Raw genomic sequence first — 56,563 nt, 5'->3', positions numbered from 1 at the left:
GGCCGTCCGAGTCGCTGTGCCAGACGTCCACCGCCGCATCTGCGACCGGCGCTCCCTCGTGGTCCACGACCCGTCCCTCGAAGAACAGCGGGGTACCGGGCAGACCTCCGGAGATGTCGGCGGCGTCGGCCTGCTGCGGCCGGTCCTCCCTGAAGTACGGGCCCAGCACGCTGTTCTGCGTGGCCTGACTGGGGCGTCGGTTGGTCAGGGCGTCGACCAGCATGGTGACGCCGAGCACGTCGGACAGCAGGATGAACTCCTGACGCGTCGGAGTGCACGTCTGCCCGGTGCGCGTCAGGAAGTCGACTCCCCGGGCCCATTCATCCTGCGTCAGTTCGACGTCGCGGACGAAGGCGTGCAGGTGCCGCACCAGTGATTCCAGGATCTCGGCGACGCGGGAATCCTTGGTGTTCCGCATGGTCGAGATCGCGGCCTCGGTGATGGTGTCGCTGGTCAGATCACGCATGACGCGCTCCCGTGATGGTTGGGTGGTGGGTCGCGGACATGGTCCGGGGATGTCCGTCGCCGGGTGATGTGCACGGCTGCTGCCCTGCCCAGGCGCGGGCCAGGAGGGCGCGTACCGCCGTCCGTTCGACCGGTCGCGGGTTCCAGTAGCCGTCGCGCACGATGAGTTCGGCCGCCTGCTCGATGCCCGATTCCGGCATGCCGAGGTCCCGCAGTGCCCGGGGGACGCCGAGCCTTCCCGCGAAGTCGAAGAGACCGCTGGCGGCATCAACCGCCGACAGCGCCTTCGCGATGCGTGCCATGGCCTCGGGCGCCGCCGGTGCGTTGTAGGCGACCACGTGCGGCAGGACGACAGCGTGGGTTTCGGCGTGCGGAAGCCCGAACGTGCCGCCCAGCACATGGCACACCTTGTGATGCAGGGCCATGCCCACCGTGCCCAGGCACGTGCCGGCCAGCCACGCCCCGTGCAGGGCGTCGGCCCGCGCCTCGCGGTCGTCGGGACGTTGCGCGACGACCGGGAGGGAGCGGATGAGGGATTCGAGCGCTTCACCGGCCATCAGGAAGGCGAGCGGGTCCCGGTCCTGTGCGTAGAGGGCCTCCACGGCGTGCGCCATCGCGTTGATGCCGCTGACCACCGATGCCGCCGCGGGAAACGTGAACGTCAGGTCGACGTCGTACACCACGGTCTTCGGCAGCACTTCCGGCAGTCGGCGGGTCGTCTTCCGGCGCCCTTCGGTCTCTCCGAGGATCGGCGTCATCTCCGAGCCGGCGTACGTGGTGGGCAGCGCCAGCTGTGGCAGCCCGGTCCGTAGGGCGATCGCCTTGCCGAGGCCGATCGTCGAGCCACCGCCGATGGCGAGGACCGAGTCCGCTCCCACGGTCCTGGCATATGCGACCGCGTTCTGCGTGACCTCGACGGGGGTGTGCGGAGCAGCTTCCGTGAAGGTTCCCACCGCCGCCGTACCCAGTACGTCGTGTACCTCCGCTGCCTGGCCCGCTTGACCGGGTGTGCACAGGATGAGCACCCGACGGCATCCGAGGGCATCAGCCTCTTCAGGGATACGGCTGCGCGTACCGCTGCCGAAGACCACCTTGGTGATCTGTCCCCGATGCACGAATGTCTTCATGAGTATTTCCCCAGTGCCGCCGTCTGCTTGGAAACAAGACTCTCGATGCTTGAATGACGGGGGTCAACGGAATCCGCGAGGGATAACGAGCGCCGGCGGTGAAATACCTTGTTCGTGGGACAGGCGCCGCGCGCGGGCCTCCGGCTCTCGACGGATATCACCCATCTACGGGATGCCGGGGGTGCCCAGGAACTGGGATGGTGGATCCGGAAGTCTGCCAGGCGGCATATGCCTGTCGAAATCACCGAAACGACGTCCGATCGGGCCGCATTGACGGGCGGCGAGGGTTCACGCAAGGGAGCGTGCAAACCCAGGAATCCGGGCGCTTTTCGTGCGTTTCCCAGGCCAGGTGCCGGCAGCCCGGCACGCACCTGATCCCCGGCTGGTGATCGAGGTCACCCGGGACGACGGCGGCAGACGGGATGCACGCAGGGGCCATCGGTGTTCCAGGAGCGCATTGCCCACCCATTGACAGCCCTCCGACCCGGCGTCCGGGACAGCCCCGGGCCGGAGGGCGCGAGATCTTCTCGCAGGGCCCTGAACGACCCAGAGCGATCGATCATCGATCAATGAATTCGCCGACAGGAGGCAACGATGCTGACCGTGCTGTCGCCGATCTTCGCTCTCCTCGCAGCTGCAACCAACGCTCTGGGAACGGTGATGCAGCGCCGGGCCGCCATCCTCGTCCCGCAGCCCAACGCTCTGCGCATCGGCCTCATGTGGGACCTGCTGCGCACCCCGGTCTGGCTGCTCGGCATAGGCGGGGTCGTCCTCTCGGCGATGTTCCAGGGCGCCGCGCTGGCCACCGGTGCGCTGGCGATCGTGCAGCCGCTCTTCATGCTGGAGTTGCCGTTCGTGCTGCTGCTCGCGAGCGTCGTCTTCGGGCGCCCGTTGCCCAAGGCCGACTGGCTGCCCGTAGGGAGTATCGCCGTCGGCCTTGGCCTGGCGCTGTTCGCGGCAGCGCCGACCGGTGGCACTCTCCGGGTCCCTGCGGCCCGGTGGACGGCGGTGGGAACCTGCTGCCTGCTCGCCGTGGCGGTGCTGTGCAGCGTCGCGGTCAAGCTGCCCAACGGCCCTGGCCGCGCCGCGTGCCTGGGGTCGGCCGCTGCCGTCTCCTACTCCCTCACTGCCGCGCTCATGAAGTCCTCGACCGTCGTCCTCAGCCGCCAGGGCATGGGTGCCTTCTTCGCCGCATGGCAGACCTACGCGTTCGCCGCTCTCGGCGTGTGCGCCCTGTTCCTGCTGGAGAACGCCATGCAGTCCGGACCACTGGTCGCCTCCCAGCCGGCCCTGACCCTCGGCGACACACTGGTGAGCCTGGCTCTCGGTGTCACGCTCTACGGGGAAAGGCTCCGTGGTGGCTGGTGGCTGACCCTGCAGGTATTCGGGCTCGCGCTGGTGGCGTATGGGGTGACCCGCCTGTCACGTCAGCATCTCATTCCCGCAAGGACGTAAAATACCGGTTCGGTGCAACAAAGGCCGGCATCACAACCCTGTGATCGCAGCCAATATCGCCGATCTGCGGGATGGCCAAGTGAACCGTGGCCTCGGACCGTGGATTCAGGTCTCCAGAATTCACGCGAGCATGTGAGGATCCGAAGCATATGGACAAATTGGTCAATACAGCCCTGGAGGCCGTGGCGGATGTGCCGGATGGCGCGTCGTTGGCCGTGGGTGGGTTCGGGTTGAGTGGCGTGCCGAACGTGCTGATCCAGGCACTGTACGAGCGGGGCGTCGGCGGGTTGTCGATCGTCTCGAACAACTGCGGGGCCATGGATTCGGGCCTGGCTGTACTGCTCTCGGCAGGCCGGATCGGACGGGTGACGGGATCGTATGTCGGGGCGAACAAGGAATTCGCGCGGCAGTACCTGGCCGGGGAGCTGGAGGTGGAGCTGATCCCGCAGGGCACGCTCGCCGAACGGCTGCGCGCCGGGGGTGCCGGCATTCCCGCGTTCTACACCCCGGCCGGGGTGGGCACGCAGGTCGCCGAGGGCGGACTGCCCTGGCGCTACGACGGCTCCGGCGGGGTCGCGCTGGCCTCGCCGGCCAAGGAGGTGCGGGACTTCGACGGCACCGAGTACGTGCTAGAGCACGGCATCCGCACCGATTTCGCACTGGTGCGGGCCGCGAAGGGCGACCGGCACGGGAACCTGGTGTTCCGCAAGTCCGCCCGCAACTTCAACCCCCTCGCGGCCATGGCCGGCAAGGTCACCATCGCGGAGGTGGAGGAACTGGTCGAACCCGGCGAGATCGAGCCGGACGCGGTGCATCTGCCCGGCATCTTCGTCCAGCGGGTGCTGGTCCTCACCCCGGAGCAGGCGGCCGACAAGAAGATCGAGCGGCGGACGGTGAGCAGCTGATGGCCTGGACTCGTGAGGAGATGGCTGCCCGCGCCGCGCGTGAGCTGTACGACGGCCAGTACGTCAATCTCGGCATCGGCCTGCCCACGCTGATCCCGAACTACCTGCCGCCAGGGATGGAGGTGATCCTGGAGTCGGAGAACGGCATCCTGGGCACCGGCCCCTACCCGGGTGAGGGCGAGGTCGACCCGGATCTCGTCAACGCCGGGAAGGAGACCGTCACGGTCCTGCCAGGTGCTTCCTTCTTCGACTCGGCGCTGTCATTCTCGATGATCCGCGGCGGCCACATCGACGTCGCGGTGCTGGGTGCCATGCAGGTCTCCGAGCAAGGAGACCTGGCGAACTGGGCGATCCCCGGAAAGATGATCACGGGGATCGGCGGCGCCATGGACCTGGTCCACGGTGCCCGCACGGTCGTCGTCGTCATGACGCACACCGCCAAGGACGGCTCGCCGAAGATCCTCACCGAGTGCGCGCTGCCGCTGACCGGGAGGCGCTGCGTGAACCGGATCATCACCGACCTCGGTGTCCTCGACGTCACCGACGAGGGGCTTGTGCTGGTCGAGTGCGCACCGGCCGTCGACGTCGAGGAGATCATCGCCAGGACCGACGCCAAGCTGACCGTCACGGAGGGCCTGCTATGAACCCCGTTTACATCGTCGACGCCGTACGCACGCCGATCGGACGCTACAACGGCGGCCTGGCCTCCGTACGCCCCGACGACCTGGCCGCCCAAGTCCTCCGCGAACTTCTCGCCCGCATACCCCAGTTGGATCCCGAGCGTATCGAGGACGTGTACTTCGGCAACGCCAACGGCGCCGGCGAGGAGAACCGCAACGTCGCCCGCATGGCGGCGCTGCTCGCCGGCCTGCCCACCAGCGTGCCCGGGGCGACGGTCAACCGGCTGTGCGCCTCCGGACTCGAAGCCGTGATCCAGGCCGCCCGCGCCATCGCCGTCGGCGACTCCTCCGTCGCCGTCGCCGGCGGCGTCGAGTCCATGACCCGCGCCCCCTACGTGCTGCCCAAGAACGACAGGCCGTTCCCGGCCGCCCACGCCGAGCTGTACTCCACCACGCTGGGCTGGCGGATGGTGAACCCGGCGATGAACCCGCAATGGGCCATCCCCCTCGGGGAGTCGGCCGAGCTGATCGCCGAAAAGCACGAGATCAGCCGTGAGCAGCAGGACGAGTTCGCCCTGCACAGCCATCAGAAGGCCGCCGCCGCCCAGGAAGAGGGCCTGTTCGAAGCTGAGTTGGCGGCCGTCCCCGTCCCGCAGCGCAAGGGCGACCTCCAGCTGTTCGCGGCCGACGAGTGCGTACGCCCCGACGCCTCCCTCGCCGCGATGGCGAAGCTGAAGCCGGCCTTCCGTACCAAAGACGGCACAGTGACGGCTGGTAACGCCTCCCCGCTCAACGACGGAGCCGCCGCCCTGCTGTTGGCCGACGAGGAGGGCGTGAAGGCCACCGGCCGCGAGCCGCTGGCGCGCGTCTGTGCGACGGGAGTGTCCGCGATCGACCCCGACTACTTCGGCCTCGCCCCCGTCGAAGCCGTCAACCGGGCCCTGACCAAAGCCGGCCGGACCTTCGCCGACCTCGACGTACTGGAGCTGAACGAGGCCTTCGCCGCCCAGGTCCTCGGCTGCCTCGCCGAGTGGCCCGAGTTCGACACGGCGATCCTCAACCCCCAGGGCGGCGCCATCGCGCTCGGCCACCCCCTCGGCGCCTCTGGCGCCCGCCTGGCCGGCACCGTCGCCCACCAGCTCGCCCGCCGCGGCACCGGCACCGGCGTGGCCACCCTCTGCATCGGCGTGGGCCAGGGACTCGCCCTCGTCCTCGAACGCTGACACGCATGGGACGAGCAGACCGTCGCGGGGAACAGCGTCCGTGACCGGGATCGGCAGCGGCTTCCGCGCGGCACGGCAGGTGCGGACGTACGGTACTGGTATGTGCGCCATGCGGGAAGGCGGCACGGCGCAGCCCGATGGGCCCCGTCCCCCTTCGCCCACCGCCGGTTCCCTGCGCCGTGCCGAGCTGGACCGGCTGCTGGAGCTCGCCGTGCGTGACACGGGCGTACACGCGGGAGCGGTCTTCCTGCTGGCGTCCGACGGGCAGACTCTGCGGCTGGAGGTGACCGCAGGGATGCCGGCGGAGTATCTCGCGCCCTGGTTCGGGGTTCCGCTGTCGAGCCGCTTTCCCGTGACCGATGCGGTGCGCGAGCGGCAGCTCGTCTGGCTCGGCGACCCGGAGGAGCTCGCCCGTCACTACCCGCGCACGGCGATCGCCCTGCCCTACCACCATGCGGTGGCCGCTGCACCGCTCCTCACCGGCACCACGGTCTGGGGCGCACTGCTGCTGTTCTGGCCCGGCACCGGCTCCACCCGTGCCGACGGCCCGAGCCCTGAACGGGTCCGTGCCGCCGGTCGGCGTCTGGGACGGTTCCTGCGCGACGCCGCCGACACTGGCCATGCCGTCGGCCCGGGACCCACACCCCGCACCCTGGTGCAGCCGCCCGCCCGCAAGCGCGGGCCGGCCGAGGCGCTCGCCGCGGCCGACCTCGTCGAGCGGCTGCCCTGGGGCAGTTGTTCCCTCGACCTCGAGGGCAGGTTCACCTACGTCAGCGCCACCGCCGCCGCCCTCCTGGGCGCGAGCAGCCCCGACGATCTGATCGGCACGCGTCCCTGGCAGTCCTTGCCCGGGCACACCGACCCGGCCTTCGAGGACCACTTCCGCGCCACCGTGGTCAGCCGGAAGCCCGGTTACTACACCGCCATGCACCCACCGGACCAGTGGCTCGCGTTCGAGCTCTACCCCGACGATTCGGGGGTAAGCGTCCGCATATCGCCGACCGGTCCGGGCGGAGACTCACAGCCGGCGCCCACCAGGACGGAAACGTTCCAGGGCGAGCCGATCCGCCTGGGCGAGGTCTACCGGGTACTGCACCTGGCCGCCGCCCTCTCCGAAACCGTGGGCGTCTCGGACGTGGTCGATCTGGTCACCGAGGAGATGCTGGCGGCGTTCGGAGCCCGGACCGTCGCCCTGCTCGCAGCCGAGAACGGCAGAATGCGGGTCATCGGCCGCAGCGGCTACAACCCCTCGCTGCTCGAACACTTCGACGGCGTGCCGCTGACCCACCCGGCACCCGCGGTCCGGGTCCTCGCCACCGGCGTGCCCAACTTCTACGCCTCCTTCGACGAGCTGTCCCGGGCCTACCCGCCCGCCCCGCACCAGAAGGGTCTGCATGCCTGGGCGTTTCTGCCGCTGATCGCCTCCGGGCGTCCGGTGGGCTCGTGCGTGTTCGCCTTCGACCGGCCCCAACCCTTTCCCGACCAGCAGCGGGTCGTCTTCATCGCGCTCGCGGGCCTGATCGCGCAGGCGCTGGAACGGGCCCGCCTGTACGACACCAGCAACGAACTCGCCAAGACCCTGCAGGCGGCCCTGCTCCCCGACTCGCTGCCCGACCTTCCCGGACTGGATGTGGCGGCCCGCTATCTGCCCAGCGTCCGCGGCATGGACATCGGCGGCGACTTCTACGACCTGGTCCGGGTCGACGACAGCACCGCCGCCGCGGTCATCGAAGACGTCCAGGGCCACAACGTCAACGCCGCCGCGCTCATGGGCCGGGTGCGCCCCGCCATCCGCTCGCACGCCGCCGCGGGGGCCACGCCGTCACAGGCTCTCGCCCAGGCCAACCGCCAGCTGGTCGCCATGGACCCGGGCCGCTTCGTCAGCTGCCTCTACGCCCATCTCGACCTCGCACACCGCCGAGCCGACCTTGCCACCGCCGGCCATCCCCCGCCCGTTCTGCGTCGCCCGGACGGTCACGCCGAGATCCTTCGGCTCCCACCCGGCGTGCTGCTCGGCATCGACCCCGACGCGGACTATCCCGCCACAGAGATCCCGCTGACCCCCGGCACCGTCCTCGCCCTGTACACCGACGGCCTCGTCGAGACTCCCGGGGTCGACATGGACGACGCCATGTCAGGGCTCGCCACCCAGCTCGCCCGGGCCCCGGACCAGCCCATGGACCGGCTCGCCACGACCCTGATCGACCATGCACGGCAGACCGCGCCCCGGACGGACGACATCGCCCTGCTGCTCATCGGGATTGCCACCGCCGGATAGCGCGCCCCGGCCGGGCTTGCACGGCAGGCACTGCGGCCGCACGGCATGCCTTGACAGCGCAGGGACCGAGGGCAACGATGGGAACCATGGAAACTAATTCGGTTTCTTCAGTTTCCCCCAGTGACGAGCGGCGTGCGGACGTGATCGTGGAGGCGGCCGGCCGGCTGTTCTTCGGGTCGGGTTTCGCGCGGGTGAGCATGGACGATCTCGCTCGTGAGCTCGGGATGAGCAAGAAGACGATCTACCGTCATTTCCCGGACAAGCGCAGTCTGCTGGCCACGGTGCTGGACCGCCAGTTCGCCGCGGTGGAGCGCACGCTGGTGGCGGCGACCGAGGACGCGGCAGGGCAGCCGTTCGCCGTGCGGGTGCAGCGGTTCCTGATCGCGGCGGGCAGTGAACTCGGGCGGATCGGCGCGCCTCAGCTCGCGACCGGGCGGGGCGACGCGATGCTGCGCCAGTACGTGGAGCAGCGTGTGGACGCGGTGGTCTACCAGCGGCTCGACGAGCTGTTCCGGGAGGGACACCAGCAGGGCTTGCTGCCGGCGCCGCCCGAACTGCTGAGTGAGATCACCCGCGGCGCGTTGGAGCGGCTGCTCATGTCGGAGTTGCCGCGCGATCTGGACTGGACCGCGGCCGATCTGCTGCGGGCGACCGTCGACACCGTGCTGTACGGGGCGATCCGCCCGACAGGCCAGGGCATCGACGAGGAACAACCCCGGGCGGTCATCCCGACAGCCCGCGACGACGAGCAGGAGGTGGGCCGATGACCGGGACGACCGGCCGGGTGGCGTTGGTGACGGGGGCCAGCAGCGGAATCGGCGCGGCCACCGCGCGACTTCTGGCCGCGCGAGGAATGCGCGTGGTGGTCAACTACCTCCGCAACACCAAGGCGGCCGAGGAGGTCGTGGCCGACATCGAGGCCGCGGGCGGCCAGGCCCTGGCCGTGCAGGCCGACGTGCGCGAGGAGGCGGCCGTCGAGAGCATGGTCGGACAGGTCCAGGCGGCTTGGGGCGGCATCGACGTGCTCGTGCACAACGCGCTCATCCCGTATGCGGTCAAGCCGTTCCAGGACATGACGTGGGAAGAACTGGGCGGCAAGATCGACGCCGAGATGCATGCGGCGTTCGCGGTCACCAAAGCCGTACTGCCCACGATGACCGAACGAGGGTGGGGACGCCTCATCTATCTCGGCACCGGACTCAGCCGCCTGCCTCGGGCGGGCATGATCGCGCTGGGCGTTTCCAAGGCCGCACTCGAGCAGTTCGCCCGGTATCTCGCCCAGGAACTCGGCCCGCAGGGCATCACGGTCAACGTCGTCTCGCCCGGCCCGGTGGAATCCCGCACTGCCGATGCCGTGCTCGACGACGCGACGAGGCAGCGGCAGGTGGCCGCCACCCCCTTGGGCCGCCTGGCCCACCCGGCCGATGTCGCCCAAGCGGTCGCCTTCTACGCCGCCGAGGACAACTCCTTCATGACCGGCACCACGGCCGCGGTCAACGGCGGCTTGGCCATGTACTGACACCGCGCTGACCTCCGCACACGCGGCCGAAACCTTAAACAATCAAGGAAAGACGTTCATGCACACGATCGACCTGGCCTACGTCGGACGGGGCCTGCACGAAGAACTCGCCGCCTACATCGCCGACCAGCAGGACTACTACGCCGACGAAGGGGTCCACGTCGCGCTGCGCGACGGCTGCACCTGGGACGTGGAACGACTTCGCCGCTGCGCCACCATCGGGCTCGGCCGGGCGCTGCTGTCACGACTGACCGACGGCACCCCGTGGGTCGCACTCAGTGTCAACACCCAACGCCCGCTGTTCTGGTTCCTCGCCCGCCCCGGCCTGACCTCGCTGGCCGACCTGGCCGGGCGGCGGCTGGCGATCCACGCCCCGCACACCCCGCCCGGCGCGTTCGCCCGGATCGTGCTGCGCAAGGCCGGCCTCGACCCGGACCGCGACGTGAAGACCATCGTCCGCTCGCCCGGCGACTACGGCATGGACCTGCGCCGGCTCAACGACGGCAGCATCGACGCCGCCTACGTCGGCAGCACCATGGCACCGGAGGCGGTGGCCGCTGAGCACGGCTGGAACGTGCTGGCCTGGGTCGGCGACCACTTCCAGATTCCCACCGTGGGCGTGGCCGTCGACCCCACCTACATTCATCCGGACGACCCTGCGGTCCAGGCCGTCGTACGAGCCCACCGGCGCGCCCTGCAGGTGATCCACGACGACCCGGACACCACGGTGCGGCACATGCGGACGTTCCTCGGCGGACAGACCGCGGAAGAAGCCCGAGCCCACTACGACACGTTCATCGCGCCGTACTTCACCACGGACGGCCAGGCCGACCTCGCCGTCGGCGACAAGGCGATCAGCGCGGTCGCCGACGAACTCGGCGTCCCCGCCACCGTCACCGCGGCCGACTTCTACCGCACCGCCACCACCACAGCTTAGGAATCAGGACCTCACGGGCGAGGACGCCCGTCGTGTCAATGAAGGTTCCGTCGCGGTTTCAACGGGACCTTGGGAAGCTCGGGCGCCGGCAGCGGAGCACCGTCGTACCCCTTCACCGAACCGAACCGATCACCCGACATCCACTCATCACGAGCCCGTGCGATCTCTTCATGTGACCGGCAGATGAAGTTCCACCACATGACGATCTCCTCCTCGAACGGGATTCCGCCGAGCAGCACCGTCCGGGCACTGTCGTCCGACTCGTTCGTCAGGGTCAACGCGTCGAGGCCGGGTGCGACGTAACCCAGCTCCGCCGGGCCCACGACGGTGTCGGCCAGGCGCACCTCTCCCCGGTCGACCAGGAGGCCGTGCTCGAAACCGGGGTCCACGGCGAGCGTGAGGGTCGCGCGCGGCGCCAGGACGATCTCGGCACCGAGCAGGGGGGTGAAGGTCCGCACCGGGGAGACGCTGCCGGCGAGGGAACCGAGGAAGACCCTGACCTCGGCCCCGTCGATCCGCACGGGCTCGGGCGCGTAGTGCTGGAAGTCCCGTCCGGTGTCGCGGTGTTCCTCCGGCAGCGCCACCCACAGCTGCACGCCGTGCAGGACGGTGGTCCGAGCGGTGGAGACCTCCGAGTGGGCGATGCCGTACCCGCCCGTCATGAGGTTCAGCTCGCCGGGCCTCACATGGGCGTGGTTGCCCATGCTGTCCCGGTGCTCGATCTCCCCGGTGAACAGCCAGCTCACCGTCTGCAGTCCGGTGTGCGGATGCGGGGCGACGTCCATGCCGCCCGTCGCCGAGACGTCGTCGGGGCCGTAGTGGTCGGCGAAGCACCAGGCGCCGATCAGGGTACGGGCCCGCTGCGGCAGGGTGCGGCGTACGGTCATCGCCCGGGGGCCGCCGAGGGGCACATGGCGCGGGGTCAGCACGTCGACCCGCGCCGTCCGCGCCGGCCGCCGGCCGTCCGCTTCTCCACCGCATCGCAGTTCCGTGGGTTCCGCTTCTACGTTGCTCACCGTGGACCGCCTCCCGCCTTGGTAGTTCTATATTCAACTATGATGTCATGATCATAGACCGCAGCACGGATTCGTCCCGCAAACCACCCAGCGCCGCTTCTGCCGACCGGCCGCCTCGCTCATCCCCGCCGGAGATGACCGCCACCCCGAACCATCGCACCGGAGCGGGAAGCGAAGAGCCGGGCCGAGCGCCTGCCCCCATGGGTGGGCGTCTGCGTCATGCCCCCGTCCATCGCCGGCCGCTTCCCCGACCCGACCACGGCGAGGTGTCCGGCCGCGGTCGCGGCGCTGCTGCGACACATCACCTGACCGCCGGGCGTGTCGCGGGGGCGCGCACTACCGTCGTTACGGTCGGCCCGAAGATCCGTCGCGGCGTCCGTACATGAGGAAAGGAAGTCCTCCGTGCCCGATGAGCCGATCTTGGTGCTTGCGGCGACCGGTGGTCAGGGCCGGGCCGTGACCGACGCGCTGCTGTCCCGCGGGGCCCGGGTCCGCGCGCTGGTGCGCGACCCTGCGCGCGGATCGGCCAGGGAACTGGCCGAGCGAGGTGCCGACGTGGTGGCGGGGTCCTTGAGCGATCGCGAGTCGCTCACCTCCGCGATGCGCGGTGTGGCGGGGGTCTTCGCGTTCACCACCCCCTTCGAGGCCGGCCCGGAGGCGGAGGTGGACCAGGGCCGGGCGATCCTGGCCGCGGCCGGCACAGCGCGCGTGCCTCATCTCGTGTTCAGCTCGGTCGCTGGGGCCGACCAGCACAGCGGCGTACCGCACTTCGACAGCAAGGCGCGGATCGAAGCCGAACTGGTCTCCGGCGATGTGCCCCATACGATCCTGGGCCCGACCTACTTCTTCGACAACGCGCTGGGCGGAGCGGAGCGCATCGCCGACGGTGTCCTGGACCTGCCGTTGCCGCCCGACCGGCCGTTGCAGCAGCTGGCCCGGCCCGACCTCGGTGCGTTCGCGGCGGAGGTGCTGCTGCGTCCCTCCCCGTATGTGGGGCAACGCATCGAACTGGCAGGCGACGCGCCCACTCCCGCGCAGATGGCGGCCGCGCTCGGCGCGGCGCTGGGCCGGGAGGTCCGCCATGAGCAGGTGCCTCTGACCGCGGTGGTCAACCCGGACATGCATGCCATGTGGTCGTTCCTCAACGGGCCCGGGTACCGCGTCGACATCCCCGCCCTGCATGCCGCTCATCCGGACATCCACTGGACCACGTTCGCGGACTGGGCACACAGGACGTTCACGTCGGCCCCCTGAGGGAATAGGTCCGCGGCGGCACGATCCGTACGTCCGGGCTGGGCCGACGCGGGCCGTCACAGTGGCTGCCCGCAGGGGGAACGCCGAGGCTGTCAGCGAGTGGTGCCGAGCAACGACGTGAGTGTCTCGGTGAAGGCGGCCCCGGAATGGTCGGCGTGGTCGCGGATCCGTGCGGCGACGGCACGGGCTCCGCCCCCTTCCACCAGGTGTACGACGCGGTCGGCGCGGCGCTCATGGGCCTCCCGGGTGTCGGGGAGGGTGGTCAGATAGAAGTCCGTGGCGTCGTACGCCATGTGGAACACGTGCTTCTTCACGTCACTGAGCGTCAGGTAGTCGTCGTCGGTCGTCGGAACCGGTTCCGGGGCGCCCACGCACAGGACCGGGGTGCCCGCGCCCCATGCGTTGACGCACAGGTGGTAGGTGTCGGTGATGACCAGCCGGTAGCGGGAGAGGACTCGCAGGAGGTCACCGACAGTGGGGGTACCCGGGCGGACCGGGATGTGGCCGACTCCGGAAGGGATGTCCCGGTCGAACCAGGGCAGCCATTCGAGCGGGGCTCCCAGGCGATCGGAAAGGCCCTCACAGAAGCCGGGCAGCCAGGCGGGGATCCGGGTACGAGCGCCGAGGAACACACCGATCGCGGCACTGTCCGGGGCGTCCTCCGACCATGCCGTGGTCGGCAGGTGGTCGAGGTCGCCCGGACGGGACAGAAGTGCCGCGTCCGAACCGAAGTAGTCGGTCGTACGGTCCCGGCGCAGGTGCGCGATCTTGGCCGCGGACAGCGGGTCACGCATCCAGACCCGGTGGCTCCGCGTCATCAGCCGGGAGAACAGCGGCCCGTATTCCTTGTCCTCGTAGTCGGACTGCGTGTTGTGCAGGATCGTCCCCCCGTAGCTGAGGGTCCGGGCGAGGAGTTCGTCCGGCTGGTCCGCGAGGAGCAGGGTGCGGTTCAGCAGGGTCCGGGCTGTGGCGCGGTCCTCGGCGACACCGAAGTCGAGCAGGCGGTTCGTCGCGTCCTGCGCCAGATAGTGGCGTGTGTGAAGGAAATCACCCCAGAAGACGACCGCGTCATGGTCGCGGAGCGCGTCGAGGTGCTCGGTCAGCGCATGGAAGCGGAAGGGGAAATCGGTTCCGTGCGCCCCCGCACGCAGTGGCACGGTCTCCGGCGGGTGCAGGGTGAACCAGGTCGGGTCGATCTCGGTGCCCATGCGTCGCCGCAGGGACTCGAAGGCCAGGTCGACGGTCAGCATTCCTGTGTTGCGGTACCCGATGTTGGGCGCGGTGATGACGGCGACGCGTGCCATGTGTGTCGTTTCCCCTTAGCCGTTGCCGGCGCCTAGCGGTGTTGCGCGGTCCGCCGCCAACGTACACATCCGCGTCGGTCCGATGTCGGGCCACCCCCGGCAACGTCAGCCGTCCGCACGCTCCGCCGCGCCGCGTTCCACGCAGAACTCGTTGCCCTCGGGGTCGTGCAGCGTCACCCATCCGCTTCCGTCCGGCCTGCGGTGGTCGCCCTGTAGCGTGGCACCGAGCGCGAGCAGGCGCTCGACCTCCTCGTCCCGGGTGCGGTCCTGGGGCTGGAGGTCCAGATGCACGCGGTTCTTCACCGACTTGCGGTCCTCGACCCGGACGAACAGCATGGTGGCCGAAGCGGATGTGACCAGGGCTTCCGGATCCCCCGGAAAGTCGTCGTCGGCGAGCGAGCCGCCCAGGGCCCGGGCCCAAAAGCCCGCGAGGGCATAGGGATCGGCGCAGTCGACGGTGACGTGACGGATCAGGGAAGTCATGTACCAACCCGATCACGAGTGTCCGTCCGGCGTCCAGGGGTTGCCGTCCATCGGCCCACCGTGTGGCCGGTCACGAGGCCCGCGGATCACTGTCGCGGAGCGGTGGCGTACTGCGCCTCCGAGCCGTCCGGCTGGTGGACCACGGCACCCATCGCCTCGTCGGTCAGGGCCACTTGGTCGCATGTGTGCGCATACGGCCGGCCGAGCGGTGCGCGACGCGACCTGCTCGATCCGGCGGTCGACCGGTCTTCTGGTCTGCCGCCTCCTCGGCGGCAGGCCCGACGCCGTTCTTCAGCCCGCGAGGGTCGGAAGGTCCGTCCGCAGAACGGCGCGTCGGCCGCCCAGTTGGCCCTGCTCCATCCGCGCGTGCACCTTGGCCGTCGCGCTGAGCGGGAAGATCTCGATACTCCGTGGGAGCAGCGCGCCCCGGCCGAACAGGTCGTTGATGTACGCGGCGGCTTCGGCGAGTTCACCGGACGTCGCGTGGGAGATCACGAACCCCAGGACGGAGCGGTCGTTCATGTACAGCGCCCCGGCGGGCAGCACGGGGCGGGTCCGGGCGCCGGCGAGCAGCACGACGCGTCCCCGGTGGGCGAGCAACTCCACCGTGGTTTCCAGGTCGTTGACACCCGCCGTGTCCAGACACAGGTCCACCCCCTGTGGCGCCGCCCCGCGGATCCGCTCGGTCAGTTCCGGATCCCGGTAGTCGAACACGTCGGCCGCGCCCAACTCGGCGCAGTACTGCGTGTCCCGCGAGCCGGCCGTGGCGAGGACACGGGCGCCGGCCCGCACCGCCATCGTCACCAGCGCGCTGCCGACATTGCCGGCGGCGCCGGCGACGAGCACGGTCTCGCCCACGCGGAGCCGGCCGTGGACGAACAGCGCCAGATAGGCGGTCGCCGCCGGATGGACGACAGCCACCGCCGCGTACGGATCGACTCCCCCGGGCAGGTGGTACAGCCGGTCGGCCGCCACCACGGCCTGCTCCGCGGCCGCGCCCTGCCTGCCACCGTGTCCGAGGCTGTTGCACCACACCCGGTCCCCGGCACGGAAGTCCGTGACGCCCCGGCCCACCTCGGCAACGGTGCCGACCAGGTCACGGCTCACGACGAAGGGGAAGTCCATCGGTGTGGCGAAGAGGCCCGACCGGACGAACGTGTCCACCGGATTCACCGTCGTGGCCAGCACGTTCACCAGTACGTCGGTGGGACCGGGCCGGGGCGCGACGATATCGCCGTACCGGATGGCGTCCGCCGCACCCGGTCCCTCAATGTACGCAGCACGCATGGCGCCAATGTTTCCACTTCGGTGCCCGAAGCGGTCACCAGCGCACCGCGGTGAAGTGGACGAGCCGCGGCCGCAGTTCGCCGGTGCGTGCGGCCAGCCGGCGCGGCCGCCGGGCCGTGTCCTCGACGGACGGGCGCCGTCTCCCCCGTCCGACCGTATCCGCGAGGAGGTCAGCGCCCCGGCTCCGCGCCCTCGACGCCCAGTGCCCAGGCCCCGTAGGCCGCCCCTGCGGTTTCGAACGAGAAGATCAGATGAGACGCGGCGGTGTTGACGTCCCGCCAGAACCGCTGGACGGGGTCGGAGTCGAAGTGGCCCGAGGTTCCGGTGCCGCGGAAGAGCCGTTCCACGGCGGACACCGACAGTTCGACCGCCAGCGCGAAGTCCCTCGCTCCGCGGACCGCCGCCTCGCCCTCCTTGGTCTCCTCGACCCCGTCGGCGACCCTCGCGGCCCGCTGGGCGAGGAGTTCGGCGGCGTCCACCTCGGCGGCCGAGCGCGCCAGGTCGATCTGCACCGACGGCTTCTCGCGCAGCGGGGCGCCGCGCCGGTCGGCCCGCCGCGTGTTCTGCTCGGCCGCGGCCCGCACGCCACCCCGCGCGGCGCCCACTACGGGGACGGCCAGCGGCAGCGCGTTGACGGCATGCATCGGCACGGTGTGGCAGCGGGCCTCGGAGGCCGTCGCCCGGCCCGCGTTGATGTCGAGCCTCGACAGCGTCAGGTGCTCGGGCACGAACACGTCGTCCAGCACCATGGTGTCGCTGCCCGTGCCGCGCATGCCCAGCGTGAACCAGGTGTCCTTGACGGTGATGTCCGCCTGCGGCACCGCGAAGAACCGCACCTCGCCGCGCCCGTCGGGGCCCACCCTTCCGGGAACGGCGGAACAGGCGAAGACCCAGTCGGCGAATCGCACCCCGCTGATGTACTTCCACTCACCGCTGAGCCGCCAGCCGCCGGAGACGCGCTCCGCCTTCCCGGCCGGCATGAGCGCGCCCGCCATCAGGGCGTCCGGCCCATCGCCCCAGAGCACCGCCTGCCCTTCCAGCGGCAGGTACGCGCCGTACCGGGCCGCGTACGCGGACAGGGAGGCGGCCCAGGCCGCCGAGGCGCAGCCCTCGCCGACCAGGGTCACCGCCGACGTCATGTCCACGAAACGGCCTTCCGTACCGCCGAAGGCGGCGGGCACGAAGTGCCGGGCGAAGCCGGCTTCCCGCACCGCCTCGACCACCTCGGGCACAAGCCGCCGGGCGGCCTCCGTCTCGCCGCTGCACCGCGCCGCGATCTGAGCCACACGGGGAGCAGCGGCGACGACCGCCGCCACGCTCGGCCTCTCGGCAAGGATCGTCGCTGTGCTGTCGCTGAGCATATGTTCGCCACCTCCACTGGGATGGCCGCAGTCTCTCCGGCCGAGCCCGCGACGGGCGGCACCCGAGCCCGGGACCGGCCCGTCAATCACCCGACCGGCGTCGCTCCCCCCTGCGGGCGGTCCGCGCCGGCCCCGCGGCCAAGGCGGTCCGCGCCGGCCCCGCGGCCAAGGCGGTCCGCGCCGGCCCCGCGGCCAAGAAGGAGGCCGCACCGGTCATCCCGGCGCCCTCGGCCGTCCGGACCGTCCTCGGCCGTGCCGTCTCCGGGCGGCGGGCCCGTCGTCGTGCGCTGTCCGACGACGCCCCCGTACCGCCCGTCACCTTGCGTAGGTGGCCAAGTGCGGGGCGTTCTCCCACGTCAACGGGTGGGGACAACCCGTTTTCGAGGGGCCCGCGAGGGGCATACGGCGGGTGATGGTCCGTCGGATGGCCTGCGAGGACAGTGGGAGGCCGCCGTGCAACTGGAGGAGTTCCTGGCCCAGGTCCGCGATCGCGGAGAGTACCGCAGCCGGGAGGAGGCGGAGCAGGTCTGCGAGGCGGTCCTGTGGGTGCTCGCCACCCGGATCGCCCCGAAAGAGGCCGACGACCTGGCGGCGCGGTTGCCCGCCCCGCTGGACGACGCCCTGCGTCTGGACCGCGGGCGTCCCGAGTCGTTCGACTGTGAGGAGTTCCTCCGGCGGGTGTCCGTGCAGACCGGCGCCCAGCCGCGCACCGCGGAGTGGGACGCGGACGCCGTGCTGTGCACGGTCGCCGACGCGGTTCCCGACGCGGAGCTCGACCATCTCCTGTCCGCGCTGCCGGCCCGCTACGCCGAGTTCTTCGGCCGGCTGAGCCCGGGCTGACACCGTCCGGGCCCGGGCCGGCGGAGCTGGTGGGTGTCCGTCCCGGCTCGGCGAGCCTCCGGGCCGCCGACCCGGTGCCGACTGCCGTACCGCCCCGGTCATTCGTCCTGCTGCGCCGCCTGCCCGGGCTCCCGCTTCTCGCCGAGGCGGGCGTCGCACCACTGCCTCGCCGTCTCCGCGACCTCCTCCAGGGCGCCGGGCTCGGCGAACAGGTGCGTCGCCCCCTGCACGACGGTGATCGTGTGCGGGGCCCGCAGGCGCCGGGCCGCCGCCTCGTTCAGCTCCTGCACCTGCTCGTCCTGGCCGCCGACGATGAGCAGGACCGGGACCGGCACCTGCTCCAGGGCGTCCCCCGCCAGATCGGGCCGGCCGCCGCGCGACACCACGGTCAGCACCCGGCCCGGCCGCTCGGCCGCGGCCGTCAGCGCCGCGGCGGCGCCCGTGCTGGCGCCGAACAGGACGACGGGGAGGCCACGGGTGTCGGGCTGGGTGTCCAGCCAGTCGATCGCGGCCACGAGCCGTCGGCCGAGGAGCGGGATGTCGAAGCGGTGCTCGGAGGTCAACGCGTCGTGCCGCTCCTCCCGTTCGCTGAGCAGGTCCATCAGCAGCGTCCCGAACCCGGAGGTGCGCAGTTCGGCGGCCACCATCCGGTTGCGCGAACTGTGCCGGGAGCTGCCGCTGCCGTGGGCGAAGAGCACGACGGCCCGCGCCGCGGTCGGGACGACCAGGTCGCCGGGGAGCGTGGCGTCTGTGGTGGGCACCAGAACCAAGTCGGAGATCATGGGCATCAGCCTCTTCCCTGTCGGCCGCTCAAGCGGATCGCGACGACCCGGATGTCCCCCACCATTGTGCGATCAGCCGGGTGGCAGCCGCATCCGCGGTGACCGTCAGGCGGGTGCGGCCGTGGTGCCGCGGACGAACAAACGCGGGGTGTGGTCTCCGGCGAGGATCCGTACCCGTTCGCCCAGTCCGTGGCGGCGCATGGCGGTGCGGTAGCCGCGCCGCCGGTCGGTCGCGATGACGCCCTTGCCGCCGTCGACGTGGACGATCTCGCGGTGGCCGAGCTGAACCAGGTGATCGACGATCTGCCCGACGTCGTCGTCCGCGGTGCGTACGACGTCCAGGCCGCCTGGACCGGGTCCTGCGTGCCCTGGCCGAGATCGGCCCGGAGACGGCCGTGAACATCGAGCACGAGGACGCCGCCTCCTCCCGGACCGACGGACTCGCCCTGGCCGTCAAGAACCTCCACAGCGCGGCTATGGCGCTCTGACCCGCCGGTGTGCGCCGTGTGTCCCGTTCCCGTCGGCCGACGGGAACGGGACACACGCGCGTCCGGCTACGGCGTCATGTCACGCCGTGGACGTGACGTCGCACCCGAGGTGCCGCGCGAAGAACCGCACCGCGCTGTCGGCCTCGAACCTGGGCGTTTGCTTGTGCCTGCCCGCGTTGGCGTGCAGCGTCTTCTCGTGCGAGGCGAAGGCGTCGAACAGCGCCAGAGCCGACTCGCGCGGGATGTGCTCGTCGTCCCACTGCATGTCGAACTCGACCGGGATGGTGATCTGCTTCGCCGTCTCGGCCAGGGCGTCGGGCCAGTGGAGACCGAAGACCGCGGCGGTGATCCTGGAATCGGCCGCCGCCAGCGGCACGCCGATCGCGGTGCCCATGTTCAGGCCGAAGTATCCGACCGGTCCGTCGGCGCCGATCTCCGGAAGTTCCTGGAGGGCGTCCAGGGTCGCCTGCCACTCGGGCACGGCGCGCTCCGCCAGGTGAGCGTTGTAGCGGACGACGACGGGGCCTTCCGGCTCGCCCGCCTCCCTCGCCTCGAACAGTGCGGCGATCTCCTGCTCGTCGTGCGCCGTACGCGGCCGGTCACCGTGACCGGGCGCGTCGATGCAGGCGACGTGGAAGCCGCAGCGGGTCACGAGCAGGTGTGCACGGCCCGTCATCGCGGGCCACTTCTTGTGGGTGCCGCCGCCGTGGCCCATCAGCACCAGGGGCGCGCGATCGGGGCCGGATGCGGGTGACCAGAGCACGCCGGGGATCTCGCCCACGGTGAAGTCGCGCTCGACGACTCCGTTCGACGTCGTCTCTGCGGTGAACTGTACGTAATTCATGAGGTGTTGCCTTTCGGGAGTGCCTTGTTGTCGGGGCACTCCCGGCGACACCTACGTCGATCGCCCGACCGTGACGGCGAGGGGGAGCACCCATACGGATACAGCGTTCACGGGTCTCACCTCCTCGGGCGGGTTCACGGCCGACTGCAAGCTACCAGTTCGATCACCAGCCTGCGCAACGCTTTTTCCTGTGGGCCGAGCAGGCCCTGTCCCCGGCCGGGCACGGCGGTTCTCAGTCGGCCGGTGCCGCCGAGGGGTGGTGCTCGGCGGCCCACGAGGCGAGGATGCGCAGCCGGTCGTGGGAGGGCGTGCCGGCCTCAGCGGTCCAGACGACCAGTTGCTGGTCGGGATCGGTGGTCGCGGTCAACGTGTCCCAGTCCAGAACGAGTTCGCCGGCGACGGGATGGTGCAGGACCTTGCTTCCCACGACCAGCTGGGCGGAGAAGGTCACCGACGAGCAGTACGGCGGCCCCCGTACCCGCAGCCACTGACCGGCGACGTAGATTCCCCGTACGCGTCGGGGAGAGCGGCTCAGCCGCCCTCGACCGTCGCGGTGAGTTCGTCCAGGTCCCGCGCTCCGGCCACGGCCCGCTCGACGACCGGCGCGGTCCGATCCGGAGCGGAGCACGTCCAGGAGCGGGCGCGCCACCGAGCGGGCGCGCCACCGAGCGGCTCGCGCCGCTGATGCTGCTGGGAAACCCAGGAGGTCCGGGCCGCGCCGTGCGCCCGCACGCGGGAGGCGGACCGCGCCGGACCGGGCGTGACACGCCTCGGACGGCATGGTGGCATGTGGGCATGGAACTGCGGGAGCTGCGGGCGTTCGTGGCGGTGGTGGAGGAGGGCGCACTGTCCGCCGCGGCACGGCGCCTGCACGTGAGTCAGCCGGCGCTGTCCCAGACGGTCAGCGGACTCGAGCGCCACCTGGGTGTGAAACTGCTGGTGCGCGGCAGCACCGGAGTGCGTGCCACCGATGCGGGCACGGCCCTGTTGACGGAGGCGCGCGCGGTGCTCGCCCGGCACGACCAGGCCCTGCGGGTGATGGCCCGGTACACCGGCCCGGGCGGCGGGGCGCTCCGGATCGGGATCCCGCTCGAACTGCCCACCGGCCTGCTCGATCCGGCGGTGGCCGAGCTGTCCGAGGCCCATCCGGACACCCGGGTGCAGGCCCGGCACCTGTCCACGGCCGAGCAGTTGGCGGCGTTGCGGGCCGGCGAGCTGGACGTCGGCCTCCTGCGGGAGCGTCCGGCGGGTCCGGAGTTCGACGCGCTGCTCGTCGTACGCGAGAAGCTGGGTGTCCTGCTGGCCGCCGAGCGGGCCGCGGAACTCGCCGGTCCCGACGGCATCGCTCTGGACGCGCTCGTGGGCCTGCAGTGGGTCGGCTTTCCACGGTCCGGCAGCCCCGCCTGGTACGACGAGCTGACCGCGATCCTGCGGGGTCACGGCCTGGACCTGGGGCCGGAGGCTCCCGAGGGGCAGGCTTTGATCGCCGATGTGAAGCTGGCGGCGGTCGCTTCGGGGCAGGCCTTCACGCTGGCGCCGCCCGACTGGCAGCAGCCCCTGCCCGACCACGTGACGTGGTCACCGCTGGTCGGGCATCCCCTCGTGCGGCGCACCTGGGCGGCCTGGCCGGCCGACTCGCGCCGCCGTGATCTCGGGTGCTTCATCGCCGCGCTCGACCGTACGCTGACCAACTGATCGGGCGCCCCCGCGGCAGACCGCAGGCTGCCTGCGGCAGGCCGAATCGGGCAGTTTCGATGGTCGGATCACCCCGCTCCACCCCCGGAGCCGGAACCGGACGGCTCGTCCACGCCCGACGCCACGCAGCCCTCCGCGACGCCCCAGGGCAGGCGACCCAGCCGCCACCCCCGCCCAGGCCCACCGGCGACAGACCCCGTGGCCCGCGACGGCCTCCCCTGGCCTGCCGCCCGAGTCACCGTCAGGGGCGCCGGTCGCTGGAGGCAGCCGGCGCCCCTCGGCGCAGGTGGGCTCAGACGGCCGTACGGCCGCCGTCGACGGGGAGGACTGCGCCCTGTACGAAGCTCGCCCCGTCACCGGCAAGGTAGGCGATCGCCTCGGCGATCTCGCGGGCCTCGGCGGGGCGGCCGGCGGGTGCCTGGGCGGCGAGGGCCTCCAGGTCATCGCCCATGACCGCCGTACCCTCCGTGCGGGTGGGGCCCGGCTCCACGGCGTTGACCCGCACGCCGTGCGGGCCGAACTCGGCGGCCCAGGCCTTGGTCAGCAGGTTCACCGCCGCCTTGCTCGAACCGTACAGTGCCATCCCCGCGACGCCGTACTCGGCGACCATGGTGCTGACGTTGACGATCGCCCCCTGCCCGCGCTCGGCCATCCCCGGGGCCAGCCGCGCCACCAGGTGGAACGGTGCCTTCACGTTCAGGTCGTAGACGGCGTCCACGTCGCCGGGCGTCGTCTGTGCCGTCGGGCCGAACGGGAAGATGCCGGCGCTGTTGACGAGGATGTCCACGCGGCCGCCGCCCAGTTCGATGGCCTGCTGGGCCAGCTGCCGTGCGGAGGCCGCGTCCCGCAGGTCGGCGGCGAGGAAGTCCGCCTTGCCGCCGCGCGCCCGGATGCCGGACACGACGGTGTCGCCACGGGCGGCATCGCGTCCGGCGACCAGAACATGCGCGCCGCGCTCGGCGAGCAGCGTCGCCGTGGCGGCGCCGATTCCGCTGGTCGCCCCGGTCACCAGGGCCACACGTCCGGTCAGATCAACAGAACCCATGAGGGCCGTCCTTCGTATCGAAGTATCGAGAAGTCAGGGGCGAAACGGGAGGTGCGGTGGTCCGCGGTCCCTCACCCCGGCACCTCGTCCGTGAGGTGACGGGAGTCCAAAGCGCCCTCGCCTCGCGCTGATTCCGGTCCGGCCATAGGCGATGCTTACGGCCGCTCTTGGTGAGCCGAATGGCCGGGTCTGCGGAATCACGCGCATCCGGCGGTTACATGGATCCCGGCCGACAGCTCTCAGGTCTCGTGGGGTTCTCATGTCACGGACGTCGCGGCCCCGGCCCGGCCGGGGTGGCCCACCGGTTCCACGGGACCTGGCCGTGGGCGGCTGGCGGTGGCCACCACGCGCTACGAGAATGGCGAGTGCTGCCTGTCCGCCCCGCGTCCGCAGGGGCGCCGCCTCCATGGTCGGCACAGGGAAACCGCAGCCGCAACACCGGCTGCCCCACCACCGGCGGGCATCGAGCGGTCCGGCTCGGCCGCCCCGGTGCCGGTCGTCGCCGGGCGATGCCACGAACAGCTCGCCGGCGGCTCCGAGAACAGCTCATCAGCAGCACCGATCGTGATGCGAGGACACCATGACCGAAGCGCACGGAACCCGGGAAACCGCCGCCTACGACGTGATCGTGCTCGGCGCGGGCCCTGTCGGGCAGAACGTCGCCGACCACGCCCGCACCGCAGGCCTGTCCGTCGCCGTCGTGGAACGGGAACTCGTCGGCGGTGAATGTTCCTACTGGGCCTGCGTCCCGAGCAAGGCTCTGCTGCGGCCGGTCATCGCGGTCGCCGACGCCCGCCGGGTGGACGGTGCGCGCCAGGCCGTCACCGGACGGATCGACACCGACGGCGTCTTCGCGCGCCGGAACCGCTATGTCAGCGACTGGGACGACTCCGGCCAGGCCCTGTGGGTCAAGTCCATCGGGGCCGATCTGTTCCGAGGGCAGGGCCGGCTCGACGGGCCCCGCCGCGTCACCGTCACCCGGGACGACGGCTCCCGGCAGATCCTGACCGCCCGGCACGCGGTGGCCGTCGCCACCGGCAGCCTGCCGCTGCTGCCCGAGATCCCGGGCATCGCCGAGGCCCGGCCCTGGACCAACCGGCACGGCACCGACTCCAGCACCGTGCCCGCCCGCCTCGCGGTGATCGGCGGCGGCGGAGTCGGCGTCGAGATGGCCACCCTCTGGCAGGGCCTCGGCTCCCGGGTCACCCTGCTGGCCCGCCGCCGCCTGCTGCCCCGGATGGAGTCCTTCGCCGGAGACCACGTCGCCCAGGGCCTGGCGGAAGCGGGCGTGGACGTGCGGATCGGCGTGCAGGTGACCGCCCTGCGCCGCCCCGACCCCGCGGGCCCGGTCACGCTCGCCCTCGACGACGGCAGCGAGCTGGAGGCGGACGAGGTGCTGTTCGCCACCGGCCGCACCCCCGCCACCGGTGACATCGGCCTGGAGACGGTCGGCCTCACCCCGGGCTCCTGGCTGGACGTGGACACCACCTGCCTGGTCAAGGGCGTCGACGGCGAGTGGCTGTACGCCCTCGGCGACGTCAACCACCGCGCGCTCCTGACCCACCAGGGCAAGTACCAGGCCCGTACGGCGGGGGACGCGATCGGTGCCCGCGCGGCGGGCCGCCCGCTGGACGACGCCGCGTGGGGAGACCACGCCACCACCGCCGACCAGCACGCCGTACCCCAGGTCTTCTTCACCGATCCCGAGGCGGGCGCCGTCGGACTGACCGCGGAGCAGGCGGCCGCCGCCGGCCACCGGACCAGGACCGTCGACCTCGACTTCAACGCGGCCCAGGGCGCCAACCTGTACGCCGACGGCTACCGGGGCCATGCCCGGCTGGTCGTCGACGTCGACCGCGAGGTGCTGCTCGGAGTGACCTTCGTCGGCCCCGGGGTCAGCGAGCTCCTGCACTCGGCGACCATCGCGGTCGCGGGCGAGGTCCCGCTCAAGCGACTGCGGCACGCGATCGCCTGCTTCCCCACCGTCAGCGAGATCTGGCACTTCCTGCTCGCCGCGTACGAACGGGACCGCGAGTCGGCGTGAGCGGATGATGTTGGTCGTGCGGATCCACGGGCCCTCGGGAGGGGCGGCACGTCACGGCGATGATGCGATCGCCCCGCACCGCCGACGCCCGCCGTAGCTGCTGTCCCGGAACCACTGTGTGCACCGCGGCAGCCCGGACCGGCGAGGAGCCGCGGGACCTGAGGCCCACGCACACGGTCGTCGGTGGCGTCCTCGTCCGTGGAGCCGAGACCACCGGCTGACCGAGCGGGTCCCGGCCGCCCGGGCCACTGCCGTCGTGGGGAGCCGGGGCCACATGGCCGGCGTCCCGATCGAGGCCGTGCCTCGGGTCACTCGGGTGGTCATCGCCCGGATGGCTGCCGGGAACCAGCCACGGGCCACGCCGGCCCGGTGGTCCCCATCACCGCGGAGGTGTTCCGGATTGCGCTCGGGTTCCGGGCCACTCATGGTCGGAGGGTGAGCACGTCCTCCGCGCTGCGGCGGTCCGACGGCCCCCGCGAGACCGGACGCGGTCGGATGGAGGGCCCCCCGGGCGTGCTGCGGGCCCTCGCCGTCTTCGCGGCCGTCCGTCTCACCGGGGTCGTCCTGGTGGTGCTGACCGACCTGTGCGCCGGCCGGCCGTTCGGCAAGAGCCTCACCCATGCGTGGGACTCGGTGTGGTACCTGCACATCGCCGAGCACGGCTACGGGCACTGGTTGCGTATCACCAGCTCCGGCGCGGTGCAGACCGACTGGGCGTTCTTCCCGCTGTATCCGGGGCTCATCCGGGCCGTGAGCGACTTGCTCCATGTGACCGCCGGCAAGGCCGGACTGCTCATCGCCTGGAGTTCGGCGCTGATCGCCGCGTACGGCATCTACGCGCTCGGTCACCACCTCTACGACCGCACGGTCGCCACCGCTCTCGTCGCCCTGTGGGCCGTACTGCCGCAATCGGTCGTCCTGACCCTGGTCTACACCGAACCACTGTTCACCGCGTGCGCCGTCTGGTCCCTGTACGCCGTGCTGCGGCGCCGCTGGCTCACCGCGGGCTCGCTGGCGATGCTGGCCGGGCTCATACGGCCGAACGGCATCGCCGTCGCCGTGGCCGTCACCGTCGCCGCCGTGCACGAGGTCGTACGGCGCCGCACCCGCGTCACCCCCACGCTCCTGGTCGGGACCGTCCTGGGACCGCTGGGCTGGGTGGGTTATGTGCTGTGGGTGGGACGGCAGACCGGTGATCTGTTCCGCGGTTACCTGGATGTGCAGAGCGCCTGGGACTCCCGCCTGGATCCCGCGGTCGGGCCCCTGCGGTTCCTGCAGTCGATGCCGTTGCAGGGCAGCGCGGTGACCTATCCGGTGGCCCTGGTCGTCGTGGTGGCGGGCATCGTGTCGTTCTGCCTGCTGTGTCTGGACCGTGCCCCGCTGCCGCTGGTGGTCTTCGCGGGCGTGCTGCTGCTGTTGGTGGTGGCGGTGTCCGGCCCCTTCTCCTCCAAACCCCGCTTCCTCCTTCCGGCGTTCCCCCTGCTCATCCCGCCGGCCCAGGCCCTCGCCCGCGCGTGGCGCACCCGCCCGCCGCCGCGAGCCCGTCTGCTGTGCGGCGGGCTCACGGCCCTGTCCCTGCTCTACGGCGCCTACCTGGCGGCCCTGTCCGGCCAGGCCCTGTAGACGGGGCCCCGTACTCAGCGCACCGCGGACCGGCGGTCAGCCGGTCGTGGTCGGTTCCGTAGCGGTGTCGGCTTCCTTCGTGGCAGCCCAGGAGGCGAGGAGACGCAGGCCCTCTTCCGAGGGTGAGCCGGGTTCGGCGGCGTACACGGTGAGGGTGAGGCCGGGTTCGGCGGCCATCTCCAGACCCTCGAAGGCGAGGGTGAGGTCGCCGACGACCGAGTGGTGGAAGCGTTTGGTGCCGGTGCCGTGGTGACGGACGTTGTGGGCGTCCCAGCGGGTCCGGAACTCGTCGCTTCGCGTGGACAGTTCGCCCACGAGGTCGTGCAGGTCCTTGTCGTGCGGGTTGCGGCCGGCCTCGGTGCGCAGGATGGCGACGGCGACGTCGGCGAAGGTGTCCCAGTCGGGATAGATGCGGCGTGAGGCGGGGTCGAGGAAGTTGAAGCGGGCGAGGTTCGCCTGGTTGTGGGGCGTGGCGTAGACGTCGGTGTAGAGGGCGCGGGCGAGCTGGTTGGCGGCGAGGACGTCCATGCGGCCGTTGCGGACGAAGGCGGGTCCGGCGGTGATGGCGTCCAGGGTCCACTGCAGGCTGCGGTGCGGTGTCCACTGCCGGGTGGCGCGGCGCCGGGGGCGCTCCGCCGTCGCGGGCCAGGCCCTGGACTCGGGTCTCGGCCTGACCGGACCCGCACTGGTCGGCACCGTCTCGGCCGCCCTCACCCTTCTGCCGCTGATCACACTCGCCCTGAGGGGCACGGGCCCTCGTTCGACGCTGCCCCCGGGGGCGACCCTCTCGCATAATTGAACGTCGGCCCGCCCAGCGGTAGTTCCCGGTTTTCGTGTGACTCTTCCCCGGGTGGCGAGGCCTTTCTCCGGCCGCCCTCACCGCTTCATACTCCCTCGTCGGCGGCGGTGCCGACTCGTGCGAGCACTGGCGAAGGTCAGACGTTGGGGGAATGTTGACGGACGGTACGTCGAACCGTATGCCCGAGGGACGCTCGGTCGAATGCCCGCAGGGCAGGAGGTCCTGGCTCGTAGCCCACGGTGTTCTGCCTGAGCGGGGGCCGCGGCGCACGCTGGCGGCCGCCAGCTTCATCAACATGCTCGGCAGCGGCATGTTCATGCTCACTGCTGCGGTGTTCTTCACCCGTTCCGTTGGACTGCCGGTCTCTCAAGTCGGTCTCGGCCTGGGCGTGGGAGCCTTGGTGGGCCTGCTGTCCGGGGTTCCCGTCGGTCGGCTCGCCGACCGACGCGGACCACGTGAGATCTACATGCTGACCCTGACCGTGCAGGCCGTCACCATGGCGATGCTGGCCCTCGTGCACTCCTTCTGGCTGTTCACGACGCTGATCTGCCTGACCGAGCTCGCCGGCTCGGCCGGCCAAGCGGCGCGCGGGCCCATCGTGCGGGGGCTCGCCGGCGAGCACCCCGCACGGTTCCGGGCGTATCTGCGCAGCACCGCGAACCTGGCCTCCAGCGTCGCCGCCCCGCTGGGCGCGCTCGTTGTGCAGCTGGACACGCATGTCGCGTACCTGTGCCTGGTCCTCGGCAACGCGCTGAGCTTCGTGGCAACGGCAGCTGTCGTCAGCCGCCTTCCTTCCTTGACGCCCCTTCCGGCCCCTCCTGGTGACGGCCGCTGGTCGGCGCTGAAGGACTACCGCTACATGGTGATCACAGCGCTCGACGGCATCATGTCGATGCACGGCTCCGTCCTGGTCTTCGCCCTCCCGCTGTGGATCGTCGGGCACACCCATGCGCCTCGCTGGTTCGTCGGAACGAGCGTCCTTCTCAATACCGTCATGGTGGTGGCTCTACAGGTCAGGGCGAGCCGCGGAATCGACGGCGACGTGTCCGCCGCACGCGCCTGGCGCCGCGCGGGCTGCGCCTTCCTGGCCGGTCTGTCACTGATCGGCTTCGCCTCGCGCCTGCCCACATGGGGAGCCGTTCTGCTGATCCTGCTCGGCGTGGGAGTCCACACCCTCGGTGAACTCCTCCACGCGGCGGGCTCGTTCGAGTTGCGCTACAGCCTGGCCCCGGCGCACGCCCAGGGCCAGTACTCGGGCGTCTTCCGCTTCGGCAGCGGTCTGGGAAGCGTCGCCGCACCCTCCGTCCTGGCATGGCTCTGTCTCGATACGGGCACTCCGGGCTGGCTGCTGATGGGAGCCGTGTTCCTCGGCGCCGGGCTGGTGGCTCCCCACACGGTCCGATGGGCGCAGCACACCCGGCCGGGCGCCGTCGCGCGCTCCGCGACCGCCACGCAACGGACGGGGTGACCGCGTCTGAACACGCCCTAGATGTCCTCGGGGCCGGCCGTGCTGCGGAGGGTGTTGATCATCGTGAGGACGTCCGGGCCGTCCGGCGGGGTGAGACGTTCCGTGTCGCCGTGCGTGAGGAGACGTTCCAGGGCCCCGTCCTCCGTGAAGGGGCGGAGGTAGTCGGCCATGTCCATGTGGAGCCGGTTGCGGGTGCTGGGCGAGAGCTGGACCTGCTCGAAGAACCTCGCCAGCATCAGCCAGGAATCGGGCTCGGACGTCAGCGTGTGGAAGAAGTCCCGGTGCTGCAGACGGATGATGAGCAACACCGCGAGCTGCAGCCGGAATTCGCGGGACAGGCTCCGCCTGGTCTGGGCGTGGAAGACGGCCAGAGCCATGTTGTAGACGTTGATGTAGCGCTTGAGCCGACGCGGATTGCCGCCCAGGCCGCGGCGCAGCAGCTCCCAGAAGAAGGGGTCCTCCGCCAGGTCGGAGACATACCGCTTGAACGCCTCGCGCAGCGTGTCGAAGCCGACGTCGGGCAGGAAGAACGGCAGTTGGACGATCTTGTCCAGGTAGGCCATGCCGGACACCACTTCGGGCGGTGCCCCCTCGAGGGCGTCACCGAACTTGTTGGTGGCGATCGCGGCGAGCACGTCCAGGTCGAGGGCGAGCACGAAGACACACTGGGAGTGGGCGAGGAAGAGCTTCAGCGACTCGAGGACGGTCATCGCCGACTCAGGGGTGCACCGGTCCAGGTCGTCCACGAAGACGACGAGTCGGCCGTTCTCCCCCACGAACTCCTCGACGGCCTCCGCGAAGTCGAACTCGAAGCTGTTCACCTGCCGGTACTGCTGCGAGTCCTCCTCCGAGAGGCTCTTCAGCAGTTCGTCGACGTCGGCGCCCTTGATGACACCACCCGTGCCGAGCGCTGCCGCGGTGCCCAGACCCGCGCGCACCGAGAGCCAGGTGGCGGCCTTGGCGAGCCTGACGGCCTTCTCCTTGAGGGTGTCCTTCTTCTCCATCTCGGCGAGGATGGTGTGCAGCAGGGCCGCCCAGACCTCGACCTTGCGGTCGTACTTCCAGGGGTTGAACCAGATCGTCTTGGTCGACTCCGACTCCAGGCGCCGCTCCCACAGCCGCAGGAAGCTCGACTTGCCCGCACCCCAGGAGCCGAACACGCCGACGGTCAGCGGCAACGGCGTGGCCTGCTGCACCGCCTCGTGCAGCACGTCGACGTACGGTCCGAAATGGAACGAGTCGTCGCCGGGGCTGGTGACGGGGTTGTCGGTGAGCGGACGCACCTGGTCTTCTCCTGTCTGCCGGATGCCACTGACGGGTCGGGCCGGTCGACGCCACGACCCCGGGCCCCGCCCGGCCTTCCCCCAACCCGTCGATTATCGCGTCCGGCCAACGAGCTGTCATTCGAACGGAGTTCCCGCCGTCCCGCCGGCAAGGCTGTGAGACGCGGGCCGTCCCCGGCCAGGCGCTCAGGCCGGCGCGCCCTGGGCTCGCATGCTCGGCCTGGCCTGCGGTTCCGGGGAAATGCCGTGCACCCGGCCCGCGAGCACCGGATCACCGGGACCGGCGTGGACATCAGCGCGGTGTTCACCCGGCGGCGGAACACCGGCCGCCGGCTCGACAGCGGCCCGATGGACGAACCGGCCTGCGCCGCTGACGGCTTCAAGCCCGCCTGGGGGTCCACCGGTTGAGCGTCTCGCCGTCGGCGTCGTCACCGTGTGGGGGTGACCTGCTTCCGGCCCCCAGCAGGCGTGCCGGTACTCCCAGAGCGTCCCACCGCCCGCGCCCACGGCCCGCACCGCGCGTTGGCCCGAGAACACCACTTGTTCGGCAGCCTCCAGGGGCACCGGCGCGGCTTGGGCTTCGATCCCGGGTTCCTCTACTCGGCGCGCTGTTCCACGGCCTCGGCCTCAACGAGGAGTTCCACGGCAGTGGACGCCGTTTCGAGGTCGCCGGCGCCGACGGGGCCGGCAGGTTCCTGCGGGCCCACGACGTGCCGGCCGACGGGATCCGGCGCGTGGTCCGACCACGTGCCGTCGCGCATGATGACTCTGCCGCGCAGTTCCGGCTCGCCGCGCCAGGCGCGCACAGTGCTCGGCACCACGCGTATGTACAGAAAGGAACCCTCCTCCGCGCGCGAGTCCCACCCGAACTTGGCGGTGAATGCCTCCGCCGCGGCTGCGGGCACGTCCTGGTCCGGGAAGCACTCCGCCGCTCCCTGGAGAAGCACGACGTCGAAGGCGTCCGGCAGCGCCAGGCGTACGCGCGGCTCGACGCGCACGTTGCGCGCGGTCGCGGAGGTGGCACCGGTGCACATCCACACCGCTCGCCCGTCCCACAGGAACCAGAGCGGCACCTGGTGCGGCCCGTGGTCAGGATGAGCCGTGGACACCCACACCTCCCGCTCGGTGACGAGCCGTTCCAGAGTGTCGCGCCTGCGCTGCGCCGCCTGGCGACGAACGTTTCCCGTGGTCTGCATGAGCGCCGACCCTACCCAGCACGCTCACCGCTGCGCATGAGGCCAGGGACCTACTCCCAGCGAACGACGAACCCCTCAGCCGTGTCCCCACCCCGGCCTGGAGGCCGCCCCCGGCGCTCAGCCGAAATCGCTTTCGTGCCCTGCCGAACGGGAGCTAGTGTGCGCGCATCGAGTGACTCGCGAGGAGCGAAGACATCGTCGGCCGTCCGAGGGGTCCCTGTGCCGTCCTCTTCTCCCGCCGTATCCGATTCCGGCCGGTCCGTTCCGCCGAGCCTGTGGCGAGACGGCGACTTCCGCGGGCTCTGGGTGGGGCAGACGTCCTCCCAACTCGGCGAGCAGGCAAGTCAGGTGGTCCTGCCGCTCTTCGCCGTCCTGACGCTCAACGCCGGTGCGGGCCAGTTGGGCGCCCTGCGCGCGGTGGGGCAGGCACCGATCCTGCTGCTGTCGCTCTTCGCCGGCGCCTGCGTGGACCGATGGCGGACCCGCACGCTGATGGTGCTGACGGACGCCGGCCGAGCCGTGACGCTGGGTGCCGCCGCCGTGGCCGGCTTCCTCGGTGCACTCGGCCTGCCGGTGCTGCTCGTGGTCGCCTTCACCGTCGGGACCCTGTCCGTGTTCTTCGACGTGGCCTACCAGGCGTCCCTGGTACGGCTGGTGAGTCGCGATCAGTTGGTGCGGGGCAACAGCGCGCTCGAGGGCAGTCGGTCCGCCGCCCAGATCGGCGGTCCCGCCCTCGGCGGCGCGTTGGTGTCCGTACTGTCGGCGCCGATCGCCGCCGCCTCCAGCGCGGTGTTCTTCGCGTTGTCGTTCCTGTCGATCCGACGGATCGGGCGCCGCGAATCCCTCCCGGAACGCCCGGAACGTCGTCCTCGGGTCTGGCGGCTGATCCATGAGGGGCTCCGCTTTGTCGCCTGCGATCCCTCGCTGCGGACCGTGTGCCTCGCGTCAGCCGCCTTCCAGTTCTTCTTCGCCGCCGCGATGACCGTCTATCTGCTGCTCCTGACACGGGACCTGCACCTGTCGGGCACCGCCGTCGGCCTGGCACTCGCGGCGACGGGGCCGGGTGCGCTCCTGGGGTCGCTGCTGGCCGCCCGCCTGCCCGGCCGCTTCGGACACGGCGCCGTGCTGGTGTCCTCGGCAGCACTGGGCGACGGCGTGTTCCTGTGCGTGCCCGCACTGCACGGCTCCTCCGTGGTGACGGTTCCCGCGCTCCTCGTGGTCAACTTCGTCTTCAGGGCCTTCAGTCAGCTGGTGAATGTCACGGTCATGGCCGTCCGGCAGACGGTCACGCCGGACGGGATGCAGGGCCGTGCGGCCGCGACGATCAACTTCGTCGGCATGGGGCTGACCCCGCTCGGCTCACTGCTCGGCGGCTTTCTGGCGGAGGCGTGGGGGACCCGCACCGGCCTCCTGGCGACAGCCGCGGGCATGCTGCTGTCACCGGCGCTGATGGCGCTGTCGCCCCTCGCCCGCCTGGGGCGGACGCTTCCCGCCCCGCCGGAGACTCCGGTCCCGTCTGTGTGAGGGCTTTCCCCACACCGGTGGCCGAGCGCCCTCGGCCGACAGGACCGGCTTGGCCGAAGGTTCCCTCCGGTCCGCGAGCGCGTTGCTTACTCCTTCCACCGGCACAGGCAGCCGACGAGAGACGCGCACCCTTTCCGAAAGGCCGACGGGGAGTTCTGCCGGGCCGACTCGCATGTCCCGGCAGAACTCCCCATCACGCCGTACGGGGCCGCTAGTTGCGGCGCCCTGCCGAATCGTGGGCGACGGAGTCCCGGCCGGTGCCCGGGTCCGGTGAGGAACCCTGCGCACCGATGCCTGCGCCGGCCGTCGCCACCTCGCTGCGGTCCCCGTGCCCCGGCCACCAGGCCGCGTGGCCGATCAGCGCGGTGAGGCTCGGGGTGAAGAACATCGCCATGACGAACGCGGCCACGGCGATGCCGAACGACACCGCGAAACCCATCTCGGTGAGCAGCGAGTTGCCCGCCAGCATCATGGTGGCGAAGGTCGCCGCCAGGATGAAGCCGGCCGCGGCGACCGTCGGCCCGGCGTGCCGCAGCGCCATGCCGGCCGCCTCGCGCGGATCGCGGCCCTCACGGGCCTCCTCGCGCAACCGGGCGATCATGAGGATGTTGTAGTCGGTTCCGATGGCGACCACGAACAGGTACATGATCACCGGGAGCATGAACATCAGCCCCGAGTGCCCCTGCCCCTCCTGGAAGATCCAGACGGTGGCGCCGAGCGTGGCGCCGAAGCCGAGGCCCACCGAGGCGATCAGGTACCAGGGGGCGACGACGCTGCGCAGCAGCAGGCCCAGGATGACCATGATGAGGACCGCGGCCACCGGGAAGACCGTCTTGTAGTCGTGGTTCACCGCGGTGTTGATGTCCTTGTAGATCGAGGACATGCCGCCGACGACCGCCTCGGTGCCGTCGGGGGCGTCTGCGTGGGCGACGTCGCGCACCCGGCCGACCGTGTCGATGGCCTCGTCCGTCGACGCCTCGTACTTCAGCGTGACGGTGAAGTCCGCGGTGCTGCCGTTCTGGTTCAGCTGCGTCATGCGGGCGCTCGCGACGCCGTCCACGGCACCGAGTTCCCGCGCGTACGTGCCGAAGTCGGCCTTGTCCAGCGGCTTGCCGTCGGTGCTGGACAGATAGACGTCGGTGGGTGCCGCGGCGCCCGCCGAGTACGCCTTCTGCATCTGGTCCTGGACGACCATGGACTCCTTGGTCTTCGGCATGGAGCCGGACGCCAGGTCGAAGGTGGCGTGGAAGTCGAAGACGCCGACCGACAGGGCGAGCAGGACGAGACCGGACAGCGCGGCGGTCAGCGCCGGGCGACGCCGCACTCCGCGGCCGAGGGCGGCGAAGCGGGCGTTCTCCGGTTCCTTCTGCCAGGACTTGGAAGGCCAGAACACCTTCGGTCCGATCAGCGAGACCACCGCCGGGATCAGGGTCAGACCCGCGACGAGGGTCGCGCCGACCGCGATGGCGAGCGCCGGGCCCATCTGCTTGAGGAAGCCCAGCGTGGACAGCACCAGCGCGAGGAAGGCGATGATGACGGCACCGGCAGCCGAGGCGATGGCCTCACCGACCCGGGCCACCGCGTTGACCATCGCCTGCTTGGGTTCGTCACCGGCCCGCAGGCGCTCGCGGTAACGGAACATCAGGAACAGGAAGTAGTCTGTGCCCACGCCGAAGAGCACGACGATCAGGATCGACGAGATCGAACTGTTGGCCTGCAGATCGAACAACTTGGTGGCGTACGCGATCAGACCGTTGGCGATGGCCGACACCAGGCCGATCAGCACCAGGGGCAGTACGGCCAGGATGGGCGCCCGGAAGATGATCAGCAGGGTCACCAGGATGATCACGAAGGTGCCGATACCGATCAGCGCCTGTCCACGCTTGGACGAATCCTGCTGGTCGAGGGCCTGCGCGGCGGAGCCGCCGAGCTTGACGTCGAGATGCGTGCCCTTGGCCAGCGCCTTGACGTCGTCGCGCAACACCTTGGCCGCGTCCGCCTGTTTGGGCTGTCCGGCGTTCTTGCTGTCCATCTGCACCAGGGTCAGGTCATACCTGCCGTCCTTGGACGGCCGGCCGGGGACGACCTTCTGCACCTGGTCGATGTGTTTCCCGCCCAGTTCGGTGGTGATCCGGGCGACGTCCTTCTGGTCCGCGGCGGTCAGCTTGCCGCCGTCCGTGCGCTGGTACAGCGCGATGGCGGACGGGGTGAAGGCGCTGGGGAACGCCTTCTGCTGGAGATCCGCCGCCTTGATGGACTCGTAACTCTTGGGTAGGAAGCTGCTCTCGTCACTGTTCGAGGGCAGACTCGGAGCAGTGGCGACGATCGCCACCGCGGCGATCAGCCATGCCACGATCGTCCACACGGGATGGCGGACGACAGTGTTGCCAATACGTCGGAACATGCGGAAGGTCCTCCTGGACAGGAAGATCACCGCAGCCCGGGGAGCGGTCCCTGGCATCGGCGACCCCGAACGGCCCGTCGTGAACGGGCCGGTCGAATGGTTGTCTTGCGGCCACATGGTAGTGACCGATTGCGAAGTTCATCTCATCTGGTGGTCTCCGTGTCGGGTGACGCCCGAGTGCCCAGGGGACGTTGGAGCACTCGGCCGGGACACGACGACCCGACCGCTCAGCCGAGGACGAACGGGAGCCTGGTCGCGAGTTCGCCCATGGCGGCCTTCTCCGTGCCGGTCGGCGTACGGCGCCCGGTGCCGACGAGCAGCGCGTCCTGGTCGGAGAACGCGGCGGGGAACGGAGCTCCCGCGATCTTCTCCAGTGACGCGCGCGCCGCCGCGAGGGCCTCGGCCGGCGGCCCCGCGGCCGGCGCCGAGGGCAGTCGGGCGATCAGATCGAGGTGGTGCAGGGTCCACTCGACCACGTACGCGGACAGGTAGTCACCGACGGTCAGCACCTCGCCGCGGGTGCCGACACGTCCGGCCGGGTCGGCGAGCCCGGCGGCGCGGCCCGCCGCGGAACCGACGTCGTCCAGGTGGAACTTCAGCCACCGCGGCTCGCCGTAGGCGTCGGCCAACCGGGGGATCAGCGCGTCGAGCGGATCCTCACCCGTCGGCGGCTCGACGAGGTTCCAGTAGGTGACGGCGTCCACGGTCGGCTCCGTGTCGGCGGGCGTGACCAGGGTGATGAGCACGTCCTGGGCGTCGATGACCAGGTGGCAGACCAGGTCCCGCACCAGCCAGCCGGCACAGCCGGACGGCCGCTCGAAGTCCTCGTCCGGGAGTTCTGCGACCGCCGCGCGTAACGCCGTCCATGAGCGTGAGAAGAGATCCACCGCGGCAAGGTAGTTCGGGAGCGGAGTGCCGGACAAGCGAATTCAGCCGTGTCGAAAGCCCGGGGGACGACAAGCGCGTCCCCGCCCCCCGCCCTGGGGGCGGAAGCGGTACCCGCCGCCGGCTCAGTGAGCGGACGGCGAAAGCCGGTAGGAGCGGGCGAGATCGCGCACCTCGACGGAGAGGAACGCCTGTTCCTGCGCGTCGTCGACCAGCAGGTGCTTGGCGAGCAGGGCCAGGATGCTCTCGGACAGCCGCGCCTTCCGCGCCTCGGGCCGACCGGGCATGAGGCCGACCTCCACATGCACGAAGAGGGTCTCACCGCTCGGCTCGTCCCCGACATACGTCTCGGCAGGGCGGAGCAGTGTCTTGCACACGCCCGACGAACCGGATTCCCCGACCACGAGCGGGTGCAGCTCCTTCACCAGGGCACGAGCGTCGAAGGCTCCGGCCAGGCGCGAGGAGTAGTCGATGGTGAGGTGCGGCATGGCGGGCCTTTCACACGATCCCCGTGGTTGTTTCTCCAGGCAACGATCTTCCCTCATGCCATGACACCGCTTCACCGCACCCCCTCGCGGAAGTCGCGAGCATCGCTCCCCGCCTCATTCGCCGGACGACGGCTTCCGTCCGCCGGTTCCCGGTTCCGGGAGAGCTCACCGGCTTGACCAAGTCGGAAAGCAGTTACGGACGTCACCGCCGTGCCGGCCGAGGCGTTCGCGGTGCTGCGGACGCCGGGCGGCACATAGGGGCGCCCCTGCTCGGCGGACCTCCGCTCGGCGGCCCTCCGCACGGCGGGCCTCCGCTCAGCGGGTCGCGTCCATGCGCTGGGTGCCGATGACCGACAGCAGCCGCAGCGCCTCCTCGGACGGTGTGCCGGGGACGGCGGTGTAGATCACGACCTGCTGGTCGCGGTCCGTGAGGTCGAGGGCGTCACAGTTGACGGTGACCGGCCCGACGACCGGGTGCCCGAAGGTCTTGCGGAGGGTCGGCTCCACGTCGACGTCATGGGAGTCCCACAGCTGCGCGAACTCCTCGCTGCGGGAGCGGAGTTCGCGGATCAGACCGGTCACCTCGGGGTCGTCGGGGTAGCGGGCGGCCGCCGTGCGCAGCCGGCGTGCCGCGTGCCGGGCGAACGCGTCGGCATCGGACACCCCGTACAGCCGGCGGCCCTCGGCGCGCGGTCCGAGGAAGGCGCGGCGCGCGAGGTTGCGCTCACGGCGCGACAGGGCCGAGAAGTCCTCCATGAGGGCGGCGGCCAGGTCGTTCCAGGCGAGCACCTCCAGCGTGGCCGACGTGACGAAGGCCGCCGACCGGGGCAGCCGGTGCACCAGGTCGAGGATGCTCTGGCGTACCTCGCGCGGAGGGCCGGGCGCGGGCCCGGGCGGGGCGCCGGCCAGGAGATGGAGGTGCTCGCGTTCGGCGTCCGACAGCCGCAGGGCCCGGGCGAGTCCGGCCAGCACTTCCCGGGACGGGCGCGGGGCACGGCCCTGCTCCAGCCGGGTGTAGTACTCGGTGGAGATGAACGCCAGCTGCGCGACCTCCTCGCGCCGCAACCCCGGCGTGCGGCGGCGCGGCCCGGTCGGCAGGCCCACGTCGGCGGGGGTGATCCGCTCGCGCCTGCTGCGCAGGAAGCCCGCCAGTTCTGTTCGGTCCACAGCCCCAGTGTGCGCGAGTGCCGTGGGCCCGATCCAGGTACTGCCGGTGCCTGGATGAGCCCCGCCCGTGGGCGCACGCTCGCTGCCATGGACAACACACGGACCACCGAAGCGACCGCTGCGCCCGCCCTCGGCCTGCTGGCCGGCAAGGTCGCCTTCGTCACCGGTGCCAGCCGCGGGATCGGCGCGGCCGCGGCGCGGCTCTTCGCCCGGGAAGGGGCCCGGGTCCTGCTCGCGGCCCGCACGGAGGCACAGCTGAAGGCGGTGACCGAGGAGATACGGGCGGCGGGCGGCACCGCGGACCACGTCGTGTGCGATCTGGGCGACGCGGCGAGTGTGCGGGCCGCCGTGGACCGTGCCCTGGACCTCCACGGCCGGCTCGACATCGCCTTCAACAACGGCGCGACGATCCAGCCGCCCGGCCCCATGGACCTGCTTCCGGAGGCCGAGTTCGACCAGGTGTACACGGTGAACCTCAAAGGCGTCTGGCTGGCCATGGTCGCCGAGGTCACCGCCATCCGGGCCACCGCGGGGACGGGCGCCATCGTCAACAACTCGTCCATCGGCAGCCTGCGGGGCAATCCCGAACTGCCGGCGTACGGTGCGATGAAGCGGGCGGTGAACAGCCTGACGGAGTCGGCCGCCGTGACGTACGGCCCCGAGGGCATCCGCGTCAACGCGATCGCGCCCGGCAACACCCTGACGGAGATGATCCGGGCCTGGGAGGCGCAGGCCCCCGGCCTTCAGGACCGGCTCACGGCCCTCACCCCGCTGCGCCGCGCCGCCGACCCGGAGGAGATCGCCCAGGCGGCCGCGTGGCTGCTGAGCGACCGCGCCTCCTTCGTGACCGGCGCGGTGCTCCAGGTCGACGGCGGTGCACGAGCCTGACCCCGGACCCCGCGGTCAGCCGAGGCCGAGGACGCTCAGGGTGCGCTCGGCCATGCGCTGCTCGCCGAGCGCGTTGGGGTGGACCGGGACGATGTTCTGCCCGAACAGGAGCGGCTCGATCCACCGGGTTCCGACGGCCTGGCACGCGTCATGGCCCTCGGACGCCTGGGAGAAGTCGACGTACGTGGCCCCGGTCTCCTCGGCGGCGCGCCGGACGACGGTGTTGAGATGGGCCTGCATGGCGTGCAGGTAGGGCACGTCACCGGAGGCGACCGGCAGTTGGGCGAAACAGGACGGGTCGGCCTTGGCCGGAGTGATCCACGGGTAACCGAGCACCGCCACACGGGCGCCCGGCGCCTTGGCCCGGACGCTGCGCAGCGCGCTCTTCAGCGCGGGGTAGGTGTTCGCGTCGATCTCGTCGTCGAAGGAGGACCCGTAGATGTCCTTGCAGGGGCTGCCCTGGCCCCCGCTGAGGACGCCGGCACTGCCACAGGCGAGCATGGCGTTGATGAACGTGCCGTTGTCGTTGCCGCCGAGCGTCAGGGTCACCAGATCGGTGTCGGTGGTGACCACGTCCGTCTGCGGGGCGACTCCGGGGTACTGCGACTCGGTGAGGTCCTTGCTCTGCGCGGCGCCACAGGTGACGTCGGTGAGACGGGCGCCGGTGCGGTCCGCGATGACGTGGGGGTAGTTGGCCGTGGAGCGCAGGCAGATCAGGTTGCTCGCGTCGACGGGCAGGACGCCCGAGGCGGCACTGTAACTGTCGCCGAGGGCGGCGTAGTTCAGGGGAGTTGAGGCCTGGGCGGGTGCGGCGGTGAGGCCGAGGGCCAGCGCGCCGGTGAGTGCGGAGGTCGCGGCGACGGCACGGCGAAGCGCGGACATGGGCATGTGCTTCCTCTTCTCGGGATGGGGACACCGAGCACGCGGGCATGGGGGTGCCCGCGTGCTGGTGCGCGAGAATGCGGCGGCTCGGAGCATGGGGAGGTGCCGGCCGTCGGGGCGTGGATACGTGGGCGCACGCAGGTCGACGGCCGCGAAGTACCTGTTCGCGGGATTACCGCTGGGTTCTACTGATAGGTAATGTGAGGGCGCGACACGGCGGAGTCAACGTTGTTGACGGAGATTCTTGAAACACTCACGTAACGACGCGACACGCGCGTAGAGCGCGACGAAAGCTCCCTCGCACAACGGGACGCGCCGGAGGCCCCGGCCCGCCGGACCGCGCCGCGTCGAGAGGTCTTCGGGCGTCCGCCTCTTACGGAGTCGTGACGTACCGGCCGTGTCGTCCGGTCGCGGTGGTGACCGCGTCTAGCGTGGCCGTATGCGTGTACTGGTCACCGGCGGTGCCGGGTTCATCGGGTCCCATGTCGTCGAGGCGCTGCGGTCGGGCGGCCACGAGCCGCTCGTGTACGACGTCCGCGACGACCCTGGCGCGGACGTGCGCAACCCCGCCGCGGTCGCCCGGGCGCTCGTCGGCGTGGACGCCGTCTGCCATCAGGCGGCGATGGTCGGGCTCGGAAACGGTGTCGCCGACGCGGCGGAGTACGTCTCGCGCAACGACCTCGGCACGGCCGTGCTGGTCGCGGCCATGGCCGAGGCCGGCGTACGGCGCCTGGTGCTCGCGGGGTCGATGGTGGTGTACGGCGAAGGGCGTTACGCGTGCCCGCGGCACGGGATCGTACGGCCCGGTCCCCGGAGCGTCGCCGACCTCGACGCGGGACGGTTCGAGCCCGGGTGCCCGCGCTGCGGGACGGAGTTGAGCCCCGGTCTGGTCGACGAGGACGCTCCGGCCGATCCGCGCAACGTGTACGCGGCGACCAAGCTGGCGCAGGAGCACCTGGCCGCCGCCTGGGCCCGCAGCACGGACGGCTCGGCGGTGTCCTTGCGCTACCACAACGTGTACGGGCCCCGGATGCCCCGCGACACCCCGTACGCCGGCGTCGCGTCCTTCTTCCGCTCGGCGCTGGCCCGCGGCGAGGCGCCCCGGGTGTTCGAGGACGGACGGCAGCGGCGGGACTTCGTCCATGTCCGGGACGTGGCGGAGGCCAACGTGGCGGCACTGGAGGCGGAGGCCGCTTCGGGTGTCCTCACGGCCTACAACACCGGCAGTGGTGAACCGCGCACCGTCGGCGAACTGGCCCGGGCGCTGGCGGACGCGTGCGGCGGACCGGAGCCCGTGGTCACCGGGGAGTACCGGCTGGGCGACGTACGGCACATCACCGCGGACTCCTCCCGTCTGCGGGCCGCGCTGGGCTGGAAGCCGCAGATCGGTTTCGCCGAGGGGATGCGGGAGTTCGCGCGGGCCGAACGGGGTCCGGCGCCGACGCCCAAGACCCCCGAGTAGTCGTCCTGCGGGTGGGCCCTGCAGCACGGCTGCGGGGCTCACCCTGTCGACACCGGCAGCGTCACCTCGAAGCGGCACCCCCCGGGGATGTTGCGGACACTCGCCCGGCCCTCGTGTGCCTCCACGATGCCCCGGACGATGGCCAGGCCGAGGCCCGCGCCCGCCGGCGGGGTCCGGGCGTCGGTGCCCCGCCAGCCCGTGTCGAAGACGCGCGGCAGGTCCTCGTCGGGGATGCCGCCGCAGCCGTCGGTGACCGAGAGGACCACGCCGTCGTCCGTCCGCTCGGCGGCGATCGCGACCGTGCCGTCGGGAGGGGTCCGGCGGATGGCGTTGACCAGGAGGTTGCCGAGGACGCGGGTCATCTCCTTGCCGTCCACCTCGACCGGCACGGGTTCGACCCGGTCGCCCACCAGGCGCACCCCGTGTTCCCGGGCGAGCGGGTCGGCGCCCGCCAGCGCGTCGCCGACCAGGTCGTACAGGGAGATCCGGGAGGGGTTCAGCGGGAGGGTGCCCGCGTGGATGCGGGAGAGTTCGAAGAGGTCGCCGACCATGTCGTTGAGCCGTTCGACCTCGGTGCGGATCTGCTTGAGGTAGCGGTCGGGGTCGGTGGCCACGCCGTCCTCGAGCGCCTCCGACATGGCGCGCAGGCCGGCCAGCGGGGTGCGCAGGTCGTGCGAGATCCACGCGACCAGCTCACGCCGGGACTTCTCCAACGCCCTCTCGCGTTCCCGGGATTCGGCGAGCCGCGCACTGGTGGCGGCCAGCTCGCGGCTGAGGGCGTCCAGTTCGGCGGTGGCGGGGCCGTGCGGGGCGGCGAAGGCGCCGGCGTCACCGAACGAGCGGGCGGCGTCGGCGAGTTCGCGACTGCGGGCGCCGACCCAGCGGCCCAGGAGGAGCGCGGTGGCCAGGGAGACCACGGCCGCCATCGCCACCACGGTGGTGACCACGCTCAGGTCGTGCGAGGACAGGAACATCGCCCAGGCGACGGCGAGCGTGCCGGCGAGCATGGCGACGACTCCGACCGCCGCGACCACGGCTATGGAGGCGGTGAGCGAACGGCGCCGGACCAGCCGCAGCGCGCCCGCGCCCGCGGCCCCCGCCGCGACGGCGCCGGCGAAGGCGTACAGGACGATGAGAAGGGTGTCACGCATGGTCGTGCACCGCCCCACCCGGCTCGAAGCGGTAGCCGACGCCCCACACCGTCTGGATCAGGCGGGGCTGGGCCGGATCGTCCTCGACCTTGCCGCGCAGCCGGCGGACATGCACGGTGACGGTCGACAGGTCACCGAAGTCCCAGCCCCAGACCTCGCGCATCAGGTCCTCGCGGCTGTACGCCCGGCCGGGGTGCCGCAGGAAGAAGGCGAGCAGGTCGAACTCCCTCAGGGTGAGGGCGAGTTCGCCGCCGTCCTTGGTCGCCCTTCGGGCGTCGGGATCGACGGAGAGCCCGGCCGCGGCGAGCCGGTGCCCGGCGGGGGCGGGGCGGCTGCGGCGCAGCACCGACTCCACGCGCAGGACCAGTTCGCGGGGGCTGAAGGGCTTGGTCACGTAGTCGTCGGCACCCACCTCCAGGCCCAGGATGCGGTCGTCCTCGTCGCCGCGGGCGGTGAGCATGATGACCGGTACGGGACCGCGGTCGCGCATCCGCCGGCACACCTCCAGGCCGTCCATGCCGGGCAGCATCAGGTCGAGCACCACGAGGTCGGGCCGGTGCGCGGCGGCACGGGTGAGGGCGGTGGGGCCGTCGTCTGCGCGGTCGACCACGTAGCCGGCGCGGTGCAGGTATCCGGTGACGACCTCGGCGACGGTCGGATCGTCGTCCACGACCAGGATCCGGGCCGTCCGGCCTGCGGTCCCGGTCCCGTGGGGCTCGTACAGCGATTGCATGACTCCAGCCTCGCATCGCGCGCCCGCCGGCGGCGCGCCGCGGGCCGGGCGTCCGCGTTTCGTAAGGAGCATGAGTCCGATTTGCCCGATTGGCGTTCGTAGGGTGAAACCGTGACGACCACTTCAACGGACGTCGACGTGGTGCTGCCCTGCCTGGACGAGGCCGAGGCCCTGCCCTGGGTGCTCGGCCGGATCCCGGCCAACTGGCGCGCCCTCGTCGTCGACAACGGTTCCACCGACGGCTCGCCCGACATCGCCCGCGCGCTCGGCGCGACGGTGGTCCGCGAGCCGCGGCGCGGCTTCGGCGCCGCCTGCCACGCCGGACTGACCGCGGCCACGAGCGACATCGTGTGCTTCTGCGACTGCGACGCCTCCCTCGATCCCGCGCTGCTCGTCCCCTTCGTGCGGGAGATCCGCGACGGCGCGGCCGACCTGGTCCTCGGCCGGCGGCGTCCCGAGGGCCGGGGTGCCTGGCCCGCGCACGCCCGTGCGGGCAACCTCGCGCTGGCCCGGATGCTGCGCCGCCGCACCGGCCTGCGCCTGCACGACCTGGGACCGCTGCGCGCCGCCCGCCGCGAGGCGCTGCTCGCGCTCGGCCTCACCGACCGGCGCAGCGGCTATCCGCTGCAGATGGTCGTCCACGCGGCCGACGCCGGCTGGCGCATCACCGAACACGATGTGCCCTACCGGCCCCGCACCGGCGCCTCCAAGGTGACCGGCACCTGGCGCGGCACCTGGCAGGCGGTGCGGGACATGAGCCGCGTGCTGGCCGAGACCCCGGCCGACGGGGGGCCCGTACGGTGACCACGCTGCTCGTCATCGCCAAGGAACCGCTGCCGGGCCGGGTCAAGACCCGGCTCACCCCGCAGTTCACCCCGCAGCAGGCGGCCGCCCTCGCGGAGGCGGCGCTCGCCGACACCCTGCGGGCCGCCGCGGCGGCTCCCGCGACCCGGCGCGTCCTCGTCCTCGACGGGACGCCGGGGCCGTGGCTGCCGGACGGCTTCGAGGTGTGGCCGCAGTGCGCGGGCGGGCTGGACGAGCGGCTGGCGGACGCCTTCGCACACTGCTCGGGACCGGCGCTGCTCATCGGCATGGACACCCCGCAGGTGACACCGGAGCTGCTCACGGTGGACTTCGCGGACTGCGACGCCTGGCTCGGGCCGGCCGAGGACGGCGGTTTCTGGGCGCTGGGCCTGGCCGAGCCGGATCCCGCGCTGCTGCGGGGCGTGCCGATGTCGACGCCCGGGACGGGGGCCGCGCAGCGGGAGCGGCTGCTCGCCGCCGGGCTGCGGGTGCGCGAGCTGCCCCGGCTGCGGGACGTCGACACCGCCGCCGACGCCCTCGCCGTCGCCGCGCTGGCCCCGCACGGACGGTTCGCCGCCCAGCTGGCCGCCTGTGCCCCGGTCACCCGGTGATGGGCGCCTCTGTCGCCTGGGCGGCCGCCGATCCCTACGCGGCCGCGTTGCGCACCGGCCGCGGCCCGCTGTTCCTGCGCCGCACCGACGGCTGGCTGCTGCCGCTGGAGGTGGAGCGCTGGTGCGCCGGCGCGGACGCCGTGGACCGGGCGGTGCTGGACCGCTGCGAAGGTGCTGTCCTGGACGTCGGCTGCGGGCCCGGCCGGCTGGTCGCGGAGCTCGCCGCGCGCGGCCGTACCGTGCTCGGCATCGACGTCAGCGAGGCCGCCGTGGACCACACGACCGGGCTCGGCGGGTCGGCGCTGCGGCGCTCGGTCTTCGAGCCGCTTCCCGGCGAGGGACGCTGGGACACCGTGCTGCTCATGGACGGCAACATCGGCATCGGCGGGGAACCGTCCGTACTGCTGGACCGGGTGGCCGCGCTGCTGCGGCCGGGAGGTCTGCTGATCGCCGAGACGGTTCCCGGGCACGTCGACGAGCGCGCCCGGGTCCAGGTGGTCGACACCGTCGCCGCCGAGCACGCGACCGGCACCCCCTTCCCCTGGGCGCGCCTCGGTACCCCGGCCCTGCTGCGGTACGCGCGCAGGGCCGGGTGGCGACCCGTCGCTCAGTGGAGCACGGGAGGCCGCTGCTTCGCCGCCCTGCGCACCCGCCACCCCAGCACCAGCGCCGAACCGGCGAAGAGCGCAGCGGTGATCAGCAGCCAGCGAACGAGGAACCCGTCCGGGGACAGCCCGGTGGCCGACCGGTAACGCCCCGCCGTCATACCACTGATCAGCGGAAACCACACGATCGCCGCCCAGCGCACGACCGGTACCTCCTCCCCCTGGGCGCGCCTCGGCACCCCGGCCCTGCTGCGGTACGCACGCAGGGCCGGGTGGCGACCCGACGCTCAGTGGAGCACGCGCGGCCGCTGCTTCGCCGCCCTGCGCACCCGCCACCCCAGCACCAGCGCCGAACCGGCGAAGAGCGCAGCGGTGATCAGCAGCCAGCGAGCGAGGAACCCGTCCGGGGACAGCCCGGTGGCCGACCGGTAACGCCCGGCCGTCATACCACTGATCAGCGGGAACCACACGAGCAGGAGCAGTCCGGACAGCGTCGCCGGGACGCGCACGTACAGCGTCCGGCCGCGCCGTCCGGCCGCCCCGAGACCGCCGGTGACCGCCCGGTCGACCACCGTGTACAGCGGCAGCAGGACGAGGTCGTGCAGCAGGGCGGCGCCCACGATCCACAGCGCGACGCCGAACCAGTCACCGGCGAGGAGCCGGACCCCGGCGTACGCGGCGAGCGCGAACGAGCAGGCCAGCAGGAGCAGTTGGAACGGGCTGCCGAGGCGTACGCGGTACGGCATCACAGGTCTCCGAAGGTGAGTCGGGCCACCCACTTGGTGTTGAGCACACCGGGTGCCGCGGGCACGATGATCCGTGCCGGGTGGCCGTGATCGGGGGACAGTTCCTCGCCGTTGACGAAGAGCGCGAGCAGGGACCGTTCGTCGGCCACCTGGTTGGCCCGCAGGGCCGCGCGGCGGAACGCCCCGTGGCGTTGCAGGGACTCCACCAGCACGTCCGGCGGATCACCGTCGTACCCGACGAGCGCCGCGAGATCGCGCAGCCGCACCCCGCGCCACCACTGGTCGGCGGTCGACCACCCCTCCACACAGGCGATCGGCAACGACGCGCTGTGCTGCGGCAGTCGGAGCAGCTGCGCGCGACTGAGCCGGACGGTTCCGGTGCGGCCGGTGACGACGAGTCGCCAGGCGTCCTCGTGGGTGTCGGCCGGGGTGACGCCGGCGTAGGCGGCGGTCTTGTTGATCTGGAAGCCGTTCGGGCCGCCGCCGGGATCGGCCGTGCCGTGCGGCGCGAGCAGGGCCGTACGGCGGAAGGGTCCGCCGAGGCTCTGCCCGACCGTGGTCAGGAACAGCAGCAGGGAGCCCCCGCCGACCAGCCCCAGCGCGCCGCGCCGGGAGACGGTGGGCGCCTCGGGGCGTGGGGAGACCAGGTCGCTGTGTTCTTGGCGGCGTTGCCGTACGGCCCGTAGCGCCGTGGGCGTCTTCAGTGCGGCGTGGGCGACGAACGCGGCGAAGAACACCCATGCCCCGTAGAAGTGCAGCGGGTAGAAGGAGCCGGGGAAGACGTAGTCCAGCTGGACGTTGAGCACCCCCGTGACGAACTCGAAGAGGCCCCCTCCGACGAGCAGCAGCAGCGAGATCCGCTCCAGGGCGTGGGCGAGGGAGCGGGCGGGCGGCAGCGTGAACAGCCGCGGCACCACCGACCACAGCTTGGCCAGCAGCACGGGAATCAGCGTGATGCCGAGCGTCACGTGGACGCCCTGGGTGAACCGGTACAGCCACACCGGGTTCGTGGGCCAGGCGAACAGGTAGAAACCCAGGACGCCCTTGTCCGGTGTCTGGTCGTTGACCCGGGCGAGGTCCGGGTTGTAGGCGGCGTACGACACCAGTCCGGTCACGAACATCACGGTGATGCCGACGAGCAGGACGAGGCCGAGCACCGAGGTGAGCCAGGGGCCGCGCAGCGGACTGCGCCAGAAACCTGGCGAAGTGGGAAGCCGGGAGTGGTCGCGCATGTTCCGACCGTAGGCCGGGCGAACCCCGGAAAAGGGTCCGCGACCGGTGACGAAACGCTGACGTCCGGCCCGCGCGGCGGCTGGGTGCCGCCCTCCCGGCCTAGCGTTCCGGTGTGACCCGATCCCTCCGCCGCGACCTGTACGCCGCCGGTGCCGCCGTCCTCCTCGTGACGGCGGCCGTCCTCATCGGCCGGCACATCCAGGACACCCGCCACACCCTGTTCGTGCACTGGCCGCCGCTGTTCGCCGACTGGGACCCGCACATCGGTCCCGGCACCCCGGCGGCCCTGGCGGTCGCGGCGGCCGCCGTGGCGTACGGTCCCCGGGTCGCGGCCCGGCTGCCCTGGCGCGCGCTGCTCGCGGCGGCCTGGGCGGGCGCGCTGGCCTGGATCCTGTCGCTCGCCCTGGTCGACGGCTGGCACCAGGGCGTCGCGGTGCGGCTGACCACCCGCAACGAGTACCTGAGCGTCATCGGGCGCTTCCACGACATCCCGGCGACCCTGCGCGACTTCACCCACCACATCGTCAGCGGCACACCCGACCCGTGGCCGGCCCACATCGCCGGCCATCCGCCGGCCGCCACGCTCACCTTCGTGCTGCTGGACCGGATCGGGCTGCGGGGCGGCGGCTGGGCCGGGATGTGGTGCATCACCGTGGGGGCGACGGGGTGCGTGGCCGTGCTGGTCGCGATCCGCGCGCTGGCCGACGAGACACTCGCGCGGCGCGCCGCGTCGTTCGTGGTGCTGGCCCCGGCCGCGGTGTGGCAGGGCACCTCCGCCGACGGCTACTTCGCCGCCGTCGCCGCCTGGTCCCTGGCGCTGCTCGCCCTGGCGGCGACCCGGCGGTCCCACGGGTACGCGGCGGCATCAGGCCTGCTGTTCGGCCTGACGTGCTACCTCTCCTACGGCCTGACACTGTTCGCCCTGATCGGCGCGGCGGTCGTCACGCTCGGGCGCCGCGGACCGCGGGAACTCCCGGCCCTCCTGTTGTCCCTGCTCGCCGGAGTGGCCGTGGTACCAGTGGTGTTCACGCTCGCCGGCTTCGACTGGTGGCACGCCTACCACCTTCTCGTCACCCGCTACTACCAGGGCGTCGGCGGCACCCGGCCCTACGGCTACTGGGTCTGGGCCAATCTCGCCTGCACCGCCGTCGTCACCGGCCCGGCCACGGCGGCGGGGCTGCGGCGGACGACCGCGGCACTGCTCGGCGGGACCGGCCGCCTGGGCCGCGCGGACACCCGGCTCGCGTTCCTCGTCACGGCCGCGCTGCTCGCCCTGCTGGTCGCCGACCTGTCCGGGATGAGCAAGGCGGAGACGGAACGCATCTGGCTGCCCTTCGCCCTGTGGCTGCTGCCCGCCTGCGCGCTCCTCCCCCGTCCCCGGGCCTGGCTGACCGCGCAGGCGGCAGTGGCCCTGCTCCTCAACCATCTACTGCTCACGGGCTGGTGACCCGCATCGAGGCGCGCACCGGACGACTGGCGGACGCTCCCTCCGACGTGGACACCGGCTCCACCGTCCGCGGCCGGTGAGGTGTCCGCCGGGCCCGCTCGCACGCAGCCAGGTGACGCGCCGTGACCACCGTGCGGTACGGGCGTTGCCCTGGGCGTGGGGTGGGACCGGTGTGGCCGGAACACCCCCTGGTGCGGGGTGTACCGCTGCCCCTTCTCTGGACGCAGACGGCAGGAAGGACGGGGCATGGACTTCGGCGGCGTCGGCCGGCGCGGGTTTCTCGGGACGGCGGCGGCAGGGCTGGTCACAGCGGTCTCCGCGCGGGTGGCGACGGCGGCCGGAGCGCCGGCGGGCTCCGACGTGCCGGCCGACGGCAGCGAGCGGTTCCTCCACTACAGCCGGATGACCGGCGGTTCGGTCACCGGCAGCAGGGCCGGCGGTGACCTGGTCGCCGAAGTCCAGGGGGTGCTGTGGCTGGTACCCCGGGACGGTGGCACGGCGGTGCGGATGACGGGCTGGGAGCTGGAGGCCACCCGGCCCGCCCTCTCCCCCGACGGGAGCACGGTGGCCGTCTGCGGCTATCGCGGGGGCGGCTTCCATCTGTGGACCCTGCGGCCGGACGGCGGCGGGCTGCGGCAGCTGACGGACGGGCCCTGGGACGACCGCGGGGTCGCGTGGTCGCCGGACGGCGCCCGGCTGGCCTTCTCCTCCGAACGCGGCGGCGACGCCACGGCCGGCTCCTCCTACGGACTGTGGGTGCTGGACGTGGCCGACGCCCGGCCGCGGCAGCTCACCGCGGGGGACTTCGAGGACTTCGATCCGGCCTGGTCGGCGGACGGGAGGTCGCTGGTGTGTGTGCGCGCCGCCCACACACCGGGCGGCGGCAACGACGGCGGACTTTCCCTGGTCCGGGTGCCGGCCACGGGCGGCCCTGCGCAGGTCCTGCGCACGGTGACCGGAGGCCGCCTGCTGTGCCCGTCCGTCTCGCCCTCGGGACGGATCGCGTACCTGCATCTGACCGGCGCGAGCACCCCTGGGGCGCCGGCCGGCGCGGCACTGCTGATGGTCGACGGTGAGGTCGTCTCGGCGCAGGAGGACCTGGCCGCCGCTCCACCGTGCTGGCTGAGCGAGGACACCCTGCTGTACGCCGGTGACGGCCGGATCCGCGTCCGCTCCCTCGCCGGGTCCTCCGTGCGGGAGGTTCCCTTCGCCGCGCGGATGCCGGTGCCGGGTCCCTCCCGGCCGCGTCGACGGCGTCCGCTCGCCCCGGAGCAGCCGGATGCGGTGCGCGGTCTGCACCGGCCGGCCCTGTCCCCCGACGGCCGCAGCGTCGCCTTCGTCGCGCTGAACGCGCTGTGGCTGATGCCGGTCGACGGCGCTCCGCGCAAGCTGCTCCAGGCTGCCGACGTGCACCTGCTGCAGATGCCGGCGTGGGCGCCGGACGGACGCAGCCTGCTGTACTGCACGGACCAGGACGGGCTGGTGGCCGTACGCCGCCACCACCTGGACACCGGCGCCGACGAGCCCGTGACCGGAGGGGGCCGGCTCCATCCCGCGCTGTCACCGGACGGCACCCAGCTGGCCTGCCAGGACGTGACCGGGAACCTGCTGCTGCGCCCCCTGGCCACGGGCGCCGAACGGCAGCTGGCCCGGCCGCTCGCCACCGACGGGCCGCCCGGCGCCCCCACCTGGTCGCCCGACGGCCGGTACGTGGCCTTCTGCGACCGCAACCGGCTCAACCGGCGTTTCCGCGAGGGCTACAACCTCATCCGTGTCATCGACACCCGCACCGGGAGCGAACGCCGTCACCTGCCCGCCGAGCACCAGTCGCTGTCCGACCGGGTCGCCTCCGGGCCCGTGTGGTCCCCCGACGGCCGCTGGATGGCGCTGGTGTCCGAGTCGGCGCTGTGGCTGCTGCCGGTGACGGCCGACGGCACGCCGGCCGGTCCCGCCCGCCGGCTCACCGACGAACCGGCCGACCACCCCAGCTGGTCCGCGGACTCCGGCACCCTCCTCTACCTCTCCGACGGCCGACTGCGCCGCCTCTCGTTGAGCACCTCGCGGGCCCGCACGCTCCGGCTCCCCCTGACCACCGGGCGCGTCGCGGACGGCTCCCGCGAGCCGCTGCGGATCCACGCCGGGCAACTGTGGGACGGCACCGGCGCGCCGCCACGCCACGACGTCGACATCCTTGTCACCGGCAGGCGGATCACGGCCGTCGAGCCGCACCGCGCCCGCCGTCCCGGACACCGCACCCTCGACGCCGCCGACCGGACCGTCGTCCCCGGTCTCTTCGACAGCCACACCCACCCCTATCCGGCCACCTACGGGGCGCGCCAGAGCCTCACCGCGCTCGCGTACGGCATCACGACCACGGTCTGTCTCGGCAGTCCGCTGTACGACGCGGTCCGGCTGCGGGAGGCGGCCGGGTCCGGGGACCTGCTGGGCCCGCGGCAGCTCGCCTGCGCCGAACTGATCGACGGCGCGCGCACCGCGTACGCCATGGGCCGCGCCCACCGCACCCGGGACGGCGTCCGGCGCACCCTGCGGCGTGCCGCAGCCCTGGACGTCGACTTCGTGAAGACGTATGTGCGCGCTCCCGGCGAGGTCATGGCCGAGGCGGCCGAGGTCGCCCACGCGCTCGGCGTGCCCAGCGGCAGCCATCTGTGCTCGCCCGGCCGGGCGGCGGGCCAGGACCTGACCACCCATCTGCAGGCCACGCAGCGCCTGGAGTACGGGCATGCCACGACCCCGCTCGGCCGCATCGGCCAGGATCTGGTGGAGCAGTACGCGGACGGCTCCTTCGCCCTGGTCATCACGCCGTTCAGCGCGCAGGTCCTGCTCGCCGCCGACCCCCGGCTGGCCGAGGATCCACGCGTGACGCGTCTCATGCCGCCCTGGGACGTCGCCGTCGTCCGCGAGCGCGCCCGGACCGCGCCCACGGACGCGCAGCGGCAGGCCCTGGCCACCGAGATGGCCGACTACCGGCGGCTGGCGACGCGCGGTGCGCGGATCGCCCTGGGCACCGACGCGCCCCTGGTCCCGGTCGGTCTCTCCCTGCATCTGGCCCTGCGCGCCCTGCACGCCCACGGCTTCACGCCCGCCGAGGCCCTGCACAGCGCGACCGTCGAACCGGCCCGGCTCCTCGGTCTCGACGCCGACCTCGGCACGGTGGAGGAGGGCAGGATCGCCGACTTGACGATCGTCGGCGGCGACCCGTTCTCCGACTTCGACACGCTCGTCGACATCCCGGTCGTCGTACGTGAGGGGGTCCCGCACACACGGGGCGACCTGACGTCGGCCCACCGGTCCGGGCGGTCCGCCGCGCACCAGCCGCCTCGCGACATGACGTGGCTCGAGGTGGCCGGTCGCCTCCGGCAGGGGTCGTGCTGCCACCCCGGCACGGACGGCGGGTAGGGCGACGGCACCCGGCGCAGGCGGCTGGAAGGCACGGCGTCATCAGGTCCGGTCGTCCGCCGCGCACGGTGGATGGAAGGGAGTCGGGCCGGAGTGCGCGGGCACGGCGGGCGGGTCGTGTCCCGACGCCGTGCTGTCCGTGGTGTAGGCGCCGGTGTCGGCCCCGAGCCCGGCGTCCCGGTCCCGAGCCGGACCTGGGTCTCGTAGGAGCCGTCGCCGGTGTAGGTGTACGCCCACACGTCCGGGTACCGGTCGTGGTTGACGTCGGCGACGGCGATGTCCCTGGTGGCCCCGAGGTCGAGCGGGACGGTCCTCCGGCTGCGTCCGGTGGTGGAGAAGGGGCCCAGCCGCAGTTCGGCGACCCGGGGGGCGACCGGGTCGTCGCCGCGCTGTTCCTCCCCGGCAACGACGACCAGGTCGGCCCATCCGTCCCGGTCGAAGTCGGCCACGGCAGCGCTCACGTACTCCTGCCGGGCGCCGGTGCGGTCGGCCAACTCACGTGCTGTAGCGGTGACTTCCTGGTCCGTGCCGACCGCGAAGGTGACGGTCAGCAGGCGGCCCAGGTGGGAGGGATCGCGGACCCGGTCCGGGTGGCCGTCGTCGTTCACGTCGGCGATCAGCTCCCCCGCCGAGTTCACGCACGCGGTGACGGCGGAGGGCGCCGTCGGGCGCGGCGGAGGCTCTCCGAGGGAGTCCTCGCCACCGGCGAGCAGCAGCAGGCCCACGCCGACAACTGCTCCTCGCTCGAACCGTCGTCCGCGTGGCCCCACGGCGGAGATCATAGTGCGCCCCGACCGCCGTCCCGGATGGCCGTGTGCACGGGCGCCGCCCGTCGGCCGTCAGGCGCCTTCGACCTCGTCGCCCGTGGCGGTGCGGCCGGCCAGGCGTTCGTAACGTTGCCGTGCGGCCTGTGGTGTGCCGAGTCCGAGGCCGAAGGCGATCTCGGGCCAGGTCATCGCGCGGCCACGGGCCATCCGCAGGAGCGAGGCCTCCAGTTCGTCCAGCTCCGCCCGCACCAGCGGCACGAGGCTCAACGCGGCGGTGATGTCGGCGTGGTCCACCTCGGGCTCCCCCTCGTCGGGCAGCGCGGCCCCGCTCAGCAGGAACGTCACGAGCCGGACGGCCTCGTGCGGCGCGAGGACCGACGGATGGATCTGCCGGCGCCGTTGCCCGTCGGTCGCGGCATGCCGCTCGGCTATGCGGAACAGAGAGGCGTACACCCGTTGCGCACGGGCCTGCTCCGGCTGCGGGGGTGTGAAGGGGTCGGTGTGGTCAGCGGTCGATGACATGCGACCAGCATCGGACCACACACGACATGATGACAACTGAATATGATGAACGGACCGTTCACACAGGCTGGTTCAGGTGGTCGGCGCGGCGATCTCCCGCTTGAGGATCTTGCCGCTGGGACCCATCGGCAGCGCGTCCGCCAGCCAGAGCAGGCGCGGGTACTTGTAGGCGGCCACCCGGTCCCGGACGAACCGCTGCAGTTCCTCGGTGTCCGCCCGGGCTCCCGGGCGCAGGACGACCGCGGCCGCCACCTCCTCGCCGAGCCGCTCGTCGGGCACCCCGAGGACCGCGGCGAGGGCGACGGCCGGATGCTCGTGCAGCACTTCCTCGATCTCGCGCGGATAGACGTTGTAGCCGCCGCGGATGATGAGGTCCTTCTTGCGGTCGACGATGTACAGATAGCCGTCCTCGTCCCGGCGGGCCAGGTCGCCGGTGCGCAGCCAGCCGTCGGGGATGGCGGCGGCCGTCTCCTCGGGGCGGTGCCAGTACTCCTTCATCAAGTTGGGCCCGCGCACGGCCAGTTCACCGACCTCCCCCGGTGCGACGTCCCGTCCGCTCTCGTCGAGCAGCCGGACCTCCACGTCACGGACGGGGGTGCCGATGGATCCGGGCTTGCGCGGGCGGTCGGGGTGGTTGAAGGAGACGACCGGGCTGGTCTCGGACATGCCGAAGCCCTCCAGCACCATGCAGCCGAAGCGCCGCTCGAACCCGTGCAGGACCTCCACCGGCAGCGAGGCGCCGCCCGAGATACACACGCGCAGGCTGGACACGTCGGCCGCGTCGGCGCCCGGGTGCTGGAGCAGCGCCGCGTACATGGTGGGGACGCCCTCGAAGACGGTCGCCCGGTCGCGGGCGATGGCGTCGAGCACGGTCTGCGGCTCGAAGCGGGGGACGAGGGTGAGGGACGCCCCGCTGCGGACGGCGACGTTCATGGTGCAGGTCTGCCCGAAGATGTGGAACAGCGGCAGGCAGCCGACGATCACGTCGTCGGAGGTCAGCCGCTGCACCTCGGTGACGTTGACCTCGGTGTTGTGGCGCAGTCCGGCGTGGGTGAGCGCGGCGCCCTTGGGACGGCCGGTGGTGCCCGAGGTGTAGAGCAGCACGGCGATGTCGTCCCCGGCGGCGGCCGTCACCTCGTATTCCGGCTCCAGGCGGGCCAGTTCGGCGGCGAAGGCTGCCGGCTCGACCGTCAGGTGCCGCACACCGGCGGCGGCCGCGCCCGCGGCGCCCTCGCCGGGTGCCTGGTGCCACTCGAAGAGCAGTACGGCGCCGGAGTCCCGCAGGTGGTACTCGGTCTCGCGCTCCTTCAGCAACGGGTTCACCGGCACCACGACGCCGCCGGCGCGCAGGACGGCGTAGTACAGGACGACGAACTCGGGCACGTTCGGGAGCATCAGCGCGACCCGGTCGCCGGTGCGCAGGCCCTCGGTGCGCAGCAGCGCGGCGACCTGGGCGCTCAGCCGGTCCAGCTCGGCGTAGGTGGTGGCCGTCGCGCCGAGCCGCAGCGCCGGGCGTTCCGGCAGCCGTCGCGCCGTCTCCACCAGGAATTCCGACAAATTGGCCATGATGCCTCCTCGCACACCTGCTCCCGCCGCGCCCACGGGTCCCACCGCGCGCGCTCACGGCATGGTCGCCCGCGCGATCAGGGGCGTCCATGGTGACACCCACAGTTCACCCGTGCCGAAGTTGTTCCTGAGGACAAACAGGAGGCCGTACGCTGCGGGTATGAGTCTGTCGAACGTGGGGGCGGCGTTGCGTGTGCGCCTCCCGGAGCTGGGTCAGCGGATGGCCGAGCGCATCCGTGCGGAGGTCGAGTCGTACGCGGACGACTCGCTCATCCCCGTCGCGTCGCTCAGGGAGTCCTGCGAGGGGAACGCCGATCTGCTCCTCGGGCGTTTCGCCTACGGCGCCGAACCCGACGTGGGCGCCGCGCAGCAGACCGGACGGCTGCGCGCCGAGCAGGGGGTGCCGCTCGCCGACACGCTGCACGCCTACCGGGTGGGCTTCGAGCTGTTCTGGTCGGAGATGGTCGAGGAGGCACGCAGGCACCCGGAGGTGACGGACGCGGAGCTGGTGGCCGGATCCTCCGAGATCTGGTCCCTGTTCGGCCGGTACGCGGAGGCCGTGGCCGCCGCCTACCGCGAGGCCAGTGCCGAGCTGGCGCTGCAGCGCGAGGCCCGCCGTTCGGCCCTGGCCGAGGCCCTGTTCACGGGTGCCCTCGCGGATCGCACGACACCGTGGGAGGCGGCCAGGCAGCTCGGTCTGCCGGAGCGCGGGCCGTACGCCGTGGTGGCCGCGTCGGTGCCGGATCCCGGCCAGGAGCCGCTGCCCGGGATCGAGGCGGCGCTGCGGCGCTCCGGCGTGCCGTCGGTGTGGCGGCTGCTGCCGGACCAGCAGATCGGGCTCGTCTCGCTCGGGCACCGGGACGCGGAGTCGGTGAGCCTGCGGGTGCTGCGCCGCCGACGTGTCAGGGTCGGGGTCAGCCCACGGTTCGACTCGCTGCGGGAGACGCCGCAGGCCCTGCGTTTCGCCCGGCTGGCCCTGGCGGGGCTGCCCGGCGAGGGTCCGGGGGTCACCCGGTTCGACGACAGCCCGCTGGCCATGCTGGTCGCAGCCGCTCCGGCCGAGGCGAGCCGGCTGGTGGAGGTCGCCCTGGGCCCGCTCCTCGAACTGCCGGACGCGGAGCGGGCACGGCTGCTGCAGACGCTCGGGCACTGGTTCGGCTCGGGCGGCGTGGCCGCCGCAGCCGCGGAGCGGCTGTTCGTCCACCCCAACACCGTGCGCTACCGGCTGCGCCGCGTCGAGGAGTTGACGGGGCGCCCCCTCACCGACCCGATCGCCGTCGCCGACCTGGGCGCCGCACTGTACGCCCTGCGCCTGCTGCCCTCCTGAGGATCCGCGGCAGCGGTCCGCGGCGACGTGACGGGCTAGGAGCCGACTCCGGCACGAATCCCGCGCCCCGCCCCTATTCGCCCGGCAGGCCTGGGAGAGTCCCTGGTGCTGTCGCGGTCCGTGGTGTGCGGCGTCGCCGTCCGCCGCTACCAGCCGGATCCCCCGCAGCGCGGACACACACGGCGCGCCGGGGTGACGGGGTGCCTCCGTCGGGCGGCGGCACGACGCTCCACCGCTAACGCCTCACGGGAAGCCGGTACACCGAGACATGGGAACGGGACTCGGCGGTGAACTCGGCGCCCTCCCAGTCCGCATGCCTGGACTCCAGCTCGAATCCGGCCAGTTGGGCCATGAGGTCGAGCTCGGACGGCCAGATGTAACGGTGGGGGCTGCGGTACAGCCGGGCCTCCTCGGTGCCGTCGAAGTGGAAATGGTGCGATACGACACGCTGGTTGAGGACGTCGTAGGTGTCCAGCCCGACGTACCCGGCGTCGGCGCGCCACACGGTGGCCTCCTTGCCCGGGGGAAGCGTGCGCAGCTCGGGCACCCACAGCTCGATCACGAACCGGCCGCCGGGCGCGAGATGGCGGGAG

General features: G+C 72.1%; 48 protein-coding genes and 4 pseudogenes (2 of these 52 running past the window's edge). 24 read left to right on the top strand and 28 right to left on the bottom strand.

Features of this window, described 5'->3' with window-relative positions:
* On the bottom strand, positions 1-466 hold the 5' portion of the coding sequence (locus AB0D93_RS09640) for a dioxygenase (RefSeq protein ID WP_362115749.1). 404 nt of this gene lie to the left of the window's left edge; the window shows 466 of its 870 coding nt (coding positions 1-466); the start codon lies at positions 464-466; its stop codon lies off the left edge, out of view.
* A complete protein-coding gene (locus AB0D93_RS09635) occupies positions 459-1,592 on the bottom strand; it encodes a maleylacetate reductase (RefSeq protein WP_362115746.1) in 1,134 nt (377 codons plus the stop codon). Before AB0D93_RS09635 ends, AB0D93_RS09640 begins: the two co-directional genes overlap by 8 nt.
* Before the next feature lie 594 nt (positions 1,593-2,186).
* Here AB0D93_RS09635 and AB0D93_RS09630 point away from each other — a divergent pair.
* The 8 genes from AB0D93_RS09630 (at position 2,187) to AB0D93_RS09595 (ending at position 10,529) form a co-directional block, all read left to right on the top strand.
* Complete coding sequence (locus AB0D93_RS09630; RefSeq protein ID WP_362115743.1) at positions 2,187-3,047, top strand: DMT family transporter; 861 nt, start codon at positions 2,187-2,189, stop codon at positions 3,045-3,047.
* Positions 3,048-3,196: 149 nt separating this feature from the next.
* A complete protein-coding gene (locus AB0D93_RS09625) occupies positions 3,197-3,952 on the top strand; it encodes a CoA transferase subunit A (protein WP_362115740.1) in 756 nt (251 codons plus the stop codon).
* Positions 3,952-4,596, top strand: a complete 645-nt coding sequence (locus AB0D93_RS09620; protein ID WP_362115737.1) for a CoA transferase subunit B — start codon at positions 3,952-3,954, stop codon at positions 4,594-4,596. Before AB0D93_RS09625 ends, AB0D93_RS09620 begins: the two co-directional genes overlap by 1 nt.
* A complete protein-coding gene (locus AB0D93_RS09615) occupies positions 4,593-5,795 on the top strand; it encodes a thiolase family protein (protein ID WP_362115734.1) in 1,203 nt (400 codons plus the stop codon). The genes AB0D93_RS09620 and AB0D93_RS09615 overlap by 4 nt, the downstream gene beginning before the upstream one ends.
* Positions 5,796-5,835: 40 nt before the next feature.
* Complete coding sequence (locus AB0D93_RS09610; RefSeq protein ID WP_362115731.1) at positions 5,836-8,073, top strand: SpoIIE family protein phosphatase; 2,238 nt, start codon at positions 5,836-5,838, stop codon at positions 8,071-8,073.
* A gap of 77 nt (positions 8,074-8,150) precedes the next feature.
* Positions 8,151-8,840, top strand: a complete 690-nt coding sequence (locus AB0D93_RS09605) for a TetR/AcrR family transcriptional regulator (protein WP_362115728.1) — start codon at positions 8,151-8,153, stop codon at positions 8,838-8,840.
* On the top strand, positions 8,837-9,592 hold the full coding sequence (locus AB0D93_RS09600; protein ID WP_362115725.1) for an SDR family oxidoreductase: 756 nt from the start codon (positions 8,837-8,839) through the stop codon (positions 9,590-9,592). Before AB0D93_RS09605 ends, AB0D93_RS09600 begins: the two co-directional genes overlap by 4 nt.
* 58 nt (positions 9,593-9,650) lie before the next feature.
* Positions 9,651-10,529, top strand: a complete 879-nt coding sequence (locus tag AB0D93_RS09595) for an ABC transporter substrate-binding protein (RefSeq protein ID WP_362115722.1) — start codon at positions 9,651-9,653, stop codon at positions 10,527-10,529.
* Positions 10,530-10,564: 35 nt separating this feature from the next.
* Here AB0D93_RS09595 and AB0D93_RS09590 read toward each other — a convergent pair whose 3' ends face one another.
* Positions 10,565-11,545 (bottom strand): pirin family protein, encoded by a 981-nt coding sequence (locus AB0D93_RS09590; protein ID WP_362115719.1) that lies wholly within the window; start codon positions 11,543-11,545, stop codon positions 10,565-10,567.
* A 402-nt stretch (positions 11,546-11,947) separates the two neighbouring features.
* Between AB0D93_RS09590 and AB0D93_RS09585 the strand changes: the two genes are divergently transcribed.
* A complete protein-coding gene (locus tag AB0D93_RS09585) occupies positions 11,948-12,799 on the top strand; it encodes an NmrA/HSCARG family protein (RefSeq protein ID WP_362115716.1) in 852 nt (283 codons plus the stop codon).
* A gap of 92 nt (positions 12,800-12,891) precedes the next feature.
* On the opposite strand, the gene AB0D93_RS09580 is transcribed toward AB0D93_RS09585, so the two are convergent.
* The 4 genes from AB0D93_RS09580 to AB0D93_RS09565 form a co-directional block, all read right to left on the bottom strand.
* Positions 12,892-14,103, bottom strand: coding sequence for a polysaccharide pyruvyl transferase family protein (locus AB0D93_RS09580; RefSeq protein ID WP_362115713.1), 1,212 nt, complete (start codon positions 14,101-14,103; stop codon positions 12,892-12,894).
* 105 nt (positions 14,104-14,208) lie between these two features.
* Positions 14,209-14,586 (bottom strand): VOC family protein, encoded by a 378-nt coding sequence (locus AB0D93_RS09575; RefSeq protein ID WP_362115710.1) that lies wholly within the window; start codon positions 14,584-14,586, stop codon positions 14,209-14,211.
* Positions 14,587-14,877: 291 nt separating this feature from the next.
* Positions 14,878-15,873 carry an NADPH:quinone reductase gene (locus AB0D93_RS09570; RefSeq protein ID WP_362115707.1) on the bottom strand — a complete coding sequence of 332 codons (996 nt, stop codon included), beginning with the start codon at positions 15,871-15,873 and terminating at the stop codon, positions 14,878-14,880.
* A gap of 170 nt (positions 15,874-16,043) precedes the next feature.
* Entirely contained in the window at positions 16,044-17,234 is a 1,191-nt protein-coding gene (locus AB0D93_RS09565) for an acyl-CoA dehydrogenase family protein (protein ID WP_362115704.1), read from the bottom strand.
* 453 nt (positions 17,235-17,687) lie between these two features.
* Here AB0D93_RS09565 and AB0D93_RS09560 point away from each other — a divergent pair, with 453 nt between their 5' ends.
* Positions 17,688-18,074, top strand: a complete 387-nt coding sequence (locus AB0D93_RS09560) for a DUF2267 domain-containing protein (protein ID WP_362115701.1) — start codon at positions 17,688-17,690, stop codon at positions 18,072-18,074.
* Between the two features lie 98 nt (positions 18,075-18,172).
* On the opposite strand, the gene AB0D93_RS09555 is transcribed toward AB0D93_RS09560, so the two are convergent.
* The 5 genes and pseudogenes from AB0D93_RS09555 to AB0D93_RS09535 form a co-directional block, all read right to left on the bottom strand.
* The gene (locus AB0D93_RS09555; protein WP_362115698.1) at positions 18,173-18,856 is read right to left on the bottom strand and encodes an alpha/beta family hydrolase; all 684 of its coding nucleotides are present in this window, start codon (positions 18,854-18,856) and stop codon (positions 18,173-18,175) included.
* 150 nt (positions 18,857-19,006) lie between these two features.
* Positions 19,007-19,198, bottom strand: a pseudogene (locus tag AB0D93_RS09550) (substrate-binding domain-containing protein); the annotation flags it as partial.
* A 225-nt stretch (positions 19,199-19,423) separates the two neighbouring features.
* Positions 19,424-20,188 (bottom strand): alpha/beta hydrolase, encoded by a 765-nt coding sequence (locus AB0D93_RS09545; protein WP_362115695.1) that lies wholly within the window; start codon positions 20,186-20,188, stop codon positions 19,424-19,426.
* Between the two features lie 232 nt (positions 20,189-20,420).
* A pseudogene (locus tag AB0D93_RS09540) lies at positions 20,421-20,615 on the bottom strand (transcriptional regulator); the annotation flags it as partial.
* Between the two features lie 104 nt (positions 20,616-20,719).
* Entirely contained in the window at positions 20,720-20,977 is a 258-nt protein-coding gene (locus AB0D93_RS09535) for a hypothetical protein (protein WP_362115692.1), read from the bottom strand.
* A gap of 6 nt (positions 20,978-20,983) precedes the next feature.
* Between AB0D93_RS09535 and AB0D93_RS09530 the strand changes: the two genes are divergently transcribed.
* The gene (locus AB0D93_RS09530; protein ID WP_362115688.1) at positions 20,984-21,883 is read left to right on the top strand and encodes a LysR family transcriptional regulator; all 900 of its coding nucleotides are present in this window, start codon (positions 20,984-20,986) and stop codon (positions 21,881-21,883) included.
* A gap of 292 nt (positions 21,884-22,175) precedes the next feature.
* On the opposite strand, the gene AB0D93_RS09525 is transcribed toward AB0D93_RS09530, so the two are convergent.
* The gene (locus AB0D93_RS09525) at positions 22,176-22,928 is read right to left on the bottom strand and encodes an SDR family NAD(P)-dependent oxidoreductase (RefSeq protein WP_362115685.1); all 753 of its coding nucleotides are present in this window, start codon (positions 22,926-22,928) and stop codon (positions 22,176-22,178) included.
* A 580-nt stretch (positions 22,929-23,508) separates the two neighbouring features.
* Here AB0D93_RS09525 and AB0D93_RS09520 point away from each other — a divergent pair.
* Complete coding sequence (locus tag AB0D93_RS09520) at positions 23,509-24,972, top strand: NAD(P)/FAD-dependent oxidoreductase (RefSeq protein ID WP_362115682.1); 1,464 nt, start codon at positions 23,509-23,511, stop codon at positions 24,970-24,972.
* Positions 24,973-25,407: 435 nt separating this feature from the next.
* The gene (locus AB0D93_RS09515) at positions 25,408-26,595 is read left to right on the top strand and encodes a mannosyltransferase family protein (protein ID WP_362115679.1); all 1,188 of its coding nucleotides are present in this window, start codon (positions 25,408-25,410) and stop codon (positions 26,593-26,595) included.
* A gap of 36 nt (positions 26,596-26,631) precedes the next feature.
* Here AB0D93_RS09515 and AB0D93_RS09510 read toward each other — a convergent pair.
* Positions 26,632-27,225, bottom strand: a pseudogene (locus tag AB0D93_RS09510) (transcriptional regulator); the annotation flags it as partial.
* 347 nt (positions 27,226-27,572) lie between these two features.
* On the opposite strand from AB0D93_RS09510, the gene AB0D93_RS09505 reads away from it, so the two are divergent.
* Complete coding sequence (locus tag AB0D93_RS09505; RefSeq protein ID WP_362115676.1) at positions 27,573-28,862, top strand: MFS transporter; 1,290 nt, start codon at positions 27,573-27,575, stop codon at positions 28,860-28,862.
* 17 nt (positions 28,863-28,879) lie between these two features.
* On the opposite strand, the gene AB0D93_RS09500 is transcribed toward AB0D93_RS09505, so the two are convergent.
* The gene (locus AB0D93_RS09500; protein WP_362115673.1) at positions 28,880-30,145 is read right to left on the bottom strand and encodes a P-loop NTPase fold protein; all 1,266 of its coding nucleotides are present in this window, start codon (positions 30,143-30,145) and stop codon (positions 28,880-28,882) included.
* 246 nt (positions 30,146-30,391) lie between these two features.
* Between AB0D93_RS09500 and AB0D93_RS09495 the strand changes: the two genes are divergently transcribed.
* Positions 30,392-30,553, top strand: a complete 162-nt coding sequence (locus tag AB0D93_RS09495; protein ID WP_362115670.1) for a hypothetical protein — start codon at positions 30,392-30,394, stop codon at positions 30,551-30,553.
* 329 nt (positions 30,554-30,882) lie between these two features.
* Here AB0D93_RS09495 and AB0D93_RS09490 read toward each other — a convergent pair.
* Positions 30,883-31,341 (bottom strand): annotated as a pseudogene (locus AB0D93_RS09490) (pyridoxamine 5'-phosphate oxidase family protein); the annotation flags it as partial.
* 219 nt (positions 31,342-31,560) lie between these two features.
* Here AB0D93_RS09490 and AB0D93_RS09485 point away from each other — a divergent pair.
* The gene (locus AB0D93_RS09485) at positions 31,561-32,865 is read left to right on the top strand and encodes an MFS transporter (RefSeq protein WP_362115667.1); all 1,305 of its coding nucleotides are present in this window, start codon (positions 31,561-31,563) and stop codon (positions 32,863-32,865) included.
* A gap of 211 nt (positions 32,866-33,076) precedes the next feature.
* On the opposite strand, the gene AB0D93_RS09480 is transcribed toward AB0D93_RS09485, so the two are convergent.
* The 4 genes from AB0D93_RS09480 to AB0D93_RS09465 form a co-directional block, all read right to left on the bottom strand.
* Positions 33,077-35,269: an MMPL family transporter gene (locus AB0D93_RS09480; RefSeq protein ID WP_362115664.1), complete on the bottom strand. Its 2,193-nt coding sequence runs from the start codon at positions 35,267-35,269 to the stop codon at positions 33,077-33,079.
* 227 nt (positions 35,270-35,496) lie between these two features.
* Entirely contained in the window at positions 35,497-36,156 is a 660-nt protein-coding gene (locus AB0D93_RS09475) for a maleylpyruvate isomerase N-terminal domain-containing protein (RefSeq protein ID WP_362115661.1), read from the bottom strand.
* Between the two features lie 123 nt (positions 36,157-36,279).
* Entirely contained in the window at positions 36,280-36,642 is a 363-nt protein-coding gene (locus AB0D93_RS09470) for a 5-carboxymethyl-2-hydroxymuconate delta isomerase (protein WP_362115658.1), read from the bottom strand.
* Between the two features lie 315 nt (positions 36,643-36,957).
* On the bottom strand, positions 36,958-37,809 hold the full coding sequence (locus tag AB0D93_RS09465; RefSeq protein ID WP_362115655.1) for a helix-turn-helix transcriptional regulator: 852 nt from the start codon (positions 37,807-37,809) through the stop codon (positions 36,958-36,960).
* Positions 37,810-37,896: 87 nt separating this feature from the next.
* On the opposite strand from AB0D93_RS09465, the gene AB0D93_RS09460 reads away from it, so the two are divergent.
* Positions 37,897-38,697: an SDR family oxidoreductase gene (locus AB0D93_RS09460; RefSeq protein ID WP_362115652.1), complete on the top strand. Its 801-nt coding sequence runs from the start codon at positions 37,897-37,899 to the stop codon at positions 38,695-38,697.
* Positions 38,698-38,712: 15 nt separating this feature from the next.
* Here the strand turns inward: AB0D93_RS09460 and AB0D93_RS09455 are convergent, their stop codons facing one another.
* Positions 38,713-39,585 (bottom strand): SGNH/GDSL hydrolase family protein, encoded by an 873-nt coding sequence (locus AB0D93_RS09455; RefSeq protein ID WP_362115649.1) that lies wholly within the window; start codon positions 39,583-39,585, stop codon positions 38,713-38,715.
* Between the two features lie 433 nt (positions 39,586-40,018).
* Between AB0D93_RS09455 and AB0D93_RS09450 the strand changes: the two genes are divergently transcribed.
* A complete protein-coding gene (locus AB0D93_RS09450) occupies positions 40,019-41,041 on the top strand; it encodes an NAD-dependent epimerase/dehydratase family protein (RefSeq protein WP_362115646.1) in 1,023 nt (340 codons plus the stop codon).
* Between the two features lie 38 nt (positions 41,042-41,079).
* Here AB0D93_RS09450 and AB0D93_RS09445 read toward each other — a convergent pair whose 3' ends face one another.
* Entirely contained in the window at positions 41,080-42,192 is a 1,113-nt protein-coding gene (locus AB0D93_RS09445) for a HAMP domain-containing sensor histidine kinase (RefSeq protein ID WP_362115643.1), read from the bottom strand.
* Positions 42,185-42,925, bottom strand: a complete 741-nt coding sequence (locus AB0D93_RS09440; protein WP_362115640.1) for a response regulator transcription factor — start codon at positions 42,923-42,925, stop codon at positions 42,185-42,187. Before AB0D93_RS09440 ends, AB0D93_RS09445 begins: the two co-directional genes overlap by 8 nt.
* Before the next feature lie 111 nt (positions 42,926-43,036).
* Here AB0D93_RS09440 and AB0D93_RS09435 point away from each other — a divergent pair, with 111 nt between their 5' ends.
* Genes AB0D93_RS09435 through AB0D93_RS09425 form a run of 3 tightly spaced genes read left to right on the top strand, consistent with a single transcriptional unit; the run spans position 43,037 to position 45,092 of the window.
* On the top strand, positions 43,037-43,729 hold the full coding sequence (locus AB0D93_RS09435; protein WP_362115637.1) for a glycosyltransferase family 2 protein: 693 nt from the start codon (positions 43,037-43,039) through the stop codon (positions 43,727-43,729).
* Complete coding sequence (locus AB0D93_RS09430; protein WP_362115634.1) at positions 43,726-44,340, top strand: DUF2064 domain-containing protein; 615 nt, start codon at positions 43,726-43,728, stop codon at positions 44,338-44,340. The genes AB0D93_RS09435 and AB0D93_RS09430 overlap by 4 nt, the downstream gene beginning before the upstream one ends.
* Positions 44,340-45,092: a methyltransferase domain-containing protein gene (locus tag AB0D93_RS09425; protein ID WP_362115631.1), complete on the top strand. Its 753-nt coding sequence runs from the start codon at positions 44,340-44,342 to the stop codon at positions 45,090-45,092. The genes AB0D93_RS09430 and AB0D93_RS09425 overlap by 1 nt, the downstream gene beginning before the upstream one ends.
* A gap of 140 nt (positions 45,093-45,232) precedes the next feature.
* Here the strand turns inward: AB0D93_RS09425 and AB0D93_RS09420 are convergent, their stop codons facing one another.
* Complete coding sequence (locus tag AB0D93_RS09420; protein ID WP_362115628.1) at positions 45,233-45,691, bottom strand: hypothetical protein; 459 nt, start codon at positions 45,689-45,691, stop codon at positions 45,233-45,235.
* Entirely contained in the window at positions 45,691-46,923 is a 1,233-nt protein-coding gene (locus tag AB0D93_RS09415) for a molybdopterin-dependent oxidoreductase (RefSeq protein ID WP_362115625.1), read from the bottom strand. The genes AB0D93_RS09420 and AB0D93_RS09415 overlap by 1 nt, the downstream gene beginning before the upstream one ends.
* 113 nt (positions 46,924-47,036) lie before the next feature.
* Between AB0D93_RS09415 and AB0D93_RS09410 the strand changes: the two genes are divergently transcribed.
* Both AB0D93_RS09410 and AB0D93_RS09405 read left to right on the top strand, forming a co-directional pair.
* A complete protein-coding gene (locus AB0D93_RS09410) occupies positions 47,037-48,371 on the top strand; it encodes a hypothetical protein (protein ID WP_362115622.1) in 1,335 nt (444 codons plus the stop codon).
* Positions 48,372-48,617: 246 nt separating this feature from the next.
* Positions 48,618-51,788: an amidohydrolase family protein gene (locus AB0D93_RS09405; RefSeq protein ID WP_362115619.1), complete on the top strand. Its 3,171-nt coding sequence runs from the start codon at positions 48,618-48,620 to the stop codon at positions 51,786-51,788.
* Between the two features lie 839 nt (positions 51,789-52,627).
* On the opposite strand, the gene AB0D93_RS09400 is transcribed toward AB0D93_RS09405, so the two are convergent.
* Together AB0D93_RS09400 and AB0D93_RS09395 are read right to left on the bottom strand one after the other, a co-directional pair.
* Positions 52,628-53,077, bottom strand: a complete 450-nt coding sequence (locus AB0D93_RS09400; protein WP_362115616.1) for a DNA-binding protein — start codon at positions 53,075-53,077, stop codon at positions 52,628-52,630.
* A 72-nt stretch (positions 53,078-53,149) separates the two neighbouring features.
* Positions 53,150-54,643, bottom strand: coding sequence for a long-chain fatty acid--CoA ligase (locus AB0D93_RS09395; protein ID WP_362115612.1), 1,494 nt, complete (start codon positions 54,641-54,643; stop codon positions 53,150-53,152).
* A 160-nt stretch (positions 54,644-54,803) separates the two neighbouring features.
* Between AB0D93_RS09395 and AB0D93_RS09390 the strand changes: the two genes are divergently transcribed.
* Positions 54,804-55,970 (top strand): helix-turn-helix domain-containing protein, encoded by a 1,167-nt coding sequence (locus AB0D93_RS09390; protein WP_362115609.1) that lies wholly within the window; start codon positions 54,804-54,806, stop codon positions 55,968-55,970.
* A 235-nt stretch (positions 55,971-56,205) separates the two neighbouring features.
* Here AB0D93_RS09390 and AB0D93_RS09385 read toward each other — a convergent pair whose 3' ends face one another.
* Positions 56,206-56,563, bottom strand: the end of a protein-coding gene (locus AB0D93_RS09385; protein ID WP_362115606.1) for a class I SAM-dependent methyltransferase. 386 nt of this gene lie beyond the right edge of the window; 358 of the gene's 744 nt are visible here — the last part of the coding sequence; its start codon lies beyond the right edge, outside the window — the gene reads right to left on this strand; it ends in the stop codon at positions 56,206-56,208.

This window comes from Streptomyces sp. NPDC048191, from assembly GCF_040652655.1.
Classification (GTDB): Bacteria; Actinomycetota; Actinomycetes; order Streptomycetales; family Streptomycetaceae; genus Streptomyces.
This window is presented reverse-complemented; position numbering and strand designations above follow the sequence as displayed.

What these genes read in the sequence shown, in the direction of transcription:
- AB0D93_RS09635 (WP_362115746.1), bottom strand. Translation starts at nt 1,592, where the DNA reads ATGAAGACATTCGTGCATCGGGGACAGATCACCAAGGTGGTCTTCGGC.
- AB0D93_RS09630 (WP_362115743.1), top strand. Translation starts at nt 2,187, where the DNA reads ATGCTGACCGTGCTGTCGCCGATCTTCGCTCTCCTCGCAGCTGCAACC.
- AB0D93_RS09625 (WP_362115740.1), top strand. Translation starts at nt 3,197, where the DNA reads ATGGACAAATTGGTCAATACAGCCCTGGAGGCCGTGGCGGATGTGCCG.
- AB0D93_RS09620 (WP_362115737.1), top strand. Translation starts at nt 3,952, where the DNA reads ATGGCCTGGACTCGTGAGGAGATGGCTGCCCGCGCCGCGCGTGAGCTG.
- AB0D93_RS09615 (WP_362115734.1), top strand. Translation starts at nt 4,593, where the DNA reads ATGAACCCCGTTTACATCGTCGACGCCGTACGCACGCCGATCGGACGC.
- AB0D93_RS09605 (WP_362115728.1), top strand. Translation starts at nt 8,151, where the DNA reads ATGGGAACCATGGAAACTAATTCGGTTTCTTCAGTTTCCCCCAGTGAC.
- AB0D93_RS09600 (WP_362115725.1), top strand. Translation starts at nt 8,837, where the DNA reads ATGACCGGGACGACCGGCCGGGTGGCGTTGGTGACGGGGGCCAGCAGC.
- AB0D93_RS09595 (WP_362115722.1), top strand. Translation starts at nt 9,651, where the DNA reads ATGCACACGATCGACCTGGCCTACGTCGGACGGGGCCTGCACGAAGAA.
- AB0D93_RS09580 (WP_362115713.1), bottom strand. Translation starts at nt 14,103, where the DNA reads ATGGCACGCGTCGCCGTCATCACCGCGCCCAACATCGGGTACCGCAAC.
- AB0D93_RS09575 (WP_362115710.1), bottom strand. Translation starts at nt 14,586, where the DNA reads ATGACTTCCCTGATCCGTCACGTCACCGTCGACTGCGCCGATCCCTAT.
- AB0D93_RS09570 (WP_362115707.1), bottom strand. Translation starts at nt 15,873, where the DNA reads ATGCGTGCTGCGTACATTGAGGGACCGGGTGCGGCGGACGCCATCCGG.
- AB0D93_RS09565 (WP_362115704.1), bottom strand. Translation starts at nt 17,234, where the DNA reads ATGCTCAGCGACAGCACAGCGACGATCCTTGCCGAGAGGCCGAGCGTG.
- AB0D93_RS09555 (WP_362115698.1), bottom strand. Translation starts at nt 18,856, where the DNA reads ATGATCTCCGACTTGGTTCTGGTGCCCACCACAGACGCCACGCTCCCC.
- AB0D93_RS09545 (WP_362115695.1), bottom strand. Translation starts at nt 20,188, where the DNA reads ATGAATTACGTACAGTTCACCGCAGAGACGACGTCGAACGGAGTCGTC.
- AB0D93_RS09535 (WP_362115692.1), bottom strand. Translation starts at nt 20,977, where the DNA reads ATGCCACCATGCCGTCCGAGGCGTGTCACGCCCGGTCCGGCGCGGTCC.
- AB0D93_RS09530 (WP_362115688.1), top strand. Translation starts at nt 20,984, where the DNA reads ATGGAACTGCGGGAGCTGCGGGCGTTCGTGGCGGTGGTGGAGGAGGGC.
- AB0D93_RS09525 (WP_362115685.1), bottom strand. Translation starts at nt 22,928, where the DNA reads ATGGGTTCTGTTGATCTGACCGGACGTGTGGCCCTGGTGACCGGGGCG.
- AB0D93_RS09520 (WP_362115682.1), top strand. Translation starts at nt 23,509, where the DNA reads ATGACCGAAGCGCACGGAACCCGGGAAACCGCCGCCTACGACGTGATC.
- AB0D93_RS09505 (WP_362115676.1), top strand. Translation starts at nt 27,573, where the DNA reads ATGCCCGAGGGACGCTCGGTCGAATGCCCGCAGGGCAGGAGGTCCTGG.
- AB0D93_RS09480 (WP_362115664.1), bottom strand. Translation starts at nt 35,269, where the DNA reads ATGTTCCGACGTATTGGCAACACTGTCGTCCGCCATCCCGTGTGGACG.
- AB0D93_RS09470 (WP_362115658.1), bottom strand. Translation starts at nt 36,642, where the DNA reads ATGCCGCACCTCACCATCGACTACTCCTCGCGCCTGGCCGGAGCCTTC.
- AB0D93_RS09460 (WP_362115652.1), top strand. Translation starts at nt 37,897, where the DNA reads ATGGACAACACACGGACCACCGAAGCGACCGCTGCGCCCGCCCTCGGC.
- AB0D93_RS09455 (WP_362115649.1), bottom strand. Translation starts at nt 39,585, where the DNA reads ATGCCCATGTCCGCGCTTCGCCGTGCCGTCGCCGCGACCTCCGCACTC.
- AB0D93_RS09450 (WP_362115646.1), top strand. Translation starts at nt 40,019, where the DNA reads ATGCGTGTACTGGTCACCGGCGGTGCCGGGTTCATCGGGTCCCATGTC.
- AB0D93_RS09445 (WP_362115643.1), bottom strand. Translation starts at nt 42,192, where the DNA reads ATGCGTGACACCCTTCTCATCGTCCTGTACGCCTTCGCCGGCGCCGTC.
- AB0D93_RS09440 (WP_362115640.1), bottom strand. Translation starts at nt 42,925, where the DNA reads ATGCAATCGCTGTACGAGCCCCACGGGACCGGGACCGCAGGCCGGACG.
- AB0D93_RS09425 (WP_362115631.1), top strand. Translation starts at nt 44,340, where the DNA reads ATGGGCGCCTCTGTCGCCTGGGCGGCCGCCGATCCCTACGCGGCCGCG.
- AB0D93_RS09420 (WP_362115628.1), bottom strand. Translation starts at nt 45,691, where the DNA reads ATGCCGTACCGCGTACGCCTCGGCAGCCCGTTCCAACTGCTCCTGCTG.
- AB0D93_RS09415 (WP_362115625.1), bottom strand. Translation starts at nt 46,923, where the DNA reads ATGCGCGACCACTCCCGGCTTCCCACTTCGCCAGGTTTCTGGCGCAGT.
- AB0D93_RS09405 (WP_362115619.1), top strand. Translation starts at nt 48,618, where the DNA reads ATGGACTTCGGCGGCGTCGGCCGGCGCGGGTTTCTCGGGACGGCGGCG.
- AB0D93_RS09400 (WP_362115616.1), bottom strand. Translation starts at nt 53,077, where the DNA reads ATGTCATCGACCGCTGACCACACCGACCCCTTCACACCCCCGCAGCCG.
- AB0D93_RS09395 (WP_362115612.1), bottom strand. Translation starts at nt 54,643, where the DNA reads ATGGCCAATTTGTCGGAATTCCTGGTGGAGACGGCGCGACGGCTGCCG.
- AB0D93_RS09390 (WP_362115609.1), top strand. Translation starts at nt 54,804, where the DNA reads ATGAGTCTGTCGAACGTGGGGGCGGCGTTGCGTGTGCGCCTCCCGGAG.